General features: G+C 59.4%; 55 protein-coding genes, 1 tRNA gene and 1 pseudogene (2 of these 57 cut by a window edge). 40 read left to right on the top strand and 17 right to left on the bottom strand.

The window, feature by feature from the left end; all coding sequences use genetic code 11:
- Nucleotides 1–445, top strand: the 3' end of a protein-coding gene (locus FYJ24_RS08530; RefSeq protein WP_154545457.1) for a DNA polymerase. 1,523 nt of this gene lie to the left of the window's left edge; 445 of the gene's 1,968 nt are visible here — the last part of the coding sequence; its start codon lies beyond the left edge, outside the window; the stop codon is at nt 443–445.
- Between the two features lie 15 nt (nt 446–460).
- Here the strand turns inward: FYJ24_RS08530 and FYJ24_RS08525 are convergent, their stop codons facing one another.
- The gene (locus FYJ24_RS08525; protein ID WP_025252160.1) at nt 461–1,402 is read right to left on the bottom strand and encodes an Abi family protein; all 942 of its coding nucleotides are present in this window, start codon (nt 1,400–1,402) and stop codon (nt 461–463) included.
- 423 nt (nt 1,403–1,825) lie between these two features.
- Here FYJ24_RS08525 and FYJ24_RS08520 point away from each other — a divergent pair, with 423 nt between their 5' ends.
- The 7 genes from FYJ24_RS08520 to FYJ24_RS08490 all read left to right on the top strand — a co-directional run bounded on the left by FYJ24_RS08520 (nt 1,826) and on the right by FYJ24_RS08490 (nt 8,038).
- A complete protein-coding gene (locus tag FYJ24_RS08520; RefSeq protein WP_154545455.1) occupies nt 1,826–2,590 on the top strand; it encodes a phage antirepressor in 765 nt (254 codons plus the stop codon).
- Entirely contained in the window at nt 2,587–3,030 is a 444-nt protein-coding gene (locus tag FYJ24_RS08515) for a DUF7768 domain-containing protein (protein WP_154545453.1), read from the top strand. The genes FYJ24_RS08520 and FYJ24_RS08515 overlap by 4 nt, the downstream gene beginning before the upstream one ends.
- Complete coding sequence (locus tag FYJ24_RS08510) at nt 3,027–5,285, top strand: phage/plasmid primase, P4 family (RefSeq protein WP_154545451.1); 2,259 nt, start codon at nt 3,027–3,029, stop codon at nt 5,283–5,285. The genes FYJ24_RS08515 and FYJ24_RS08510 overlap by 4 nt, the downstream gene beginning before the upstream one ends.
- Before the next feature lie 133 nt (nt 5,286–5,418).
- Nucleotides 5,419–5,697: a PDDEXK family nuclease gene (locus FYJ24_RS08505; protein WP_025252156.1), complete on the top strand. Its 279-nt coding sequence runs from the start codon at nt 5,419–5,421 to the stop codon at nt 5,695–5,697.
- Nucleotides 5,678–7,054 carry a DEAD/DEAH box helicase gene (locus tag FYJ24_RS08500; protein WP_154545449.1) on the top strand — a complete coding sequence of 459 codons (1,377 nt, stop codon included), beginning with the start codon at nt 5,678–5,680 and terminating at the stop codon, nt 7,052–7,054. Before FYJ24_RS08505 ends, FYJ24_RS08500 begins: the two co-directional genes overlap by 20 nt.
- Nucleotides 7,045–7,506 carry a hypothetical protein gene (locus tag FYJ24_RS08495; RefSeq protein ID WP_154545447.1) on the top strand — a complete coding sequence of 154 codons (462 nt, stop codon included), beginning with the start codon at nt 7,045–7,047 and terminating at the stop codon, nt 7,504–7,506. Before FYJ24_RS08500 ends, FYJ24_RS08495 begins: the two co-directional genes overlap by 10 nt.
- Nucleotides 7,507–7,660: 154 nt before the next feature.
- Nucleotides 7,661–8,038 (top strand): HNH endonuclease, encoded by a 378-nt coding sequence (locus FYJ24_RS08490; protein ID WP_154545445.1) that lies wholly within the window; start codon nt 7,661–7,663, stop codon nt 8,036–8,038.
- 211 nt (nt 8,039–8,249) lie between these two features.
- Here FYJ24_RS08490 and FYJ24_RS08485 read toward each other — a convergent pair whose 3' ends face one another.
- The gene (locus FYJ24_RS08485) at nt 8,250–9,158 is read right to left on the bottom strand and encodes a hypothetical protein (protein ID WP_154545443.1); all 909 of its coding nucleotides are present in this window, start codon (nt 9,156–9,158) and stop codon (nt 8,250–8,252) included.
- A gap of 90 nt (nt 9,159–9,248) precedes the next feature.
- Between FYJ24_RS08485 and FYJ24_RS08480 the strand changes: the two genes are divergently transcribed.
- From FYJ24_RS08480 to FYJ24_RS08445, 8 genes are all read left to right on the top strand, one after another.
- On the top strand, nt 9,249–9,821 hold the full coding sequence (locus tag FYJ24_RS08480) for a P27 family phage terminase small subunit (RefSeq protein WP_025252151.1): 573 nt from the start codon (nt 9,249–9,251) through the stop codon (nt 9,819–9,821).
- 88 nt (nt 9,822–9,909) lie between these two features.
- On the top strand, nt 9,910–11,100 hold the full coding sequence (gene metK, locus FYJ24_RS08475) for a methionine adenosyltransferase (RefSeq protein WP_154545441.1): 1,191 nt from the start codon (nt 9,910–9,912) through the stop codon (nt 11,098–11,100).
- The gene (locus tag FYJ24_RS08470; RefSeq protein WP_154545439.1) at nt 11,072–12,322 is read left to right on the top strand and encodes a site-specific DNA-methyltransferase; all 1,251 of its coding nucleotides are present in this window, start codon (nt 11,072–11,074) and stop codon (nt 12,320–12,322) included. The genes metK and FYJ24_RS08470 overlap by 29 nt, the downstream gene beginning before the upstream one ends.
- A gap of 47 nt (nt 12,323–12,369) precedes the next feature.
- A complete protein-coding gene (locus FYJ24_RS08465) occupies nt 12,370–13,083 on the top strand; it encodes a hypothetical protein (protein WP_404814710.1) in 714 nt (237 codons plus the stop codon).
- On the top strand, nt 13,080–13,316 hold the full coding sequence (locus tag FYJ24_RS08460) for a DUF4314 domain-containing protein (RefSeq protein ID WP_154545437.1): 237 nt from the start codon (nt 13,080–13,082) through the stop codon (nt 13,314–13,316). Before FYJ24_RS08465 ends, FYJ24_RS08460 begins: the two co-directional genes overlap by 4 nt.
- 53 nt (nt 13,317–13,369) lie before the next feature.
- On the top strand, nt 13,370–13,717 hold the full coding sequence (locus tag FYJ24_RS08455) for a DUF7698 family protein (protein WP_154545435.1): 348 nt from the start codon (nt 13,370–13,372) through the stop codon (nt 13,715–13,717).
- Between the two features lie 130 nt (nt 13,718–13,847).
- Nucleotides 13,848–14,171, top strand: coding sequence for an Nmad4 family putative nucleotide modification protein (locus FYJ24_RS08450; protein ID WP_206192596.1), 324 nt, complete (start codon nt 13,848–13,850; stop codon nt 14,169–14,171).
- Nucleotides 14,172–14,204: 33 nt separating this feature from the next.
- The gene (locus FYJ24_RS08445; RefSeq protein WP_154545517.1) at nt 14,205–15,809 is read left to right on the top strand and encodes a terminase large subunit; all 1,605 of its coding nucleotides are present in this window, start codon (nt 14,205–14,207) and stop codon (nt 15,807–15,809) included.
- A 1-nt stretch (nt 15,810) separates the two neighbouring features.
- Here the strand turns inward: FYJ24_RS08445 and FYJ24_RS08440 are convergent, their stop codons facing one another.
- Complete coding sequence (locus FYJ24_RS08440; protein ID WP_154545433.1) at nt 15,811–16,173, bottom strand: hypothetical protein; 363 nt, start codon at nt 16,171–16,173, stop codon at nt 15,811–15,813.
- A gap of 44 nt (nt 16,174–16,217) precedes the next feature.
- Between FYJ24_RS08440 and FYJ24_RS08435 the strand changes: the two genes are divergently transcribed.
- The 9 genes from FYJ24_RS08435 to FYJ24_RS08395 are packed head-to-tail and all read left to right on the top strand — an operon-like array spanning nt 16,218 to nt 22,242.
- Nucleotides 16,218–17,573, top strand: coding sequence for a phage portal protein (locus FYJ24_RS08435; RefSeq protein ID WP_154545431.1), 1,356 nt, complete (start codon nt 16,218–16,220; stop codon nt 17,571–17,573).
- Nucleotides 17,570–18,481, top strand: a complete 912-nt coding sequence (locus tag FYJ24_RS08430; RefSeq protein WP_318656604.1) for a head maturation protease, ClpP-related — start codon at nt 17,570–17,572, stop codon at nt 18,479–18,481. The genes FYJ24_RS08435 and FYJ24_RS08430 overlap by 4 nt, the downstream gene beginning before the upstream one ends.
- 17 nt (nt 18,482–18,498) lie before the next feature.
- A complete protein-coding gene (locus tag FYJ24_RS08425; RefSeq protein WP_154545429.1) occupies nt 18,499–19,728 on the top strand; it encodes a phage major capsid protein in 1,230 nt (409 codons plus the stop codon).
- A gap of 34 nt (nt 19,729–19,762) precedes the next feature.
- Complete coding sequence (locus FYJ24_RS08420; RefSeq protein ID WP_154545427.1) at nt 19,763–20,080, top strand: head-tail connector protein; 318 nt, start codon at nt 19,763–19,765, stop codon at nt 20,078–20,080.
- A 3-nt stretch (nt 20,081–20,083) separates the two neighbouring features.
- On the top strand, nt 20,084–20,413 hold the full coding sequence (locus FYJ24_RS08415; protein ID WP_154545425.1) for a phage head completion protein: 330 nt from the start codon (nt 20,084–20,086) through the stop codon (nt 20,411–20,413).
- A gap of 2 nt (nt 20,414–20,415) precedes the next feature.
- A complete protein-coding gene (locus tag FYJ24_RS08410; RefSeq protein ID WP_025252137.1) occupies nt 20,416–20,853 on the top strand; it encodes an HK97-gp10 family putative phage morphogenesis protein in 438 nt (145 codons plus the stop codon).
- The gene (locus FYJ24_RS08405; protein WP_025252136.1) at nt 20,850–21,194 is read left to right on the top strand and encodes a hypothetical protein; all 345 of its coding nucleotides are present in this window, start codon (nt 20,850–20,852) and stop codon (nt 21,192–21,194) included. Before FYJ24_RS08410 ends, FYJ24_RS08405 begins: the two co-directional genes overlap by 4 nt.
- A 14-nt stretch (nt 21,195–21,208) precedes the next feature.
- Complete coding sequence (locus FYJ24_RS08400; RefSeq protein WP_025252135.1) at nt 21,209–21,808, top strand: major tail protein; 600 nt, start codon at nt 21,209–21,211, stop codon at nt 21,806–21,808.
- Nucleotides 21,809–21,828: 20 nt separating this feature from the next.
- Nucleotides 21,829–22,242 carry a hypothetical protein gene (locus tag FYJ24_RS08395; protein ID WP_025252134.1) on the top strand — a complete coding sequence of 138 codons (414 nt, stop codon included), beginning with the start codon at nt 21,829–21,831 and terminating at the stop codon, nt 22,240–22,242.
- Between the two features lie 162 nt (nt 22,243–22,404).
- Here the strand turns inward: FYJ24_RS08395 and FYJ24_RS08390 are convergent, their stop codons facing one another.
- The gene (locus FYJ24_RS08390; protein ID WP_154545423.1) at nt 22,405–22,848 is read right to left on the bottom strand and encodes a hypothetical protein; all 444 of its coding nucleotides are present in this window, start codon (nt 22,846–22,848) and stop codon (nt 22,405–22,407) included.
- A 29-nt stretch (nt 22,849–22,877) separates the two neighbouring features.
- Between FYJ24_RS08390 and FYJ24_RS08385 the strand changes: the two genes are divergently transcribed.
- The 10 genes from FYJ24_RS08385 (at nt 22,878) to FYJ24_RS08340 (ending at nt 35,210) form a co-directional block, all read left to right on the top strand.
- Nucleotides 22,878–25,556, top strand: coding sequence for a phage tail protein (locus tag FYJ24_RS08385; protein ID WP_154545421.1), 2,679 nt, complete (start codon nt 22,878–22,880; stop codon nt 25,554–25,556).
- The gene (locus tag FYJ24_RS08380; RefSeq protein WP_025252131.1) at nt 25,556–26,248 is read left to right on the top strand and encodes a hypothetical protein; all 693 of its coding nucleotides are present in this window, start codon (nt 25,556–25,558) and stop codon (nt 26,246–26,248) included. Before FYJ24_RS08385 ends, FYJ24_RS08380 begins: the two co-directional genes overlap by 1 nt.
- Nucleotides 26,249–26,319: 71 nt before the next feature.
- On the top strand, nt 26,320–29,151 hold the full coding sequence (locus FYJ24_RS08375; protein WP_154545419.1) for a phage tail spike protein: 2,832 nt from the start codon (nt 26,320–26,322) through the stop codon (nt 29,149–29,151).
- Between the two features lie 11 nt (nt 29,152–29,162).
- Nucleotides 29,163–29,597, top strand: coding sequence for a DUF1617 family protein (locus FYJ24_RS08370; RefSeq protein WP_154545417.1), 435 nt, complete (start codon nt 29,163–29,165; stop codon nt 29,595–29,597).
- Nucleotides 29,594–29,812 carry a hypothetical protein gene (locus FYJ24_RS08365; protein WP_025252128.1) on the top strand — a complete coding sequence of 73 codons (219 nt, stop codon included), beginning with the start codon at nt 29,594–29,596 and terminating at the stop codon, nt 29,810–29,812. The genes FYJ24_RS08370 and FYJ24_RS08365 overlap by 4 nt, the downstream gene beginning before the upstream one ends.
- Before the next feature lie 152 nt (nt 29,813–29,964).
- A complete protein-coding gene (locus FYJ24_RS08360; RefSeq protein WP_025252127.1) occupies nt 29,965–30,432 on the top strand; it encodes a phage holin family protein in 468 nt (155 codons plus the stop codon).
- On the top strand, nt 30,432–31,280 hold the full coding sequence (locus FYJ24_RS08355) for an N-acetylmuramoyl-L-alanine amidase (protein ID WP_154545415.1): 849 nt from the start codon (nt 30,432–30,434) through the stop codon (nt 31,278–31,280). Before FYJ24_RS08360 ends, FYJ24_RS08355 begins: the two co-directional genes overlap by 1 nt.
- A gap of 647 nt (nt 31,281–31,927) precedes the next feature.
- Entirely contained in the window at nt 31,928–32,128 is a 201-nt protein-coding gene (locus tag FYJ24_RS08350; protein WP_154545413.1) for a hypothetical protein, read from the top strand.
- A 47-nt stretch (nt 32,129–32,175) separates the two neighbouring features.
- A complete protein-coding gene (locus FYJ24_RS08345) occupies nt 32,176–33,618 on the top strand; it encodes a recombinase family protein (RefSeq protein WP_206192595.1) in 1,443 nt (480 codons plus the stop codon).
- Nucleotides 33,618–35,210: a recombinase family protein gene (locus FYJ24_RS08340; protein ID WP_154545411.1), complete on the top strand. Its 1,593-nt coding sequence runs from the start codon at nt 33,618–33,620 to the stop codon at nt 35,208–35,210. Before FYJ24_RS08345 ends, FYJ24_RS08340 begins: the two co-directional genes overlap by 1 nt.
- On the opposite strand, the gene FYJ24_RS08335 is transcribed toward FYJ24_RS08340, so the two are convergent.
- The 7 genes and pseudogenes from FYJ24_RS08335 to FYJ24_RS08305 form a co-directional block, all read right to left on the bottom strand.
- A complete protein-coding gene (locus FYJ24_RS08335) occupies nt 35,190–36,395 on the bottom strand; it encodes a hypothetical protein (protein WP_154545409.1) in 1,206 nt (401 codons plus the stop codon). The genes FYJ24_RS08340 and FYJ24_RS08335 overlap by 21 nt on opposite strands.
- Nucleotides 36,396–36,533: 138 nt before the next feature.
- Nucleotides 36,534–37,220 (bottom strand): annotated as a pseudogene (locus FYJ24_RS08330) (type I restriction-modification system subunit M); the annotation flags it as partial.
- A gap of 289 nt (nt 37,221–37,509) precedes the next feature.
- Nucleotides 37,510–37,594 (bottom strand) — tRNA-Leu (locus tag FYJ24_RS08325).
- Nucleotides 37,595–37,604: 10 nt separating this feature from the next.
- A complete protein-coding gene (mnmA, locus tag FYJ24_RS08320; RefSeq protein WP_318656603.1) occupies nt 37,605–38,711 on the bottom strand; it encodes a tRNA 2-thiouridine(34) synthase MnmA in 1,107 nt (368 codons plus the stop codon).
- Entirely contained in the window at nt 38,708–39,844 is a 1,137-nt protein-coding gene (locus tag FYJ24_RS08315; protein ID WP_154545407.1) for a cysteine desulfurase family protein, read from the bottom strand. Before FYJ24_RS08315 ends, mnmA begins: the two co-directional genes overlap by 4 nt.
- A complete protein-coding gene (locus FYJ24_RS08310) occupies nt 39,841–40,845 on the bottom strand; it encodes an electron transfer flavoprotein subunit alpha/FixB family protein (RefSeq protein WP_154545405.1) in 1,005 nt (334 codons plus the stop codon). The genes FYJ24_RS08315 and FYJ24_RS08310 overlap by 4 nt, the downstream gene beginning before the upstream one ends.
- On the bottom strand, nt 40,842–41,636 hold the full coding sequence (locus tag FYJ24_RS08305) for an electron transfer flavoprotein subunit beta/FixA family protein (RefSeq protein WP_154545403.1): 795 nt from the start codon (nt 41,634–41,636) through the stop codon (nt 40,842–40,844). The genes FYJ24_RS08310 and FYJ24_RS08305 overlap by 4 nt, the downstream gene beginning before the upstream one ends.
- 126 nt (nt 41,637–41,762) lie before the next feature.
- Here FYJ24_RS08305 and glgX point away from each other — a divergent pair, with 126 nt between their 5' ends.
- The 3 genes from glgX to FYJ24_RS08290 are packed head-to-tail and all read left to right on the top strand — an operon-like array spanning nt 41,763 to nt 46,342.
- A complete protein-coding gene (glgX, locus tag FYJ24_RS08300; RefSeq protein ID WP_154545401.1) occupies nt 41,763–44,027 on the top strand; it encodes a glycogen debranching protein GlgX in 2,265 nt (754 codons plus the stop codon).
- Nucleotides 44,028–44,075: 48 nt separating this feature from the next.
- Nucleotides 44,076–45,158, top strand: coding sequence for a tryptophan--tRNA ligase (trpS, locus tag FYJ24_RS08295; RefSeq protein WP_318656602.1), 1,083 nt, complete (start codon nt 44,076–44,078; stop codon nt 45,156–45,158).
- Nucleotides 45,155–46,342 carry a trans-sulfuration enzyme family protein gene (locus tag FYJ24_RS08290; protein WP_154545399.1) on the top strand — a complete coding sequence of 396 codons (1,188 nt, stop codon included), beginning with the start codon at nt 45,155–45,157 and terminating at the stop codon, nt 46,340–46,342. The genes trpS and FYJ24_RS08290 overlap by 4 nt, the downstream gene beginning before the upstream one ends.
- A 65-nt stretch (nt 46,343–46,407) precedes the next feature.
- On the opposite strand, the gene FYJ24_RS08285 is transcribed toward FYJ24_RS08290, so the two are convergent.
- From FYJ24_RS08285 to glgP, 3 genes are all read right to left on the bottom strand, one after another.
- Entirely contained in the window at nt 46,408–46,965 is a 558-nt protein-coding gene (locus FYJ24_RS08285) for a GNAT family N-acetyltransferase (protein WP_154545398.1), read from the bottom strand.
- A complete protein-coding gene (locus tag FYJ24_RS08280) occupies nt 46,965–47,690 on the bottom strand; it encodes an SDR family oxidoreductase (protein WP_154545397.1) in 726 nt (241 codons plus the stop codon). The genes FYJ24_RS08285 and FYJ24_RS08280 overlap by 1 nt, the downstream gene beginning before the upstream one ends.
- Nucleotides 47,691–47,752: 62 nt before the next feature.
- Entirely contained in the window at nt 47,753–50,374 is a 2,622-nt protein-coding gene (gene glgP, locus FYJ24_RS08275) for an alpha-glucan family phosphorylase (protein ID WP_318656601.1), read from the bottom strand.
- A 167-nt stretch (nt 50,375–50,541) separates the two neighbouring features.
- On the opposite strand from glgP, the gene FYJ24_RS08270 reads away from it, so the two are divergent.
- Nucleotides 50,542–52,611, top strand: a complete 2,070-nt coding sequence (locus FYJ24_RS08270; protein ID WP_318656600.1) for a maltotransferase domain-containing protein — start codon at nt 50,542–50,544, stop codon at nt 52,609–52,611.
- 65 nt (nt 52,612–52,676) lie between these two features.
- Nucleotides 52,677–54,872: a 1,4-alpha-glucan branching protein GlgB gene (gene glgB, locus FYJ24_RS08265; RefSeq protein WP_404814709.1), complete on the top strand. Its 2,196-nt coding sequence runs from the start codon at nt 52,677–52,679 to the stop codon at nt 54,870–54,872.
- A gap of 132 nt (nt 54,873–55,004) precedes the next feature.
- On the opposite strand, the gene FYJ24_RS08260 is transcribed toward glgB, so the two are convergent.
- The 3 genes in view from FYJ24_RS08260 to FYJ24_RS08250 are tightly spaced (at most 3 nt apart) and all read right to left on the bottom strand, a layout consistent with a single transcriptional unit that may run on beyond the window.
- The gene (locus tag FYJ24_RS08260; RefSeq protein WP_154545396.1) at nt 55,005–55,871 is read right to left on the bottom strand and encodes a tetratricopeptide repeat protein; all 867 of its coding nucleotides are present in this window, start codon (nt 55,869–55,871) and stop codon (nt 55,005–55,007) included.
- A gap of 3 nt (nt 55,872–55,874) precedes the next feature.
- Nucleotides 55,875–56,924: a hypothetical protein gene (locus FYJ24_RS08255; RefSeq protein WP_154545395.1), complete on the bottom strand. Its 1,050-nt coding sequence runs from the start codon at nt 56,922–56,924 to the stop codon at nt 55,875–55,877.
- Nucleotides 56,921–57,671, bottom strand: the 3' portion of a protein-coding gene (locus tag FYJ24_RS08250) for a hypothetical protein (RefSeq protein WP_154545394.1). The gene runs 563 nt beyond the window's last position; only the last 751 of its 1,314 coding nucleotides appear in the window; the start codon falls outside the window, past its right edge; its stop codon occupies nt 56,921–56,923. The genes FYJ24_RS08255 and FYJ24_RS08250 overlap by 4 nt, the downstream gene beginning before the upstream one ends.

Raw genomic sequence — 57,671 nt, 5'->3', positions numbered from 1 at the left:
CACCACCCGCAGTACCGTCCGGCTGCGCAACCTGTGTTTCTCGGTCGAGTCGGGCATCTTGTTCATCACCCTGCCCTCGGGCAGACGGCTGGCGTATGTGCAGCCGTGCCTGGGTGAGAACCGGTGGGGCGGCACCTCCATCACCTACAGCGGTGTCACGACCGGGCGCAAGTGGGGTCGGCTGGAAACCTATGGTGGGAAACTCGTCGAGAACATCGTCCAAGCAGTCGCCCGCGACCTCCTCGTCCACGCCATGGGGCTCGTCGCAGGGGCCGGGCATCGGATCGTCATGCACGTCCACGACGAAATCGTCATCGACGAACCCATGGGCTCCGGGTTCACCGTCGCCGATGCCTGCGCTTTCATGACCACCCCACCCGACTGGACAGATGGACTCCCGCTGGACGCCGACGGATACGAATGCTCGTATTACCGCAAGGACTGACCGGGCGGTGTAGAGCTAGTGGTCGGCGGTGAGCAGCTGCTTCTGCATTTCGCCGTAGCGGGCTGGGGTTGCGATGCCTGCGGCGAGAAGGGCATTCGTGGCAAGGATCGGCTCGACGCGGTTGGCGAGCCAATCCTGCTGGAGACCGGTCTTGGTGGCGACTTGGTCAAGCGCTACGAAGATCTTGTAGATCGAATGATCGCTGAACTGACGGTGGTCTCGTTTGGCTCGTCGGGCGATGTTGGAGAGGAGTCCTGGGCGGTCGAGAACAGCGTGGTTCCATAGCTTCGCACAGTGGGCGTTACGGTTGCGTAGGTAGACGAATGATCGGACTTGGCTTGGCAGTGTAGTTGGAGAAACGTTCATCGACGCTGCCATGTCGTGCAGCACTCCGGACTTGCTTGAAGCCTCAATAAGCCTGGACAGGCTGCCAAACGAGAATGCCTCAACCGCTACCCAGACGGGCATGCGTGCGTAGGCTTCGATGCTGTAAGCGTTGCCCGTCTTGATCTCATCACGGTAGTGAGACACAAAGGTCTCCTTGCTGCGATCCAGATTCGACAGCGCATGTTCTTCGACACGTTCGTCATTAGGATCAGGCGATTGCGTGAACCCGTCACCACGGGCGAACGTTCCGATCGCTCCGACATGCTGTGCGTAGTAGTAGGCGAACCGAGTTCGGAGTAGAACCTCGATCGGGTGGAGAACTTCGTCACAGACTGCAACCAGGTCTTGTTCGGCTTCGTAGAGCCGCTGAATCACTTCAAAGGATGAACCGTCGAGGAAGCGATTGTTGCCCGCCATTGGGTCAACTTGCCAGTAACGGAAATATCCCGAGAGCCGGTAGTAGTTCACGCGAGATAGGAACTCAGCTGCTGATGCGGCGTCAGTGACGGTCAAACCGCGTTCTTGAAGCAGTTTGACTTGTTCGTCGTAACTGAGCCAGCGCTTGACCATGAGCTCCCTAGAAAGTGAAAGGCCCCGGTCATTTGTGCATTGTCCCTTGCGGGACTAGAGGCCTGACCGGGGATCTATCGTCTTCTACGATACGTCAACGTGGACGCCTGGTCAACGTCACGTGCCGAAGTTGGCGTCTCCACACTAGAGATCCAGCCCACTCCCGACAGGGGTCGAGTCGAGCTGAACGGTTACCCACAACCTAGCCGGGTTCATACCGGCACTCCAGCGACGCGGGATGTGTCAAGGCTGCCGCAGCGATTCTCCGGTGACCCGTCCGGATTCGCCGGTCCTCGGGGGCATATGGGCGAGAGCCTTCCTCACGCCGCGTCCGGTTTCGGTACCTGCCGTGCCTGACAGGTGAGAGCCTGGCGCATCCCGCGCCCGCGATTGTCAACCCGGCTCTCAGAAAAGGAGCCGGTCATGGCTACCGCACTACAAGCGTTCACCAACCACGAGTTCGGCACGATCCGAACCATCACCTCCGGCGGGCAGGTGCTGTTCTGCGGCCGGGATGTTGCCACCGCCCTCGGCTACACCAACACGAGCAAGGCACTCCAAGATCATTGCAAGGGGGTTCCGTTTCGTTACCCCCTTGAGACGCCTGGTGGCATCCAGCAGGTCAGGTTCATCAGCGAAGGCGACCTGTACCGGCTGATCATCTCATCCAAGCTGCCCGCCGCCCAGCAGTTCGAGTCCTGGGTGTTCGACGAGGTACTCCCGTCCATCCGCCGCCACGGCCTCTACGCGATCGACGAACTGTTGGCCGACGATGAGTTCTTGGAGCGGGCGATCGCCACTTTGCGTTCTGAGCGTGCCAAGCGCCTCGCCGCCGAGCAAGCACTGCTGGAAGCGGCACCGAAGGTGTCCTACTACGACGTGGTGCTGGCCTCGCCGTCGCTGATCACCACCACCGAGATCGCGAAGGACTACGGCCTGTCGGCGAAGAAGCTCAACCAGATTCTGCGCGAGGAGCAGGTGCAGTTCCACCAGTCCGGCCGCTGGTTCCTCTACGCGAAATTTGCTGAGCAGGGCTACACCCAGTCCAAGACGCACGAGTACGACGAGGGCAAGACCCGAACCCACATGTACTGGACACAGAAAGGACGCCTGTTCATCTACGACCTGTTGAAGAACGAGCGTGGCCTGCTGCCGGTGATCGAGCGTGAAAGCGAGGACGCCCGATGAGCACCACTGCGCTTCTCGACATCGGTATCCCGAGGAAGAACATCGAAGGATACCCCGACCCGACCTGCTACAAGGCGCTGAAAGAGATTCAGCGCGCCGAGTACGGGTACCGGCCGCTGGTCTACATATGCTCCCCGTACTCCGGCGATGTGGAGGCGAACGTGGAACTCGCTCGCCGGTTCTGCAGCTTTGCTGTCGCGGCTCGCCAGATCCCGCTCGCCCCGCATCTGCATTATCCGCAGTTCATGGACGATGCCGACCCGGATGCCCGGGAGCTGGCCATGTTCATGGGCCGCATCCTGTTGTCGAAATGCGAACAGCTATGGGCCTACATCGGCCGGGTCAGTGCGGGGATGCGTGCCGAGATCGACTGGGCCCACCAGATGGACATCCCGATCTGCTTCTTCGACGCCGACTTCCAGGAGGTGCACCCCTCATGACACCGTTCACCTTGTGCGCCGCGACCAGTAGCGGCAACCCGCACAACAACCACTACCCGAACCGCCACCACATCACCGATGCCGCCGCCCTGCAGATGGTGGTGCGGTTGGATCACGTCGCAGCCACCTACACCGGTGATCGGCGCTCGTCGGCGAGTTTTGTCTCCTCAGACTGTGTGGTGATGGACATCGACAACGACCACACCGAAGAGTCATCCGACTGGGTGACACCGGAGAAGCTCGGCGAGTTGATAGCGGGTGTGGTGTTCCTGACCGCCACTTCCCGGAACCACCAGAAGCCGAAGGGAGCCTTATCGGCTAGGCCGCGTTTCCACGTCTACTTCCCGATCACCGAAGTGACGGACGCCGACACCTATGCGGGGTTGAAGCGTCGCCTGGCGGCCAGGTTCGGTTTCTTTGATCAGCAGGCGTTGGATGCCGGACGGTTCATCTACGGCACCCCCAACCCCGAGATCACCGTCCACGACGGCGCGAAGCTGCTGAATACCTGGCTGGACGAGGCCGATGAGATCGACGTGTTCGCGGCGTTCGACGCCTCGACCCAGGTGATCGGGGAAGGCTCCCGCAATGCCACCCTGTCCCGCTTCGCCGGGCGCGTCCTGATCCGCTACGGGCAGACCGCACAGGCCCGTGACCTGTTCGACCGGAAAGCATCCCTGTGTGAACCGCCACTGTCGGATCACGAGTTGGAGTCGATCTGGAACAGCGCGTGCCGGTTCGGCGCCAAGGTTGAGGCGCAGCCTGGTTATCTGTCGCCGGAAGCCTACGCGCAGTTGACGAGCCTGCGGCCGGATGATTTCACCGATGTGGGGCAGGCATCCATGCTGACCGCAGAATACTCCTCGCGTCTGGCGTTCACGGAGGCCACGGACTGGCTCGTCTACGAAGGCGGCGTGTGGTCTGAGTCTGCGCCTGCTGCGCAAGGAATCGCCCAGGAGCTCACCGACCGGCAACTCGCCGAGGCCGGGCATCTGCTGGAGAAAGCCCGCGACGAGCTCGCGGTGACGGGCGCGGACGCGGTGCTTGCAGCCGCATCGTCGAAAGCGAAAGCACTCGCCGGTTTCACTTCACCGCAGCGGGCCGCATACCGGGCATTTGAGGATGCGAAGACCTACGAGGCGTTCGTGTTGAAACGCCGCGAGTCCAGGGCGATCACCTCGTGCCTGCGGGAAGCGCACCCGATGTTGCTGACCACCCCAGACCGGCTGGACGCTGACCCGTATCTCCTCAACACGCCTGGTGGCACGTGGGATCTGCGTGACGGCACCCGACGCGACCACAACCCAACGGATCTGATCACGAAACAAACCGCGCTCGACCCCACCGACACGGGCACAGACATCTGGAACCAGGCGCTCAACGTGTTCTTCCAATCCGACCTGGAGCTGATCGGATATGTGCAGCGGATCGTTGGCCTGGCGGCGATCGGGAAGGTCATGGTCGAAGCCCTCGTGATCGCCTACGGGGATGGCCGCAACGGCAAGTCCACGTTCTGGAACACGATCGCGAGAGTGCTCGGCACGTATGCGGGCAACATGTCCGCCGACGTGCTCACCATTGGCGGGAACCGGAACGTCAAACCTGAACTTGCCGAAGCGAAAGGCAAACGGCTCATCATCGCCGCCGAGTCCGAGGAAGGCGTGCGCCTGTCCACCTCTACGGTCAAGCAGCTCGCCTCCACCGACCAGATCTACGCGGAGAAGAAGTACAAGGCACCGTTCGCGTTCACCCCGTCCCACACGCTCATCCTCTACACGAATCACCTGCCCAGGGTTGGCGCGATGGATGCAGGAATCTGGCGCAGGCTCATCGTGATCCCGTTCAACGCGGTCATCGACGGCAGCTCCGATGTGAAGAACTACGCCGACCACCTCTACGAGACCGCTGGCGGAGCGGTACTGGCATGGATCATGGAAGGCGCGCGCCTCATCCACGCCGAGGACTACCACCTGAAGGCCCCGGCCCGCGTGGTGGAGGCATCAGCGGCATATCGGGAAGAGAACAACTGGTTCGCCCATTTCCTCGACGCCCGCTGCGAGGTGGACCCGTCCCTATCCGAACGTGCCGGTGACCTGTACCAGGAGTATCGGGCGTGGGCGCAATCCACCAGCGGGTGGGCGCGGCCGATGGTCGACTTCAACGCCACTCTCGAACAATCCGGGTTTGAACGACGCAAATCCAAGCACGGCATGTACGTCTACGGACTGGCTCTGACCAGCGAGTTCAACAGCTAAACCCGATGAGGGTGACGACCGGTGACGACCGGTATTGAACTATTACTAAGGCCATAGAAATATCGCCTTTAGAAAAGTTCAGATCCACCTGTCACCAGTCGTCACCCCGTGGGAAACCACTCAAGGAGTGACCATGAATGAACACCACATCGAAGCCCAGCTCAAGAAGGCCATTGAAGCCTCCGGGGGCTTGTGCTGGAAGCTTGTCTGCCCTGGAACCACGGGCGTACCTGACCGACTATGCCTGATGGGAGGCCAGGTCGTCTTCGTCGAAGTCAAAGCCCCGGGCAAGAAGCCTCGGCCGATCCAACGCCGCCGGATGAACCAACTACAGGCGCAGGGCTTCACCGCGCTGGTCGTTGACTCGATCGACGGCATCCAGGAGGTGCTTGATGCGCTACCGGCCGCATAACTACCAGACCCAGGCCACCGGGTTCATCCTCGACCACCACGAGGCGGCCATCCTCCTGGGCATGGGACTCGGCAAGAGTGTCATCACCCTGACGGCGATCTGGGAGCTGCTGCTCGACTACTTCACTGTCTCCCGCGTCTTGATCGTCGCGCCGTTGCGTGTTGCCCGAGACACCTGGCCGACCGAAGCCGCCAAGTGGGATCACCTCGAGGGGCTGTCGGTGGCGGTGGCTGTCGGCACCAAGCAAGACCGGCTCGACGCGCTGGCCAAGTCGGCGATGGTGACCGTCATCAACCGGGAAAACATCCCCTGGCTGGTCAGCTATTACGGCGATAGCTGGCCGTTCGACATGGTCGTCATCGACGAACTGAGCTCGTTTAAGAATCATCGGGCGAAGCGGTTTACGGCGTTGGTGAAGATGCGACCGCACGTGAAGCGCTGGGTCGGCCTGACCGGCACCCCCGCCTCCAACGGTCTGATGGATATCTGGGCGCAGTTCCGGCTCCTCGACGGCGGCGAGCGTCTCGGCAGGTTCATCACCCGCTACCGCGACCGCTGGTTTCTGCCCGATAAGCGCAACGGAATGCAGGTGTTCACCTACAAGCCCCGCGAGGGTGCGGAGGACGTGATCTACGACGCCATCGCCGACATGACGTTGTCGATGCGCACCATCGACCACCTCACGCTGCCTGATCTGACGGTGACGACCACACCGGTGGTGCTCGGAGACAAAGAACGGACCGTGTATGAGCAGCTGAAGGCCGACCTGGTTGTTGATCTGGACGGGCAGGTGGTGGATGCGGCGAACGCTGCCGCGCTGTCGGGCAAGCTGCTGCAGCTCGCCTCCGGTGCGATCTACGACGAGCACGGGAACACGGTCGAGGTGCATGGGGCGAAACTCGATGCCCTCGAAGACATCCTCGAAGCTGCCAACGGCCAAACCGTGCTCGTCGCCTACTGGTTCAAGCACGACCTCGCCAGAATCCACCAGCGTTTCCCGGACGCCCGCGAACTCAAGACGTCGGCGGACATCGAGGCGTGGAACCTGGGCAACATCCCGCTTGGCCTGATCCACCCCGCATCCGCCGGGCACGGCGTGAATCTGCAGGCCGGTGGCCACCTGCTTGTGTGGTTCTCGCTGACCTGGAGCTTGGAGCTGTATCAGCAGACCAACGCCCGGCTGTATCGGCAAGGACAGGCCGAGCCGGTCACCATCACCCACCTCGCCGCTACCGGCACCCTCGACCAGGCCGTCCTCAAGGCGCTGGAGGCGAAGGACATGACTCAGGCCGCGTTGATCGACGCGGTCGCCACCGAACTGTCAACCACCCTCAGGAAGGAGTCGTCATGCATGTGATGACCAAATACCTCGACACCCGCAAAGCCGCCATATCCGCGTTGCAGGACTTCGCCGTGATGGAGCAGATCATCGACACCACCGACGAGCAAATCAAGACCGCCTACGACGACGTCACCACCCCGGCCTCACCGAAACTCGACGGGATGCCACGTCACACGGATCTGCACGCTGGGGAGATGCGTGTGGCGGCCACGTTGGATCGGATCGACATCTACCGTGCCCGCTACACCCAAGCGCGTGAGTACATGGCGTGGTTCCTGCCTGCCTGGCAGCTGCTCACCGACGACGACAGGTTCGTGCTCGAAGCGTTCTTCCTCGGCGACGGTACCCAGGATGATGCGGTGCAGACGGTGTGTGACCACTTCTATGTGGAGCGCACCAGCGCCTACCAGAAGAAGTCACGGGCGCTCGCCCGGCTGGCGTCGGCGCTGTATGGGCAGGCTGCGTGAATCCAGCCGCCAAAAGGTGTCAAGAACAGCGGATGCATTTACCGTTTCCGGCCTGCAATGATGTAGGTGGTTGAAAAGTAGGAAAAGCCCCAGGGCAAGCCCGGTCATCGGCTGGGTGCCTTGGGGTTTTGCCGTGTCCGGGAAGGAGCACGGTATGCCTTCGAAGCCTGCGCGTCCGTGTTCCCAGCCCGGCTGCCCGAACCTCACCCACGACCGCTACTGCCCGGAGCATGCCAAGGCTGAGGACGAGCGGTACCGCAAGTGGCAGCGTGACCCGAAGATCAACCGGCGTTACGGTGCTCGCTGGCGCAAGATCCGTGCCGCCTACATCGCCGCCCACCCGCTGTGCGAGAACTGCCTCGCGACCAGCCGGTACACGCCCGCGCAGGAAGTCCACCACGTCATCCCGCTGGAGCACGGCGGCACCCACGACCCCGGCAACCTCCGGAGCCTGTGTAAGCCGTGCCACTCCCGACAGTCGGCGCTCGACGGCGACCGGTGGAGGCAAGCACCTCGGGTCTACACCTACTGAAATCTTCGCCACGTCGCCCGCTGTCGCGCCGAGACCATGGAACCTCAGATTGCCGACCTCGACGCTGTTCGGCGGACATTGGGCAACGTCGCGGTGCTGGCGAGGGGGTCGGGGCCTCTCGATCTCTACGGACTTCGGACAGGTCAGCGGGCGGGGCCAACCGCGCACAAAGTCCCCGAATCAAACAGGGTATTGACCCGAGGCTGCCGATTCAGACTTGTCGGGGCCCCACGGAGTCAAGGAGAGCGAGGATATGAGAGGGATTTTGGATGAGATCAACCAGCCCGTCGAGGAGATCCGGATTGAGGTGGTCGGTATTGCTTGCGCTAACGGTCCTGAAAGCACCTGCTAAACGGGGCCGTACCCGGTCAGGTACGCTCGCTTCCTTGACCTTCAGCTGAACGTCCTGCCATGTAGCCAGGCGTTGTTTCTTCCTAGCTGGCGTTTTGGTCGCTACGGGTATCTGAATTCCAGATACCGACTCGATCGCGTCTGCGGTAAGTGCCAACGAAATGCTGCCTTCGTCCTCGTGTTCGTTGATGTAGCGGTAGACGGAATGTCCGGGGTTCAGGAACTTCTCTGGTTGTGCATCGCCGACCCAGTTCGTTGGTTCGCGATGAACTCCCGGCTCGATGCCCACAGCGTCGTCGAGCACTACTCGGTACAGGTAGAACGGGGCGTCGCCCTCGGGCTGGTCATCCATTCGCCTGAGCATGTTCTCGATTGCTGCCTCGTAGGTGCCGACGTGAAGGGCTTTGGATTTCTGTTGTTCAGCCCATCGGTCGACAGCGCCTGCACCGCACATCCTCGTCATGCGCTGAACGGTCTCTGGAGTCAGCTTCTCCCGTGGATCGAACTCCTTCTGGGGCCAGTCCGGGATCGTGCTGGTGTGGTACCAGAACATCCGAAGAACCTGATGATCGACTATTGCTGGATCATCAGGGTCGTACGTGGGGCGAGCCCGGTCTTCTTCGGTGCAGTCGATCCCGCATTCGGGGCAGAGCTCGTTGCCCTGCTCCCAGCTTTCCATCCAGTCGTGGCTGACGAGTTCTTCGTGTCCACAACGTCCGCAGCGCATCCGTCGCGGCCGCCCGAAATCGATGTCACGCTCAATACGCATATCCCCATTATCGAACGGTTACGACCGATAGCGGGGTTCCCACTCCTGGCCTCCATACCCGGGCCACTGGCCTAGAGAAGGAGGTAATCCATGGCCAAGGACGGCACCAACCGGGGCGGCCGCCGCGTCAGAGCAGGAGCGAAACCTGATCCGCTGAACGAGAAGCTCGCCGCCGGACGGCCCGCCACCCGCCTGGAGGACCCACTGAACGAACCGTTCGACTTTGAGGGCGGCGACATCGGTGCCGGTGCGGTGCTCGCCGGGGAGACCATGCCCGAACCGTCCGACTACCTATCCGAGGTTCAGCGCGACGGCAAACCGCTGGGCGCTGACATCGTCTACCGGGAAACCTGGCAGTGGCTTGATCAGCGCGGCTGTTCGCAGTTCGTGGCACCAAGGTTGATTGAGTCGTACGCGCAGGCCTTCGCCCGCTATGTGCAGTGCGAGCAGGCGATCTCCAAGTTCGGCCTGCTCGGCAAACACCCCACCACAGGTGCCGCCATCGCGTCCCCGTTCGTCGCCATGTCGCAGTCGTTCGGGAAGCAGGCGAATGTGTATTGGTACGAGATTTACGAGATCGTGCGCGCCACCTGCACGAGCGACTATGCGGGTGCCACGCCCGGTGACGAGGTGATGGAGCAGCTGCTGAAGGCCCGCTCCTAACCAGCCCAGCCCCTGTTCGTTGCGCCTGCCCCCAATTCGGGGTGGGCGCTGTTCTTTCCCCCTGTGTTTCGTGGAAGCGAGTTCACCCATGTCTACTGTCCGTACTGCCGAGTCCGTGTGTGCTGGTCATCCGGACAAGCTGTGCGACCAGATCGCCGACCAGATCCTCGACGACATCCTCTGGGAGGACAAGGCTGCCCGGGTGGCGGTGGAGGTGATGGCCGCAGGCAGGCGGATCATTGTCACCGGCGAGATTACCACCGACCACCGCCCGCGTATTCGGGAGTCGGTGCGCACCGGCCTCGCGAAAGCCGGTTACAGTCCGCTCGGGTTTCTGATCTACGTGTGGACGCGCCGACAATCCGGCGACATCAACGCGGGAGTGTCCACCTCCCTGGAGGCACGCGCAGGCGACAGCTCGGCGTTCGCGCTGCAGGGGGCGGGTGATCAGGGCACCGTCTACGGCTACGCCACTGTCGAGACTCCCGAACGGCTTCCGCTGCCGCTCGTCTTGGCACACCACATCTGCAAGCGTCTCGACACCGCCCGCACCGACGGCACTATCACGGGGATCAAACCGGACGGGAAAGCACAGGTCTCGGTGCGCTACGACGACACCGGCACACCCGTAGCCATCGCCACCGTGATCGTGTCTGTCCAGCACGAGGCGGGCAAGGATCTGGAAGCGCTCACCCGCGAGGTCGAGTCGCTGATTGTGGCTCCGGCCTGCCAGCGCTATCTGCCTGTGGACGGTGACACGGAGGTGTTTGTGAATCCGTCGGGCAGGTTCGTCGAGGGAGGTCCTCGCGCGGACATCGGGTTGACGGGTCGGAAGCTCATGGTCGACACCTACGGCGGGCTTGCCCCGCATGGTGGGGGCGCGTTCTCCGGGAAAGACCCCTCCAAGGTCGACCGGTCTGCGGCCTACATGGCGCGCCTGATCGCTCGCACGATCGTCGACGCCGGGCTGGCTGCTGAATGCCAAGTCGCGATCAGCTATGCGATTGGGAAGGCTGATCCGGTCGCCTTCAGCGTGGACACGCTCGGCACGGGCGAATACGCCGACCACATCTTGACCGCAGCTGCACGCGATGTGTTCCCCCTGCGGCCGGCGGGGATTATCGACGCCCTCGCCCTGTGCACACCCCGCTACCGGGATCTGGCGGTCTACGGGCACATGGGCAGGGACTGGACGCGCTGGGAACAAACCTGGCGCTACGAGCGCGAGCTGGGGAAGGCGGTGGAAACGCATGCGCATCGAACAGCTACCCATCGCTGACCTCACGCCCGCTGTCTACAACCCCCGCAAGGATCTGAAGCCCGGCGACCCCGACTACGAGAAACTCAAGCGGTCGCTGACGGAGTTCGGATACGTCGAACCTGTCATCTGGAACAAGACCACCGGGCATGTCGTCGGCGGCCACCAGCGCCTCAAAATCCTCGAAGACCTCGACCACACCACTGTCGACTGTGTCGTTGTCGAGCTGGACGAGACGCGGGAGAAGGCGCTCAATGTTGCGCTCAACAAGATCAGTGGTGACTGGGACCAGGACAAGCTCGCACTCTTGATTGCTGACCTCGATGCGAGTGATTTCGACGCGGAACTGACGGGTCTCGATGACGATGAGATCGCCCAGCTCATCGGTTCCCTTGACGAGGACGATGTTAAGGATGACGACTTTGATCTGACAGCCGCCCTGGAGGCCGCCGCGTTCGTGCAGCGCGGGGATGTGTGGACAATCGGTCGGCACCGGCTCGTCTGCGGTGACGCCACCAACCCCGACGACATCGCGGTGTTGATGGACGACCAGCGCGCCAACCTGGTGCTCACGGACCCGCCGTACAACGTCGCATTTGAATCGTCTGACGGCTTGTCGATCAAGAACGACAAGATGGGCGCGGACGCGTTCTACGAGTTCCTGCTCGCCGCCTTTACCCAGATGGCGGAAGTGTGTGAGAAGGGCGCGTCAGCGTATGTGTTCCACGCCGACACCGAAGGTCTGAACTTCCGGCGCGCCTTCCAAGACGCAGGCTTCAAGCTCTCGGGCTGTTGTATCTGGGTGAAGGACTCCCTCGTGCTGGGGCGATCCCCGTACCAGTGGCAACACGAGCCGATCCTGTACGGCTGGGTAAAGACGGGTAAGCACAAGTGGTACGCCGACCGGAAACAAACCACCATCTGGCGGTTTGATAAGCCCCGTCGCAACGCTGATCATCCGACCTCAAAGCCGCTGGACTTATTGGCGTATCCGATCGGGAACTCCACCCAATCCAACGCGATCGTGCTCGACACATTCGCCGGCTCCGGCTCCACGCTGATGGCGTGCGAGGCGACCGACCGGATCGCCTACTGCATGGAGCTCGATGAGAAGTACGCCTCCGTGATCTTGCGCCGCTACGTCGAGGCCACCGGGGATGCCGCCGGAATCACCTGCCTACGCGACGGTGAACAGATCGCGTATCTGGATGCGGTGAAGGTCGTAGATCGAGGCAAGAAATAGGTGGCTGTCACGGCTTGCTATTCAGGCGGAATAGAGTGTGTATGTACATGACCAAAAATCACCCCGACCAGGGGAAACAACTAAAGGAGATGGTCATGACAACAATCCAGTTCGCCAAACAGAAGAAAAGCCGCAAACAGCTCGCCGCGCTCATCGCCACTCATCTCGGCGCGCATGCCGAGTACTTGGGTACCCCGTCGTTCGCCTACCAGATGGGCCAGGCCACATTGGATCGTGACTGGCTGCTGCATCTGCCCGGCACCGCCGACAGCGCCGTCCTAGCTGAAGCCGCCGCGCAGGCCGGATTCCCAGCAGACACGCCGGTGGCCCAGGAGTTGGGGTTGACGTTGGTGTTCCCAACCACCGACTGGAACGAGGCAACCGCCGGGAAGGTGGAGGCGACCTTGGCGGCGAAAGGACGGCTCATCGCCACAGCTCTCCAGATCCCAGCGACTCCGATGCACATCGACGCCGACGCGGGGATGGTCGAATTCCCCTGGTTCGACCAGGTGCCCGACCCGCAGGTTGTGGAGGCTGCCACGGTGCTGATCGCCCGGATCTTCGAGCACGCCAAGGTCGCCACGAGAATGTCCGCGAAGCCTGCCGAGACGGGCGGGAACGACAAGTATGCGATGCGCTGCTGGCTGCTGCGCCTCGGCATGATCGGCGACAGCTACAAGAACGTGCGCCGAGTCCTGCTGGCGAATTTGGAAGGTAACGCGGCATGGAAAACGCTGCTCGCAACGGAGGCTGTGCGATGAATGCGAATGTGGAAGGGCGGCGAATCCGGCTGGTGGCAACCACCGACCCATACACGCGCCTGGCTCCCGGCGATGAGGGAACCATCATGTTCGTCGATGACGCTGGCACGGTGCACGTGGACTGGGACTGCGGCTCCACCCTCGGCCTCATCCCCGGCGAAGACGCGTGGGAAACCCTCCCGAAACAGGCAATTGATTCTCCGTTCGAGAATCAGCGAAGAACGACTGGATAAGCACCCGCCCCTATGGCTGTATATGTCACACGCCAACCAGATAGGAGCCAGGGATGAACACAATTGACGACCTCGACCAGCAGATCGCGACCCGCACCCAAACCTCGTCCACGAGCCTGCTCACCGCCCACATGAACACCCAGCGGGCGGGCAACGAGCTGCTCGACTTCGCCGAAGGCCTCTACGACTCCGATGTGTCCGGCATCCTCGACGAACTGCGCCAGCACGGCATCGGCGAGTTCACGATCAGCGCGAACCAGACCGGCCTGACTGAGATCATCTGGCAGCTCACCCACGCGGGATCCACCTTGACGGGCATGACCGAAGTCAACGACCGCTTCGCCGACCCGGTGACCGGCGAGCGCCGACTCATCCCTGCCTGGCACCTGACCATCAACTGAGCCGGAAACCAGCGTGGGAGCCGCCCTCTTCGGGCGGTTTCCGTGCTCCTAGGGCGGCGTCGAAAACTCTTGAAAATAGTGGGCTGATGAGGGCTTTTACGACTGGATAAGTCCGCACACCTATGGCTGTATGTACATGACCGAACAAGAGGACAAGGAGAAGGTCATGAACAACGAAAAGACCACGATGGAGCAGCTGCAGATGGCGACCGACAGCTACGGCACGGTGATCGCCTACGGAGATTTCGTCCTCGCTTCGGCATACCGGCACCTGGGCAAAGGCCGGATCGGAAACGACGCCCGCGTCTACAAGCTCGCCCAGCAGCCCATCCCCGGGTGGGGGCCAGACGCCCGAGGCGTCATTGAATGCGAACTCGCCCTGGTCGCCGAGGCTGACGAACTGTTCGCCGACGCCGGCCACGCCATCGCCTGGGCCTTCGCCCACACCAACTAACCACCCAGCATTGAAAGGAGCCTGATGGGCGTGATGCGCACTCTCGACACCTACACGCCGACCAGGTTCATGGCCGCAGGCTCCACCTATGACAAGCGGAAGGCCGACTTCGCGGTCGCGTTCATCCAAGCCTTGAAGCACACCAAGGGTCGCTGGTCCGGGAAGCCCTTCCAGCTCATTGACTGGCAGGAACGGATCATCCGGGACTTGTTCGGCACCGTGAAAGAAGACGGCTACCGACAGTTCACCACCGCCTACGTCGAGATACCCAAGAAGCAGGGCAAATCAGAACTGGCCGCCGCCGTCGCGCTGCTGTTGACGTGCGGCGATGGTGAGGAGCGCGCTGAAGTCTACGGCTGCGCTGCTGACCGTCAGCAAGCGTCGATCGTGTTCGAGGTCGCGGCCGACATGGTGCGCATGAGTCCGGCCTTGTCCAAGCGGGTGAAGATCCTCGCCAGCCAGAAGCGGATCATCTACAAGCCCACCAACTCCTTCTACCAAGTCCTCTCAGCTGAGGCGTATTCGAAGCACGGGTTCAACATTTCCGGGGTCGTGTTCGACGAGCTCCACACCCAGCCGAACCGGGCCCTGTTCGACGTGATGACGAAAGGCTCCGGGGATGCGCGTACCCAGCCGTTGTATTTCCTGATCACGACCGCCGGCACCGATACTCACAGCATTTGTTACGAGCAGCATGGGAAGGCCGAGGACATCCTCGCGGGTAAGAAGCACGACCCGACGTTCTACCCGGTGATTTACGGGGCGGACCGTGAGGATGACTGGACCGACGAGAAGGTGTGGGCGAAAGCCAACCCATCCCTGGGGATCACGGTGCCGATCGAGAAGGTGCGCGTCGCGTGCAACTCGGCCAGGCAGAATCCGGCTGAGGAGAACACGTTCCGGCAGCTGCGTTTGAACCAGTGGGTGAAGCAGTCGGTGCGGTGGATGCCCATGCACGTGTGGAACAACAACTCGGCTCCCGTAGACCTGTCCGATCTGGAAGGCCGGGTTTGCTACGGCGGCCTCGATCTCGCCAGCACGACGGACATCACTGCGTTCGTCCTCGTATTCCCACCTCAGACCAGTGACGAGCCGTATGTGATCGCTCCGTGGTTCTGGATTCCCGAAGACAACCTCAAACTAAGGGTGGCTCGTGACCACGTGCCCTACGACCTCTGGCACCAACAGGGCTTCCTGCAGACGACCGAAGGGAACGTTGTGCATTACGGGGCGATCGAAGCATTCATCGAAGAACTCGGCACCCGGTTCGATATTCGGGAGATCGCGTTCGACCGGTGGGGTGCCGTCCAAATGAGCCAGAACCTTGAGGACGCCGGATTCACCGTCGTCCCCTTCGGGCAGGGCTTCAAAGACATGTCCCCACCATCCAAGGAGTTGATGAAGCTGGCGCTCGAAGGCAAGCTCGCCCACGGCGGCCACCCTGTTCTGTCATGGATGGTTGACAACATTCACGTTCGTACCGACCCGGCCGGGAACATCAAACCCGACAAGCAGAAATCCACGGAGAAGATCGACGGCGTGGTCGCCACGATCATGGCTCTCGACCGCGCCATCCGACGCGCAGGCGACCACCACGCCGGCTCCGTCTACGACCAGCGCGGACTACTCGTGCTGTGACTCAAGCCTGGTACGGGTCGCCCTCGGCGGGCACCGCCCAAGTCTCCAGTTTGAGGATCGCCCGCAATTCTGGCGTCACGCGTTCGACTTTGTCCAGAATCGACTCGGGTACCACGATCGCGTAGCGGGTATTGCCGCTGAGGTCACTCATCCGGTTCAGGATCTGGCCGTACAAGGTGTTCACATCCAGGCCGGGTGCTGCGGTGTGACCTTTGACCTCTGCGACAAGACGAGGCTCGCCCAGCTTAGTGGCGATGACATCAGCGAAATCAGGATTGTTGGTCGTCACCGTCCACCCGTCAGCCTCAAGCATGGCGACGAAGCGCTGTTCAGCTTCGGCCTCGCTCATCTTCTCGCGAGTCATAGGCACCTCCATTCTGTGCCATTTTCCCACGAAGGAGCACACTCATGGGTTTTCGTAACTGGCTGCGCGGCGAATCGAAACGTCCTGCAGAAGATCACGCGCTGTCTGGTGGCGGCTACAGCTTCTTCTTTGGCGGCACCACCAGCGGTCGTCCGGTGACGGAGCGCAGCGCGATGCAGATGACTGCCGTCTACTCGTGCGTGCGCATCCTCGCTGAGGCGATCGCCGGTCTGCCGTTGCATGTCTACCGGCAGGGCGCGGACGGGTCGAAGGTGAAGGCGCTCCACCATCCGCTCTACCGGCTGCTGCATGACGAGCCGAACCCGGAGATGACCAGCTTCGTGTTCCGTGAAACCCTCATGACGCACCTGCTGCTGTGGGGTAACGCCTTCGCGCAAGTCCTGCGCAACGGGCTGGATGAAGTGGTTGGCCTGTATCCGTTGATGCCGAACCGGATGACCGTCGGACGCGACGAACAGGGCCGCCTCTATTACGAGTATCAGCGCACCTGGGATGAACCGGCAGGCCGCTTCGAAACCGTCCGGCTGAGTCCGCACGAGGTGTTGCACATTCCCGGCCTGGGCTTCGACGGCTTGGTCGGCTACAGCCCGATCGCGATGGCAAAGAACGCCATCGGACTCGCGCAGGCCACCGAGGACTACGGCGCGAGCTTTTTCGCCAACGGTGCGGCACCGGGCGGTGTGTTGGAGCATCCGGGCACGATCAAAGACCCCGCCCGAGTGCGTGAATCCTGGCAGGCCACCTTCGGTGGGGCGAGGAACGGCAACAAGATCGCGGTGCTAGAGGAGGGCATGAAGTACACGCCGATCTCCGTCTCCCCGGAGCAGGCGCAGTTCTTGGAAACCCGCAAGTTTCAGATCAACGAGATCGCCCGCATCTTTCGCATCCCGCCCCACATGATCGGTGATCTGGAGAAGTCCTCGTTCTCGAACATTGAGCAGCAGTCGTTGGAGTTCGTGAAGTACACGCTCGACCCGTGGGTGATCCGCTTCGAACAAGCCATCACCAAAACCCTGCTCAGCCCCCGCGAGAAGCCGTCCTTGTTCGTGAAGTTCAACGTCGAAGGGCTGCTGCGCGGCGACTACGTCTCCCGCATGAACGGGTATGCGGTGGCCAGGCAGAACGGGTGGATGTCCGCCAATGACATCCGCGAACTGGAAAACCTCGACCGCATCGACCCCGAGGCCGGCGGCGACCTCTACCTAATCAACGGCAACATGCTCCCGCTCGGGTTGGCTGGTGCCTACGCCGCCGCCCAAACCACCAACGACGAGCCCGACCCGACTGAACCTGACGAGGCCGAATTTGACGGGCAGCCGTCCGGCGAACCATCTGTACCTGCGTCTGATGAGCGATTTTTGAGGAGGACACGATTGTGAGACGTTTCTGGAATTGGCTCGACCCCGAGCCGGACACAAGTGACCCGGATGCTGATGGCGTCCGGGTTTTGCGTATCAATGGGCAGATTGCCAACGAATCCTGGTTCGACGACGACATCACCCCCGCCATCTTCGCCAGCGAACTCAACGCCGGCACCGGCCCGGTGACGATCTGGCTCAATTCGCCTGGCGGGGACGTGGTGGCGGCTGCCCAGATCTACAACATGCTGCTCGACTATCCCTGCCAGGTCACCGTCAACATCGACGGCATCGCCGCCTCCGCTGCGAGCGTGATTGCGATGGCAGCCAGCACGGTGGCGATGACCCCGGTGAGCATGTTGATGATCCACAACCCCGCCACCCTGGCCGTGGGCGACAAAGACGAGCTCGCGAAAGCCATGTCGATGTTGGAGTCGGTCAAGGACGCGATCCTCAACGCCTACCAACTCAAAACCGGCCTGTCGCGGGCGAAGCTGTCGAAGTTGATGGATGCCGAAACGTGGATGGACGCCCGTGCTGCGATCGACCTTGGCTTTGCCGACGAGCTGCTCACCGGCAGCCGCGACCCGATCTTCGATGCGGAGCCGGACAAGAAGAAGCCTGACGAGGACGAGCCCGAGTCTGATGGGCCAGACGAGGACGGCACCGAGCCTGAGCCTGACGAGCCGGATGAGGACGACGACGGCAAGCCGTCCAAGAAGGGGTCGCCGTACCCGCCCAAGAAGAACCACGAGGACGGCGTGGTGTTTGCCCGGCGCACCTGGGAGCAGCAGCTCGTCGCCGCCTGCACCCACCACCAGCTGGACGTCCCGCACGGTGCGCCAGTTCCTGTTTCTGTTCAGCCCGCTGGCTCTCGTGGTCGGCGGGTTGTTGATTTGTACGCCCAACTGACCAACCGAGCCCACTAAATGAAGGAGAACTTCTCATGTCCACGATGACCATTTCCGACCTGCGCACCAAGCGCGCCCACATTTGGGACCAGGCCAAGGCATTCCTTGACGAACGCCGCGACACCGCCACTGGCTGCCTGTCCGTTGAGGATGACGAGGCATACGCCCGCATGGAGGCCGATATCGACAAGCTGACCGCCGAGATCGCCCGTAGTGAGCGTGCCCAGCGCCGTGACTCCGACCTCGCCAAGGCCACGAATATGCCGCTGACTTCGATGCCCGGCATCACCATCGACAACGACGACGCTAACCCCAAGGTTTCGCCGCGTGCAACTGCCTCGTATCAGCGGGCGTTCTGGGACGCGATGCGCCTCAACAGCTCGCCGCTGGAGGTGCGCAACGCCCTGAGTGAGGGTGTGGATACCGAGGGCGGCTATCTGGTGCCCGACGAATTCGAGCACACCCTCGTCCAGGAACTGGCCGATCAGAACGTGATGCGCACCCTGGCGAAGGTCCTCCAGACCACCAGCGGTGACCGCAAGATTCCGGTCGTCTCCACACATGGGGCGGCGGGCTGGCTCGATGAGGGCAAGCCCTACACCGAGTCGGATGAAACCTTCACCCAGGTCACTCTCTCGGCGTTCAAGCTTGGCACATTCCTCAAAATCAGCGAGGAGCTGCTCAACGATGCTGCGTTTGATATCGAGCAGTACTTGGCAGCCGAGTTCGCTCGCCGGATTGGTGCCGCCGAAGAAGAAGCCTTCCTCGTCGGTGACGGTGCGGGCAAGCCCACCGGCATCTTCGCTGCGACCGGGGGCGGGGAGAATGCCGTCACCACCGCGAAGGCCACTGACATCAGCGCGGATGAGCTGATCGACCTGCACTACAGTCTGCGTGCCCCGTACCGGAAGAACGCGGTGTGGCTGATGAACGACGCCACCGTCAAAACCGTGCGCAAGCTCAAGGACGGCAACGGCCAGTACCTGTGGCAGCCAGCCCTCACCGCCGGCACACCCGACATGGTGCTGGGCCGGCCCGTGTACACGTCGGCGTTCGTGCCCGAAATCAAGGCAGGCGCATCCACGGTGGCGTTCGGGGATCTGGCCTACTACTGGATCGCCGACCGGCAGGGACGTTCCTTCAAACGGCTCAATGAGCTGTTTGCCACCAGCGGGCAGGTCGGGTTCCTCGCCTCCCAACGCCTCGACGGGAAGCTCATCCTGCCCGAAGCCGTCAAACTGCTCACCCAGAAGTCCAGCGCCTAACCCCGGCCTTGCTCACGGAGAGGAGGTGGCCACCATGAACACATCCGAACTGGTCGAGCAGGTCAAGCAGAATCTGCTCATCACGTTTGATGACGACGACACGCTGATTACCGCGCTGGTCAATGCGGCCACCTCCTACGCGTGCAGCTTCCAACACCTCGAAGAAGGCCACTACGAGCAGACGGCAATGTCGGGGGCGACCCGGCAAGGCGTCGTCATGCTCGCGAGTCATTTCTACGAATCCCGCGACGGTGCCACGGCAGGGTTTTGGGCGGACAAACCCGAAGCCGCCAAGGCCGTATGGGCTGCGGTGAACAACCTGCTGCGCCTCGACCGCGACTGGAAGGTGTAGATCATGGCTTCGCTTGGGAGCATGCGCACCACTGTTGATCTCATCCAACCCGTGGTCGAGCGGGATGCAGCTGGGTTCACGTCGACCCGTGACGAGATACGAGCGACCGTGCGGGCGTATGTGGAGACCCGGCATGCCTCGGCGGCGTGGGTGAACCGTGCCGCCTACACGAAAGCCGACCGGCTGTTCCGTATCCGCACCATCCCCGGACTAGCAGTCACCACTGACATGGAGATCACCGGCCCAGACAGCCGCTACCGCATCGACAGCGCCGAACAGATCGGCCGCTATGTGGAGATCCTCGCCCACACCATCACGCCTGAAGGGAGCTAGTCATGGCGCGTGTGCAAATCAGGCTCCCCAACGCCTTCATCGACTCCCTCAACGCCGCATCCAACGTGCTGGAAGCCTCCGCCGATGAGGTGCTCGGTGCCGGGGCCGCCGTGGTCGAGCCACGGATGCGTTCCAACCTTGCCGCAGCCATCGGTGCTGGCACTAAGGAGCCGTCGCGGTCGACCGGCCAGCTGCTCGGCGCGCTCGGCACCACGAGCGTGAAGGTGAACTCCCGTGGAGATCACAACGTCAAGGTCGGGTTTGCCGAAAACCGGCGTGACGGGCGCTCGAGCGCGCTCATCGCCAACGTCCTCGAACACGGCAGAAGTAGTCAGCCCGCCCGGCCGTTCCTGGCACCCACCAGGAACCAGACCAGGAGTGGCGCGGTCGAAGCCATGAAACAGGCGTTGGCAGCCAAGTTCGGGCAGGTGAAACCATGACCGCCCCGCTCTTGGAACAACTAACGGCGATCGCCGATCAGGAGGGTCTGCCGATCGCCGTCGGCCTGTTCACCGACAGTCCTGCACCGGCCACCTACCTCGTCGCCACGCCATTGAGCGACGTGTTCGACGTGTTCGCCGACAACCGGCCTGGCGTCGAGATCGAGGAAGTCCGGCTCGCGGTGTTCACCACCGGCAACTACCTCACCACTCGTGACCGGCTCACTAGGGGGCTCCTTGACGCCGACCTGACCGTCACCGCCCGCCGCTACGTCGGGTTTGAGGCTGACACCGGCTACCACCACTACGCGATCGATGTCGCATCCCACCACCAGTACTAGAAAGGAACACACTCATGGCCACGATTGGTTTGGACAAGCTCTACTACGCCACGATCATCGAAGACCCGGACACGGGTGAGGAAACCTATGCCGCCCCGAAGCCGCTCGCGAAAGCCATCTCCGCCGAACTGTCGGTCGAGGTAGCTGAGGCCATCTTGTATGCCGATGACGGCGCATCGGAGATCGTGAAGGAATTCAAGTCCGGCACGCTCACGCTTGGCGTCGACGACCTCGGCGGTGAGGCGGCAGCGGCGCTGACGGGGGCGACCCTGGATGCCAACGGGGTGCTTATCTCCACCTCGGAGGATGGCGGCACGCCGGTGGCAATCGGCTTCCGCGCCGCACGCTCCAACGGCAAATACCAGTACTTCTGGCTCTACCGGGTGAAGTTCGCCCTGCCGACCACGACGCTCGCCACCAAAGCCGACTCCATCACGTTCTCCACCCCGTCGATTGAGGGCACGATCCTGCGGCGCAACAAGCCCGACAGCAAGGGACGGCATCCGTGGAAGGCCGAAGTCACCGAAGGCGGCCCCGGGGTCAAGCCCGAGACAATCACCGGCTGGTACGCGGCAGTGTACGAGCCCGCAACCGACGCAGTAGCCGCAGGCTAAAGGGAAGGGAGCAGCCAACAATGTCGAAGACCACGATTCCGGCGACTGACCCCGCCCGGTCAGCGACGGTGGTGATTGGTGGGGAGGAGTTCGAGCTGGTGCTCACCACCCGCGCCACCCGCGTGATCGCGGAGCGCTACGGCGGCCTGGAACACCTCGGCGAAGCATTGGAGTCCTCGAGTGATCTGGGTGCGACGTTGGGTGAGGTGATCTGGCTGATCACCCTGCTCGCGAACCAGTCCGTCGCCATCCACAATCTGCGCCACCCCGACAACCTGCGCCCGGAACTCACCGAAGAAGCGGTGGAGCTGCTGACCGTGCCCGCTGATCTGTCCGACTATCGGGGTGCGATCGCCGAAGCCCTGCAGCGCGGCACCCGCCGAGTCATCGCCACCGAGCCAGACCCAAAAGCCACCAAGGCCAAGGCCGAATAGTCGACAGCCCGGAGGCGATCTTCACCCGGCTCACCTACATCGGCATCGCCCACCTTCACCTGAGCCGGGTGGAGGTGGGCCTGATGGTGTTCGGGGAACTCCTCGACCTCATCGACTGCTGGCGACTCGAAACCGGCCGGGCCAAGCCACTGCGTCAGTGGTTCATCGACGACGTGATTCCATCTCGGATTTAGCAAGGCCAGCGATCATGTCCCAGGGCAAGTGCTGGCGAACGAATTTGCTGCGACTGCGGCGATTGATGGCAAGGGCATCGTTGGCGACCTGTTGTACGAGTTGTGTGTCCACCCCCAGCGCTTCGGCAATCCACACGAGGCCCTCCGGGTGTTGAAGCATGTTGTACGTGGTGCGGGCAGACATGTTGGGCTTTTGTCTTGTGAACGAGCCACTCCCAGTGGTTGCTTGCGAGTCGAACCAGCTACTCATGTGCTCGCGTTGTGAGGACCACCAACGGCCTTTCTTTTGAGGATCGGCCTGTTCCATCGCATCGGAGATGGGTAGATGGGCAGGCAACGTCGACAGCAGCCGCGCGAACTCGCGAACATCGAAATCGATACCGCTCAACTCCAGCCCCCCTTTCCTTGTCATCCACATCTTCCCATAGGAGCTGAATCCCCATGGCTGACTCATCGTTTGGTTTGAAGATTGGTTTGGAGGGTGAGCGGGAGTTCAAGCGGGCGATCACGGATATCAACCGTGAGATGCGGGTGCTCGGCAGCGAGATGAAGCTGGTCGCCTCCCAGTTCGACAAGAACGACCAGTCCGCCGAAGCGTTGACGGCCCGAAACCAGGTGTTGGGTAAGGAGATCGAGGCGCAGAAAGCCAAGATCGAAACCCTCCGAGCCGCGTTGCAGAACAGTGCCACGTCGTTTGGTGAGAACGATTCGCGGACGAAGAACTGGCAGATCCAGCTCAACAATGCCGGAGCTGAACTGAACAAGCTCGAATCCGAGCTGAAGTCGAATAACGACGCGCTCACCGAGTTCGGTGACGAGGCCGATGGTGCCGGTGACGATGCCAAAGACGCCGCGAAGGACGCGGGCAAGCTCGAAGTTGCTGTGGATGATCTCGGTGACGAGATGGACTCCACCGGGGGTAAGACCCGCATCTTCGGCGACGTGCTGAAAGCCAACCTGGCATCCGAAGCCATCGTCGCAGGGGTCAAGGGCATCGGCCACGCCATCGCCAGTATCGGACGCGGCATGGCCGGGGCACTCAAGGAGGGTGTTGAGTACAACGCCCGCATGGAGCAATACACCACCAGCTTCACCACCATGCTCGGCGACCAAGCCAAAGCCCAGCAGCTGGTCAACGACTTGAAGGTGGAGGCCGCCAAGACCCCGTTCGGCATGGAAGATTTGGCCTCCAACATGCAGACCCTCCTCAGCTTCGGCATGTCGTTGGAGGACGCACAGAAGCACCTGCACGAGATCGGCGACATCTCTCAAGGTGACGCCGTCAAAATGGAGTCCCTTACCCTCGCGTTCGCGCAAATGAGCAGCACCGGCAAGTTGACTGGCCAGGATTTGCTGCAGATGATCAACGCCGGCTTCAACCCGCTCGAAGAGATCAGCCGCAAGACCGGCAAGAGCATTGGTGAGTTGAAGGAGGAAATGGCCCAGGGAGCTATCTCTGCGGACATGGTTGCGGACGCGTTTGCTTCTGCCACGGCCGAGGGTGGCCGGTTCTATGGGGCGATGGACGCCCAATCCCAAACCTTTAGCGGCCAGTTGGCGACCATGCAGGACGGGATCGCGAACCTGAAAGGCCTGCTTGCCACTGGTGTTACCGATGCCTTGGCGGGGACGGTCATGCCGATGGCCAACGGCTGGATCGACGAGCTGACTGCCGCGATTGAAGAAGGCGGTGTCCCGGCGTTCATCGACACTCTCGGCACCGTCTTGCAGGAAGCGTTGGCGTTTATCGCCGAACAGTTGCCCGCCGTGGTTGAGGCTGGCATGACGATCCTCACCTCGTTGTTGGAGGGGATCATTGAGGTGCTGCCACAGCTCGCGGAAACTGCCGTCACCCTGGTGGTGGCGCTGGTCGAGGCGATCATCGAAGCCCTCCCGGCTCTGTTGGAGGCGGCGATTCAGATTATTGCCACCCTCGTCACTGGCATCGCCGAAGCGCTGCCGGAGCTGATTCCGGCCGCAGTGGAGATGCTGATGGCGCTGGTGCAGGAACTGGTGGACAACCTGCCGCTCCTGCTGGACGCTGCACTCCAGTTGATTCTCGGCCTAGCTGAGGGACTGCTCGCGGCGATCCCAGTGCTCATCGAAGCCCTCCCGGCGATCATCGAGGGCATCATCAGCTTCCTGGTCGGCGCGATCCCACAAATCATCCAAGCAGGCATCCAGCTCTTGACCGCCCTAATTGGTGCGCTCCCGCAGATCATCACCTCGATCGTGGAAGCACTCCCGCAGATCATCACCGCCATCATCGGCGGCATCGTGTCAGCAGTTCCGCAGTTGATCAACGCCGGTATTCAACTGTTGACCGCGTTGATTGGTGCTCTGCCGCAGATCATTACGACAATTGTGGCGGCGTTGCCGCAGATCATTTCGGCGCTCATCAACGGGATTGCAGGAGCCATCCCGCAACTCGTCCAAGCCGGTATCCAGCTGCTCACGGCATTGGTGGGCAACATGCCGCAGATTGTCTCCACGATTGTCGCGGCGATCCCGCAGATCATCACGGGCATCGTGTCAGCGGTCGGTCAGGGTGTGGGGCAGATGGCGGAGGCCGGTTCGAACCTCGTGCGCGGCCTGTGGAACGGTATCCAGTCGTTGGCGGGCTGGTTGTGGGATCAGGTCTCCGGCTGGATCAGCAGCATTTGGGACGGCATTACCGACTTCTTCGGCATTCACTCGCCCTCCACGGAAATGGCGTGGGTCGGCTCGATGCTCGTCGAAGGCCTCGCCGACTCCATCCGCACCGATGGGCGCAAAGCCACAGACGCCGCCACCACGCTGGCCGCCGACACGTTGGACGCGTTCAGCGAGCTGGCTGACGGGGTGGACGTGCCCATCGACGCCACCGCCAACCTCACCATGCCCACGGTTGACCTCACCCCGGCCGCAGCCGTCAGCGCCGCGATGTCCGCACAAGCGGCTCGTGACCAGACGGTGGATGTGGAGGGGATCGTCGATACGACCGCGCGCAGGTTGCTCAGCTCGCTGGATATTCAGGTGGTGCTCAACGACGGCACGCTGGTCGGCAAACTCGCCCCGGCCATGAATACCCGGCTCGCCAAGCTGTCGCGCCGTGACCTCGCCCTGACAGGAGGAACCTAATGTTCGCCTTCACCCTCAACCACACCATCTCCTCCCGCACGTTGGGGTTGCGGCTGACTGCCCCGGTGGAGATACCAGTGGCGTCGCGTGTGGTCGACGATATTGATGTCGCTGGCCGGGCTGGCACCTTGACCCGGCTGGGTGGCTGGGACGACACGATCCTCACCCTCCAACTCGCTATCCCCACCGGCGACGGCATGGCAGGCTACCGGCACGCAGCACAGGCACTGATGGACGCGACGACAATCAGCCTGTCCGGCGAGCCCGGCCTGTTCCGACGGGTGAAGCACGCCGCCGTCGGTCCGCTCAGCCGTGAGTTGGCGTCGCTGGGTGTGTTCGAGGCTGAACTGATCTGCCAACCCTTCACCTACCTCACCGAAGGACTCACCCCAGTCACGCTGACGAGTTCAGGGACGCTGACGAATCCGGGTCTCCTGGAGACCGCTCCTGTCATCACCGTCTATGGCACCGGCCAACTCACGCTCAGCATCAACGGCCGGCAGTGTCGAGTCAACAGCCCGGCCGGGCAGGTGACCCTCGATGCGGATCGGCTCGTCGCCCACGTCGCAGGAAACGTCCAAACCGACGCACTCACCGGGAGCTTCCCGACACTGACACCGGGAGCCAACCGGATCACTCTCGGCACCGGCATCAGCAAGGTCGTCGTCGTGCCGAATTGGCGCAACCTCTAACCACCCCGTTCGCTCAATTGTTCCTGGCCGTCCTGTGGTGGGCGGCCTTTGTGCTGTTTGGAGGCATTTTGATGATCACGGTTCACGACCGCATCGCCACCGACTTCACCACCACCGGGCTGGCCGTTTTGGATCGGGAGGTGATCGACCCGGTGGTCACCGAAGAACTCTGCGGCGAATACTGTCTGACTTTCTCGTATCCGGCTGACGCGCCCGCCGCTTTACTGCTCACCCTGGAGGCGATCATCGCGTGCCCGGTGCCGGGGATGAGCCTGCGTCAAGGGTTCCGTATCCACGAGGTCACCACCACCCTCGACGGCCTGCTCGAAGTCACCGCGTTCCACCTGTTCTACGATCTGGCAGCGAATCTGATCGCCGACACGTTCGTGGTGAACAAAACCGCCAAGCCCGCACTCGACCAGCTCCTCGCAGCCGCCAACACGCCGCACAGGTTCACCGCCACCAGCTCCGACACCACGACTCGGGCGAGTGCTCGGGTGGTGCGGATGCCCCTCGCTCAAGCTGTCATGGACACCGGGGAGGACAATACGTTCGCCTCCCGCTGGGGTGGTGAGATAACCCGGGACAACTGGCACATCCACCACGCCACACAGCGTGGCCAGGATCGGGGTGTGGTGATCCGGGATCGGAAAAACCTCACCGGCTACCAAGCCTCCATCGACTTCTCCACGGTCGTCACGAGGATTCTGCCGGTCGGCTACGACGGCCTCCTCCTGCCCGAACTCTACGTCGACTCCCCAAAGCTCGGTGCGTATGCGACTCCGCGTATCCGCGTGATGCGCTACGGCGACGTGAAGGAAATCAAAGACCCCGAGCAGCCCCGCGAGGACGAACTCCCACTCGATCAGGCGTATACGGAGCTGCGCCGCCTCGCCGCCCTCGAATACTCCGCCCGGCATGTGGATGAGCCATCCGCCTCGTACAAGGTGTCGTTCGTCGACCTGGCTACCACCGTCGAGTACGCGGATTTGGCCGAGTTAGAGACAGTGCTGCTCGGAGACACAGTCACCGTCCGCCACACCGACCTCGGCGTGGCGCTGTCAGCGCGGGTGGTGGGCTACGACTACGACCCCCTCCGCCAGGCATACCTGTCCGTAGAGCTTGGCAGTGTTGCTGGGAAGTTCACCACCGTCACCCGCCAAGTCAAAACCGCCGTCAACACGGCTCGGCAGGCAGAAGATGTGGCGGGGTTTGCCCTCGCGTCGGCGGATGGGAAGAACACCAACCACTACGGCACCACCCAGCCCGCCAACGCCAGGCTGGGTGACACGTGGTTCCGGCAAAACGGGGAACAGGTTGAGATCTGGATCTACCAGCTCACCGACACCGGCACCCCCGGCTGGATAGCACTCGCCACCGATCTGAATCATGCCCAGGTCCAGGCCGAACTCGACGCCGCCCGCACGCAAGTCGACCACGCCCTCGCCGCTGCCCACGACGCGCAGACCGCCGCCGACCAGGTGCATGAACGTCTCGCCACCGCGCAGGTCGAGATTGACCAGGCCAAGGCTGCTGCCGCAAGCGCGACGGAGCTGGCGCAAGACGCCCATGACATCGCGGTGACTTCGGATGGACAGCTCACGGTTGCTCTTGTCGATCCGACTGCGGCGGACGCCGCCGACCGGCCAGAGGGTGCGCTGTGGCAAGTGCGCGCCGATGGCGTGATCGCCCGCCAATATATCCTCACCAACAACCAATGGGAACAAACACCGGTCGGTGCCGCGATGATCGGGCCGAAAGCGATCAGCCAAGCACACATCGGAGACACTGCCATCGGCACCGCACACATCGCAGACGCCGCCATCACCGACGCGAAAATCAGTTCACTGTCGGCAGCCAAGATCTCCAGCGGCTATCTCGCTGCTGGACGGATTGCTGCCGGCTCGATCACCTCCGACAAGCTGACCATCGCGAGTGGGTTCATCACCACCGCAATGATTGCCAACGCCGCGATCACTGATGCGAAAATCGGGTCGCTGTCTGCAGCGAAGATCACCTCGGGCTATTTGGCTGCTGGGCGGATTGCAGCGGGATCGATCACGAGCGACAAGTTGACGATCGCCAACGGGTTCATCACGACTGCGATGATCAAGGACGCGGCGATCACCAGCGCGAAGATCGCTGCGCTGGATGCGGGCAAGATCACCACCGGCTATCTCTCGGCGAATCGGATTGCGGCGAAGTCGATCACGGCCGACAAGCTCGCAGCCAACGCGATCCAAGTGGGCTTGGCCGGATGGAACCAGTCGATCCGTATTTCGCCGACGCAGATCGCCTGGTACAACGGCTCCACCTTGGAAGGGACAATCTCCAGTTCCGGGATGAAATTCTGGTACGGCACCCGCTACATCGGGGAGATGGCACGCCGTGCCCACAAGGACAAGCCCGACGTGCAGGGCATCGTCAACCAGGTCTCCTATCAAGGCGACTATGTGGCCTGGACATACCAGACGGCATCGGGCGGTGACTACTTCACCTGCCTCACCCTGGATCCGAAGGGACGCTTCTACGGCAAGGCCGGCATTCATCTCGGTGCTGACTTGCGCACCAACGGCTACAAGTTCTACACCACCGGCTCGCGCTACGTGACCTTGCAGGATGCGACGCTCACCGGGAAAGGCACCTACGCCGGGTGGGCGTCGAGCAATGGGCTGGCGAAGGTCGTGTTTCACACCTATGACCTGATGGTCGTCACCAATGGGTCGTATTACAACATGACCCGCCTGTTCGACCGTGTCGGGGACTTGATGAGTCGGATGAACTCGCTCATCGGGCTGTTCAACCGTGGCTGGATCACCTCGATCTCCGGATCAGGGTCGAACATCACCTGGCAGTACTACTCGAACACCGGACTGTCCACCATGCCCACCACCCTCAGCTAAGGAGAACACCTATGCGCATCATGCTCGCCAACCAGTATCTGCAGCCGGTCGCCGAGCTGCTCACCGAAATGCCTCTGAAAGCCTCGCAGTCCAGGGCGCGGTCGAAACTGCTCACCCTCGTCACACAAGCCCTCGCCAGGTTCGGGGAAGACGAATACGAGCTGGTGGCTGAATACGCCGCCCGCGATGACAACGGTGCGCCGCTGCTGGACTCTGATGGGACGTTCCGGCTCGCCAACCCAGACCAAGCAGCAGAGTTCATGACCGCCCGCACCCGGCTCCTCGAATCCCTCGCCGAGGTATCCGGGCCGACCTACGACACCCACCTGACCGACTTCAAGACTCTCTTGGACAGCTACGACGGTGAACTCTCCGGCCAGACGGCGGAGGCGTATGACGTGCTCTACGACGCCATCGAAGCCGCCAGCGGGAAGGAACACCAATGACCACCCGCGAGACTGACATCGCCGTCGAGCCAGTCGGGACGGTGGAGCCGGTGGGGACGGTGGTGGAACATCCGATCACCCCGATCGTCTCCGACACCACACCAACACCCGCCGCAGCCGTGCTGCCTGAGAAGCCGGTGCTGATGGCCCCGGTCGTGGAAAGCCTGGATTTGACGATGCCGATCCTGGAAGTCCTGACCAGCCCCAACATCTAACCCGCGCCGCTCGTCGCATCCACGTCTGCCTTCACCCGTGTCGGGTGGGGTGAGTTGCACTAAATACCCAAGAGTGGGTATTACGTCTGCCTTCACCCGTGTCGGGTGGGGGCGTTTTTTATGCCCACCCACCCCTCGGAAGGAAACACTCCATGTCTTTGAACGCTCTCTGGCACACCATCCAAGCCGGCATCGCCAGCCTCGGCGCGTGGCTCTCCGCCTACCTCGGCGGACTCGACGGCCTGATCTACGCCCTGGTCATCTTCGTTGCCGCCGACTACATCACCGGAGTCCTCGCGGCCATCAACGAACGCCGCGTCAGCTCAGCAGTCGGGTTTCGGGGCATCTCCCGCAAGATTCTCATCTTCACCCTGGTTGGTCTCGCGCACCTGATCGACACCCAAGTCATCGGCACACCCGGCGTGCTACGGGCAGCGGTCATCTTCTTCTACCTGTCCAACGAAGGCATCTCCCTGATCGAAAACGCCACCCGCCTCGGCCTGCCCATCCCCGCACAGATGCGTGAGGCCCTCGACCTGATCGCCAACCGCGCCGACAAACGACCACCCCTCACCAACACCGACCCAACTGAAACCCATACCGATAAGGAGCAGCGCTGATGAAGAACTGGAACACCCTCGAGGCCGATGTCGACCTCATCATGAACAAGCACTACACCGCCGGACGAGGCGGTCGGCGTATCGACAAGGTCATCATCCACCACAACGCCGGAAACCTCACGATCCGAGGCTGCTACGACGTGTGGCAAAACCGCCAGGCCTCTGCCCACTACCAGGTGCAGTCCGACGGGAAGATCGGCCAGCTCGTGTGGGACCGCGACACCGCCTGGCACGCCGGGAACTGGAACGCCAACACCACCAGCATCGGTATCGAACACGCCGACATCTCCTCGAAGCCGTGGCGGGTGTCCGACGCTTGCCTCGACAACGGTGCCCACCTCGTCGCCGCGATCTGCCGATACTACAAGCTCGGCCGCCCGGCCTGGGGTAAGAACGTGTTCGGCCACAAGAACTTCTCCTCGACCGAATGCCCCGCGTCGCTGGCAGGCTCCCAGCACGCCGCGTATATGGCTCGTGCCCAGTACTGGTACGACCACATGACCGGCACCAACCCCGCCAAGCCCGCGCCTGCGAAGCCCGCACCGTCCACGCCACAGAACATCGACGCGCTCGCCGACGCCGTGATCCGTGGCGACTACGGCAACGGTGAGGAACGCAAGCGCCGCCTCGGATCGAACTATGCGGCTGTGCAGAAGCGGGTGAACGAGAAACTCGCAGGCTCTGCCCCCAAGCCGTCCGCACCCAAGCCCGCGCCGTCGGTCAACATTGACGCGCTGGCCGACGCGGTGATCCGTGGGGACTACGGCAATGGCGACGAGCGCAAGCGCCGACTCGGCTCCAACTACGCGGCTGTTCAAAAGCGGGTGAATCAAAAGCTCGGCTACTAGCCCCGCGCCGCCTGTCGGCACGACATCAGCCCCGTCACTGCCCGTCATGGGTGGTGGCGGGGCTTTTCGTCGTTTCCAAGGGCAGTTGCTGTCGCCCGTCCGGATTCGGTGGGTGTCGGGGGCGTATGGGTGAGCAGGTGTTCGCGGCCCGTCCGGTTTCACGGCCGCTGGTGCCTGACAGATGAAACCACCTATCTGTCCCGGGGTGGTTCGGATGGAAGGGAGCTGCCCGTGACGGTAGTGACATCAGCCCAGCAGGAACGGATCACGGTGATGCGTCGAGCCGGGGTCACGTATGCGAACATCGCCACTCACATCGGTATCAACCTGAACACGGTCAAGACGTGGTGTCGCCGCGCCGGAGTCACCCCAGACACGTCTGTTCCGCAGGTCGCTGATCCGGTCGGGGTGTGGTGCCTGTCGTGCGGGGCACCGATTGCGTCTGCCCGTCCGGCAAAGTTCTGCTGCGAGGCGTGTCGGCGCTCGTGGTGGCACGCCCACCCCGAAGCAGGGCAACGGCGGGCGTTCTATGAGTTCACCTGCCCCGAGTGCGGGCAGGGATTCGCCGCCTACGGCAACAAGACACGCGTGTACTGCTCTCACGCCTGCTACATCCGCCACCGGTTCGGCACCCGAGGTGGCCGCCGATGACACCTACCCAACTTCGTGCCGAAACGACAACGGCACTCGCGCTCGCCCGACTCGACCACCTCACACGATCCGGTGTCCTCACGCCAGCGCAGGCGGCCAGTGTCGCGGCCAGGATCGCTGCTGATGCGGGTGCGGACATCGGGGTGTTGAAAGCACAAACCTTGGTTGACTTCACGGCCGATCAGAGTGATGTATAGACGCGCAAAGGATACAAAAACCCTAGTCAGATAAGGAAAAGCAGCCGATGGTGATGATGGAGCGGGTGACCCCGCCACCCCAGAGAGCCCGGGTACGAAAGGTCGCGGCGTATGCCCGGATTTCGATGGAAACCGAACGCTCCCCGAAATCACTGTCGGCACAGATCTCCCATTACTCCGAACTGATCCAATCGACCCCCGGCTGGGAGTATGCAGGCGTGTTCGCCGACTCGGGTATCTCGGGCACCACCACCAACCGTCCCCAGTTCCGGGCCATGCTCGACCGTGCCCGCGCCGGTGGCATCGACCTGATCTTGACCAAGTCGATCTCTCGGTTCGCCCGCAACACCGTCGACCTGCTGGAAACCATCCGCGAATTGAAAACCCTCGGCGTGGAAGTTCGCTTCGAAAAGGAGAACATCTCCACGTTCTCCGCTGACGGGGAACTCGTGCTCACCCTGCTCGCGTCCTTCGCGCAGGCCGAGTCGGAGCAGATCAGCCAGAACGTGAGATGGCGGGTACGTAAGGGCTTCGAGCAGGGCAAGGCCAACGGCTTCCACCTCTACGGCTACACAGATTCCGCCGATGCGACCGACGTCGAGATCATTGAAGCCGAGGCCGAGGTGGTGCGGTGGATTTTCGCCCAGTACATGGCGCCGACCTCGTGTGAGGCGATGGCCGCCCAGCTCATCGCCGACGGACGCGCCCCACAGCAATTGGCAAGCAACAAGATGCCCGGCGAGTGGGTGCGTCACATCCTGAAAAACCCCTCCTACACCGGTGACCTACTGCTCGGCCAGTGGGCGACCCCGGACGGCAAACCCGGCCGGGCGGTGCGCAACACCGGCGAGCACCCCATGTATCTGGTAGAAAACGCCATTCCCACCATCATTGACCGCGACACCTTCACCGCCGTGCAGGCCGAGATCGCCCGCCGCCGCGACCTGGGGGCACGAGCCAACTGGGCCATCGAGACCGTGGCGATGACCTCGAAAATCAAGTGCGCCACCTGCGGCTGCTCCTTCGTCCGTAATCGTCGCAACCCCAAGACCCAAAACCAGATCACCACCGAACACTGGATCTGCACCGAACGCAAGAAGGGCCGCACCACCAGTTGCGGTACCAGCGAAATCTCCGACACCGCCCTCAAGACCTTAATCGCCAACATCCTCGGTATCGACGAGTTCGACGACGACGTGTTCACTGCTCGCATCGACCACATCGACGTGACCGGGAAAGACCACTACACGTTCCACTACACCGATGGCACCATCAGCGCCCACACGTGGCGGCCAAACCTGAAGCGATCCTCCTGGACCCCAGCGAAACGCGCCGCCTGGGCAGAACTCGTCAAAGCCCGCTGGGAGTACGCCCGCAAACTCGGCATCGACGGGCGCAGCGCACCCACCCCGCCCGAAGCGCTCGCCAAGTACAGGGCGGTGGCGAAAGCCGAAGCCGAGAGGCTGCGCGCGGAGCGGGGTGAACGCTAATGGCTCGTACCGTCACCGCGATCCCGGCCACTCGCCGCCTGCACACCGGCACCCCGCTGGGGCAGACCACGATCCGTAAAGTCGCAGGCTACGCCCGTGTCTCCACCGACCATGACGACCAGGTGACCTCCTATGAGGCGCAGGTCGACTACTACACCCGCTACATCACCGACCACGCCGGGTGGCAGCTCGCAGGCATCTACACCGACGAAGGCATCACCGGAACCTCCACCAAACATCGCACCGGCTTCCAGTCCATGGTCGCTGACGCATTGGCCGGGAAGATCGACCTGATCATCACCAAGTCCGTGTCCCGGTTCGCCCGCAACACCGTCGACTCGCTCACCACCGTGCGCCAGTTGAAGGATGCCGGGGTGGAGGTGTACTTCGAAAAGGAGAACATCTGGACATTCGACGCCAAAGGCGAACTGCTGATCACCATCATGTCCAGCCTCGCGCAGGAGGAAGCCAGGTCGATCTCCGAGAACGTCACCTGGGGACACCGGAAGCGGTTCGCGGACGGGAAAGTGACCGTCCCGTTCAGCCGGTTCCTCGGTTACGACCGAGGCGAGGACGGCAACCTCGTCATCAACGAGCCGCAAGCCAAGCTCGTGCGGCACATCTACGCCCTCTACCTTGACGGCGGCTCCCTGACCGGCATCGCCCGCAGGCTCCAAACCGAAGGACACAAGACCGCATCCGGGAACCCGAACTGGTCAGCCGGTCAGGTGCGCAGCATCTTGACGAACGAGAAATACAAGGGTGATGCGCTACTCCAGAAGAGCTACACCGCAGACTTCCTCACCAAACGCCAAATCGCGAACCAGGGCGAAGTGCCCCAGTACTACGTCACCGGCAACCATGAGGCAATCATCAACCCTGCCGTGTGGGACTTCGTGCAGGCCGAACTCGCGGCCATCAAGAAAGGACGCCGCTCAGCGTCACGACAACGCACCTTCTCAGGGAAGATTCGCTGCGGCGAGTGTGGCTCCTGGTACGGGTCGAAAACCTGGCACGCCGGGTCGAAGTACGAAAAGCGAGTATGGCGCTGCAACCACAAGTACGACGGCGGATCGATCTGCACCACCCCTCACCTGAGCGACCAGCAGATTCAAGAAGCGTTCATCGAGGCCGTGCGGCAACTGCTCGCAGAACGCGGCGCGGCTGATGATCTGCTCGAGGATGCACTGCTCTCCGAACTCAACACCACCGACCTACGCCTACAGGCCGACAGGATCAGCGCGCAAGCGGCAACCGTTGGTGAGGCGATTGAGAAACTGATCGCCACCAACGCACGGGTCGCCCAGAACCAGACCGAGTACCAGCAGCGCTTCGATAATCTCTCCGCCGAGCACGCCCAGTTGCTGCAACAGCACGGCACCATCCTGGACGAGATCACCGACCTGCAAAACAGACTCAGCGCCTACGAGCACTACAAGCTCAACCTCGCCGAGCTACACGTCGCCGAGATCGAGTTCACGCCCTACCTCTGGCACACCCTCACCGACCACGCAGAAGTCACCGCCGACGGAGCGATCACCTTCGTGTTCAGGGACGGGTCTCAGGTGGTCTCATTTCTTTGGGTTGCGTAGCTTAACAATGATGGTGCCTGCACCAACAGCTGCGGTTCCAAGTCCCACTAGAGCCTTTTGCCCTGCTTCTTTCCCAGCAGTCTTCCGCTGCTCTGGATCTTTCCATGCTTCCCGCCAAGGGAGCGCACTGATCTCTTCCCTGGCAATGGACACCCCGAGCGTTTGGTGAAAGTCCTCAATGCTCTCTGCAGTGGCGTTCAACGATTTCACTATGACTCGTGCCGCTCTGGAGTGAAGAAGAATGTTCTCGTTCGCAACGGCTCCAGAGCGATCCAACTGCTGCATCAGCGACTGAGTTTTCCCGAGAACAGCGCCACGTCGCTTCTCTCGGTGCTCCGCCACACCTTGCCGGTGACCTTCTAAGTAGTCGGGGGCAGTCGCCATGACATGATCCAGTTCGATGATTCGAAACTGATCCTCAAGCTCGAAGCACCGTGCAAGGACAGCCAGGTGCAGGGCAACTTCTTGCTCGATCTCGCTAGTCGCTTTCTTGATCGCGCCTGGCTTATCCTCTGCCTGAGCTTTCTCGGCGAGTGATCCCAAAGCGAGCAACGTTTCTTCCTGCACATTGATGATGGCCGAATGCGCCCCTTGAACTTTGTCCCACAGCGTCCTGGGATCTCCGCCGTTCTCACGAAGAGTCTGCGCGTCTTCGATTTGACCAGCTGCCGTTTGCATCCGAGCTATGACGGCGTTTCGTTGGCTGCGGCGAACATCATCGAGTTTCCCCTCGATCCTGACGAGGAACTCGCGAAGTTCCTGAGCTTCTGCCTGCTGAGCAGCCTGACTCATGAGGCCACCAACTCCTGCGAGAACTGCGGGGTTGGAGACCAGCGAAGACGCCTTGGTATCGACCTGGAGCCACTTCATCGAGCTGTCGCCGGTCTTACCAAGCATCGCGTGACTGATGCCCTTGGTCTTCGTTGACATCAGACCGCCCGCGTCTTTCAGACGTTGTGCCGACTCAGGCGTGAGTCTCAGGTACATGGCGGATTGCTCAGCAATAGTTGAAACGCTTTCGAGCAAATCTGAACCGACACCAAGAGTTTTGCGTAGCCGCTCAAGATCGATGCTGTCGGCGACCTTCGCAAGACCATTCTGCTTCAGGAACCGTCGCACGGCTTTGTTGGAGCCGACCACGAGCGCTCCTTCGCCATCGCTGACGACCTCAACTTCATCACTCACTGTGAGTCCTCCTTCCTGAACGTCTTGCTACCTTTCTCAAGGTACCCGAGAGCCCTTGCACCAGTCACCACTCGTTTGCACCACTCAAGCCGCGAGCGCATAGCCGCCGCTAATTTGTATCCATTCCGCTCGGGAAGTTTCATAAACTTTATTGACCTTCGTCTTTCCAACAACAGTGATGCGAGCAAGAAGCTCAGAGACCTCTTGAGGCGTGTAGTACTCCCCGCCCGACTTACCCGCACTGGAGGCGTACATCTGCATAAGATACTCGTACGCATCTCCGAATGTATCGATGGTGTTATCGGAGAAGGTACCAAGTTTCAGATCCCCGATCGCGTCAAGGAGCTTCACTAGCTTCTCATTGCGCTTCGCAACCGTTGGGCCGAGTTTGGAAGAATTCACATCCAAATCGTCAAAGAGCCCCTTGAGGTCATCCTCAGAATCTGTGCCCTTCGCGGATGCTTCAATGTTCGTGAAAACCCGCTCCAGTGTCTCGTTGAGGTTTTCATCCTCCGCAGCCTGCCGACGAACATTCTCAAACAACTCTGAAGGCAGTATGTAGAACCCCTTCTCCAACACTGTCTCCGCCCGACCAAACTCAGCATCCGCGTCAGGTAGCCTCGTGTAATCGAAATCTGGGTTGCCCGCGGCACGCTCAAGCTCATTCAGATACGAAGTGAGATTCTCAGAAATGAACCGATAGAACAGCATGCCGAGCACGTAAGACTTGAAGTCCCACCCATCCACGCTGCCACGTAGGTCGTTTGCGATCCGCCAGATCGTCTTATGGAGCTCTGCCCTCTGTGTTTCTTTAGTGACACTCATAAACAGACCTCACTTGAGCATACGAATGATTGAACGCACGACTGTGACATAGGGAAGTTGTCTCCTTTGTACCACTTACTGAACCAAGTACTCTTTGACCGTCTCTAAATAAAGGTACCGCAACGCTACGACAAGTATGCACACCACGTACGGGGTCATAAAACCGTACACCGGACTGCATACAGCCCAGGCATCTACCATATGGCCCAGGCCGCGGAACAGCCGAAGGCGCAAGCAACGAAAAAAGAAATGCAGGCCAGAAGGAACACCCTCTGACCTGCATTATCACTGGTGCGCGAGGGGGGACTTGAACCCCCACGCCCGAAGGCACTGGAACCTAAATCCAGCGCGTCTGCCAATTCCGCCACTCGCGCGCAACCTCAGCTAGTTTACACGCTCCGCGGCCCGTGTCTTACCAGTTGAGCAAATAGTGGCCTGTGCCACGACCTGGGTTCCCCGGTAGAGGACCAAAGATTGCCCGGCCGCAATCCCGCGGGCCGCCTCGTCCAAATGAACGCGCAGCCCTTGAGCGGTCACTTCCCACGACGCAACGGGTGATGTTGCCCCGTGGGCGCGCATTTGCACGCCAAGGTTTTCTTCGCCAATATCGCGGGGATCAACCAGCCACACCACATCTGAACCATCGATAATGTCCACGCTGAGCAGTGAGGCCGCACCGACCACAACCTGGTTGGTATCAGGCTTGGTTTCCACCACGTAGCGCGGCTGCCCATCGGGGGCTGGCCGTCCCAGGTTGAGGCCTTTGCGTTGCCCAATGGTGAACTGGTAGTAGCCGCTGTGCTCCCCCACCACATTGCCTTCAACGTCGACAATTTCACCGGGTTTTTCGCCGAGGCGAGACCGCAAGAACCCCTGGGTGTCACCGTCAGGGATGAAGCAAATGTCGTATGAATCTGGCTTGTTGGACACACCTAGTCCGCGCTCTTCGGCTTGCTGGCGCACCCAGTCTTTCGTGGGGGCGTCGCCCAAGGGCAGCAAAACGCGGGAGAGTTCTTCGTTTCCCATGACTGCCAGGACGTAGGACTGGTCTTTCTCGAAATGCTCGGCCCGGTGTAGCTCGGGACCGCCCGCACCATCGATGCGCTTAGCATAGTGGCCTGTGCAGACTGCGTCGAAACCCAAGGCGCGAGCCCGGTCGGCCAATTCGCGAAACTTAACGAACTCATTGCAACGCACACAGGGGTTGGGGGTGTGACCAACCGAGTATTCGGAGAGGAAATCGTCGATAACGGTCTCCTCGAATTCTTCGGCGAGGTCCCACACGTAGAAGGGAATGCCCATGATTTCAGCGGCCCTGGCCGCGTCCACCGCGTCTTCAGCTGAGCAGCAGCCTCTATTGCCAATCCTGCAGGATGCTGGGTTAGCTGAGAGCGCCATATGGACGGCCGTAACATCGTGACCTGCTTCTTGCGCTAACGCAGCAGCTACGGCGGAGTCGACTCCTCCAGATAAAGCCGCTAGGACTTTCACGCGCGCTCCTTAAAGTGTTTATCCATTCGCTGGGCCGCCGCAAGCGCCCCCGGCAATGCTTCTAAGAATGCGTCAATGTCGGACGCATCAGTGTCGGCCCCAAAGGATACTCGTAAAACTCCCAGGGCTCCAGCGGTGTCACGCCCCATGTTGAGAAGGATCTCGCTGGGACGAGTCACCCCCGCATGGCAGGCTGAGCCTGCAGAAACCATCACTCCAGCCTGGTCAAAGGCCATGAGGAGGACTTCTGGACTGGATGTGGGAAGGGAAAGGTGGACCATTCCCGGCGACGAGGGTGCCTGAGATGTCACATGTACTTCGGGAGGCAGTCCCGCAACAAGGCGATCTTTGAGAGCCTGATGACGCTCAATGACCACATCCAGTTCCCTGACTGTGGCGGTCAAAGCGGCTGCCAGTGCTACGGCGCCAGCCGCATCAACGGTCCCTGAGCGCCTTTTCCGCTCTTGGCCTCCCCCGGGGCGGTCGCTGTCTATTTCCACACCGCGACGTACGATCAACGCTCCGGTGCCAACTGGTGCGCCGATCTTGTGTCCGCCAAGAGTGAGAAGGTCAACGCCTAGAGCTGAGAAGCTCACGGGAAGGTGACCGATGGCTTGCGCTGCATCCGTGTGAACAAGGGTGTCTCCGGAGGCTGCGACGAGGCGCTCTACTGGTTGGATGACTCCTGTTTCGGCGCACACTAGTGACATGGAGGCCAAAGCGACGTCGTCTCCCAGGGAAGACGGGACGATACTGACTCCTTCTGAGTCAACTGGAATGTGACGCCATTGCAGGTCGGGAGCAGCGTCTGCCAGTTTTGCCACGGAGTCATGTTCTACTTGGGAAATCAGCACTGCGGGGCGCCCTGTGTGCCGGGCCGCTCCGATTACCCCCAACGCATTTGCTTCTGTGGCTCCCGAGGTGAACACTACTTCAGCTCGCTCCGCGCCAATGGCGTCGGCAATCTCTTCTCTAGCGTCTTCAACCATGCGCGAGGCGGCTCTTCCCCCCGCGTGGAGGGCACTGGGGTTTCCGGGCATACTTTGAAGCTGTCGCACGGCCTTGAGCCATGCTTCTTCTGCGACTGGGCTCAGCGCTGTCGTCGCGGCATGATCAAGATAGGTGCGTTTCAGCGTTCTGACTTCAACTCCTCAAGACGCTTGATTGCTTGCGGCACCACCTCGGCAACATCACCGACCACTCCGAAGTCAGCCATCTCAAAAATTGGGGCATCTGGGTCGTCACAGACAGCTACTATCACATCTGAGCCTTGAATTCCGCAGGTGTGGTGCACTGCTCCTGATACGCCCAAACCAACGTAGATTTTTGGTGAAATGGAGACACCTGTTTGTCCTATTTGCATTGAGCGGGGTGCCCACCCCTCGTCACATGCAACGCGGGTAGCCCCCACGGCCCCAGAGAGCACATCCGCCAACCAGTGGACCGTATCAAAGTCTCCGTCAACGCCGCGGCCACCCACGACAACCACATCAGAGTCGCGTAGGTCACCGTTGGCTCCCCCAGGCTGCTGGCGAGCTCGCACCATGCGTAGCCGCGAGGAGACAAGACCGTCAATTGCAACTCGCACGATATCAGGTGTGCGCGTAAATGTCGCTGGTGTTTCCGGCTCAGACCCTAGCGACAGTGTAAAAATTGGGATGCCATCTTGCAGGGACGTTTTCGTTTCCCATTCCCCACCAAGAACTCTCTTGGTTGCTTCGAGTTTCCCGTCAACAACCTGGATGTCAGAGACATCCGTGGTGACACCGCCACCCATTCGCACTGCTAGGCGCCCGGCAGTTTCCCGACCACGCTTCGTATTAGGAAGGAACACCGCGGCGATGTCCTGCGTATCTTGTATTTCTTTGATTGCCTGACCGGCCACTATCGCAGCATTGTCAGAGAGTCGAAGGCAAGCCCCCACTTCCATCGGGGCATACACAGTCCCGATGCCGCATGCACGAATCGCCTCAAGGTCACATTCTGGGACGATGCTTACTGCAATGACCGGTCCGTCAGTCAGCATTTTTGCATACGCCAAGGTGCTAGCACTATCCCCACTCAGGGTCCAGCGTTCGCCGTCTTTCACATGGCTAACACCGACGACAATAGCGTTTTTCAGTTTTTCCATCATCCCTCCGAGCCAGCGCTTTTGTAGAGATACTCTGCAAGCTCTATGCCAGCATTGCCCGTGTCTTCAATGACGATTCGTTCGGTACCACGTTCATATGGTTTGGCTGAAATAACTGAAGTACGGTGCAACTCTCGCACAATTCCTTCAGGCACATACTGTTCTAGTTCTGCCCATGTCACTGTATCAATGGGTTTATTGCGCGCGGCTTTAAGGTCTTTAAATGAGGGGAAGCGCGGTTCGTTAACTTGATCGGTCACCGAGATAACAGCTGGAAGTTCGATGTCAATAACCTCATGCCATCCGTTGCTTTCGCGCTCTACCTGCATATGCTGCACATCTGTAAGTTCAATGCTATCGACGGCGCCAACAAAGGGCTCGCCTAACACCTCGGCGAGGGCAGGAGGCACCATGGATGTCATACCATCTAAGCTCGCCATCCCTGTGAGAACTAAGTCGAGAGGTTCAGTGCTGTTCTCTTTGAGAATCGCAGCAGCCAACACTATTGCGGTTCCAGGAGCATCCGTCCCTTCAAGGTCGGGATCACATATGTGAATAGCCCTGTCAGCTCCCATTTGCAGTGCTCGAAGAAGCGAATCCTCTGCACCTTCAGGTCCCATAGTCACAGCGATTACTTCGCCGCCCACATTTTCAACTAGTTGTACTGCAGCCTCAACTGCGTACTCATCGAGATCATTGAGGATGTCATCGTCGCCTCTAACCAGTCGCCCGTCCTCAATGCGCCGCTCCGCCTGCCCGTCAGGAACATTCTTGACGCACACGAAAATTCTCATGCGTCTAAGCATGCCATCTCAGCGAAAAGCTGTCTGTGCCAGATCGCACCAATCAATAGTGATACTGACCACCTTGTAATCTCCCCCATTTGACAGTGGTGAAGAATCCCGGTGCAATTCATTTCAATGAAAACACCTCTTGGAACACACTCCCCAACCGAGCCGGTTCTGCAATCAGCGACCGCCACGGTCCCCCTCCCGAACCCGAATTTCCGTCATCTCGGAGTTTTCGCTGTTTCCGATGGGTTGGAAATCGCGGTGGCAGCTCCCCATGCCTCGGCCATAGATTTTTGTGTTTTTGACGGCGACGGGCGCGAAGTGTGGGAGCGACGCTTTGCACTTATGGGACCAACAGAGGGCATCTGGCACGGTAAACTTCCGGGCTTTCACTCTGGCACCACCTACGGTTTCCGCGCCCACGGCAAGTGGGACCCTGACGAGGGGCTTTACTACAACCCCAACAAACTACTCCTGGATCCATACGCGAGAGGGATATCTGGCGCCCCTGTATTAGGGGCATCACTCCATGCTCATCAGGTGGATAAAGATCTCTATCCAACCACCTACCCCATGGCACCGTCCTCTCTCAATTCTGCACTCCAGAGCCCCAAATCTGTCGTCGTTCATAATGGCTTCGATATCGTCCCTGGCCCGCGCACATCGTGGGAGAAAACCTCTATCTATGAGTTACACGTCAAAGGGTTCACCAAGAATATGCCGGGCGTTCCACCAGAGTTACAGGGAACATATGCGGGGCTCGCGCACCCCTCAAGCATTACTCACCTGAAGTCACTGGGCGTAACCGCCATCGAATTACTGCCGGTCATGGCAAAAATGGATGAGCCTTTCCTCACCGAGCGTGGCCTCACTAACTATTGGGGTTATTCAACGTTAGGGTTTTTCGCTCCCGAACCAAGCTATGCGACCCGCGCAGCCCAACAGGCAGGTCCGCAAGCGGTAGTTGACGAATTCCGAGGGATGGTATCGCTTCTTCATGAGGCTGGCCTCGAAGTCATCTTGGACGTGGTGTATAACCACACATGCGAGGGTGGGGACACCGGCCCCACGGTGAGTTGGCGGGGTTTGGACTCACTGATGTACTACCGGTACACCGAGGGGCGTCCGCGTCGCAGTATCGATGACACGGGGTGTGGCAACACCATGAACTTCTCTGAAGAAAAAGTGGTGCAGATGACCTTGGATTCGCTGCGGTATTGGAGTGAATCAATGGGTATTGACGGTTTCCGTTTTGACCTTGCTGTCACCTTGGGACGTCTTACGGATGGGTACACCTCATTCCACCCATTCCTGGTCGGATTGGCGACCGATCCGGTACTTCGCGACGTCAAGCTCATTGCGGAGCCGTGGGATATTGGCCCCGGCGGATGGCAGACCGGCAATTTCCCCATTCCTTTTTCCGAGTGGAATGACCGCTATCGCGATGCAATCCGCGACTTTTGGTTAGCGGATTTCAATAATTATCTAGCTGGCCGAGGCATGGGCAATGCCGCAAATTTGGCAACGCGGCTTTCTGGTTCTTCAGACCTGTTTTCACAAGAACGCGGGCCCCGGGCATCTATCAACTTTGTCACTGCCCATGATGGTTTCACCCTGGCAGATTTAACTAGCTATAACCATAAACACAATATGGCAAACCTCGAGAACAACCAGGATGGCAGCGAAAACAACCGTTCGTGGAATCACGGTGTTGAAGGCGATGGCCGGGAAGATGATATGGCCGACCCGACAGGCCTCGTCGAAGAAATCCTCTACGCTCGTGAGAGGTCTCGGAGAAATCTGTTGGCGACGCTGTTAGTTTCTGCGGGGACCCCCATGATCGTGGCTGGTGACGAATTTGCCCGCTCGCAGGGAGGAAACAACAACGCTTACTGTCAGGATTCTCCGATCTCATGGATTGATTGGAATCTGGAAAAGCACCAGGAACGGCAGCTGAAAAGCACGCAGTATTTACTGAAATTGCGCTCACTTCACCCGGTTATGCGACCCACGAATTTCGCTCACGGGATCCCTATCGATGGCGATATTCTTCCCGACGTCGCGTGGTTCGATCGTTCCTCTCACACCATTGAAGGCGATGCTTGGAGGACTGCGGGGAACCGCGTCTTCCAAATGCGCAGGTCTGGTCTACCGGTTGATGACGCGGATCTTTTGGTGGTATTCAATGGAGAGCTGGATGTGGCAGAGGTGGTCCTGCCTGACTCTCATGGTCCTCAGTGGGTGCAGGTCTATGACACCTCGTGGATGCGTCCCAAAACCGGAAGGATCAACGATGCGGACACGGCCTTGGATGAGGGACACAAAGTAAGTCCTGGAAAAGCTGTCCAGTTAGAACCCCAGTCTTTACATATCTATATGGCACCCGTGAGCTGATATCGGACGTCGTCTTCGGGGAATCGTAACCCGCGCTAGAATCGCCTTGTGACTGACAATTCAAATCAAGCAACATTGGCTCGCGCTAAGGAACGTTCTGCCGAGATACAAGCCCACATCGATAAAGATCCTTCTGTTTTCCGGATTCTTACCGGGGATCGTCCCACGGGGAGACTCCATTTGGGTCACTATTTTGGGACGCTCAAAGGGCGCGTGGAACTGCAAAACCGCGGCGTTGAAACGTGGATTGTCATTGCCGATTATCAGGTCATTACTGACCGGGATGGCGTTGGGCCCTTACAGGAAAGAGTGCTCGGCCTTCTCGCTGACTATTTAGCCGCTGGCTTGGATCCTGAGCAGACAACTATCTTCACGCACTCGGCCATTCCTGCACTCAACCAGCTGATGCTTCCGTTCCTGTCTTTGGTCACGGAGGCAGAACTTCACCGTAACCCCACTGTCAAGGCTGAACTTGATGCTACCGATGGCAGGGCCATGTCAGGATTGCTGCTCACCTACCCTGTTCACCAAGCAGCTGACATCCTTTTCTGCAAAGCAAATCTGGTGCCTGTGGGACAAGATCAGCTACCTCACTTAGAGCAGACCAGGGTCGTCGCCAACCGTTTTGACAAACGGTATGGTCGCAGTGGCGATAAGCCCGTGTTCCCTCGCCCAGATGCCCTGCTCTCAGCTGCCCCCAGTATTTTGGGCACCGATGGGCAAAAGATGTCAAAGTCTCGGGGAAATACGGTCGAACTCGCAATGACCGCTGACGAGACAGCCAAGATGTTCAAAAAGGCTAAAACCGATGCGGACCGTGTCATTACCTATGACCCGGATAACCGCCCGGAGGTCTCAAATCTGCTGCTTCTAGCCTCTATGAGTACTGGCGAGGCACCGGAAATGCTGGCTGAGCGTATTGGTGACGGTGGCGGCGGAGCTCTCAAGGCCCTGGTCACCGAATCTGTCAATGATCTTCTGGCCCCTATCCGTCAGCGGCGCGCCGAGCTAATCCAAGACCCCGGATATTTGTGGAATGTGCTGGCTCGCGGAAACGAGATCGCGAATGAACGCGCCAACCTCACTTTGACCGAAGTTCGCCAAGCAATGAATATGGATTACCCCGCATGACAGCACCTGATAAGCACGATCCACACACCCTGAATTTTTCTTCCGCAGCAGTCCATGCGGGTAATCGCGGTGAAGAAAGTACAGGCGGGGTACTTACTCCTTTAGTGCTGGCAAATTCCTACAATCTTCCCCCTGACCCCACAGAAGTAGATTGGTCTGACTGGCGCGTCCCTCTCTACACGCGCAACTCAGGATTCAATCAACTCTCATTGCAGGAAAAATTAGCTGCACTGGAAGGCGCTGAGGATTGCGTCGTATTTGCCTCTGGGGTGGGCGCACTCTATTCGGTGTTCTTTTCATTCTTAAACTCTGGCGACCATGTCATCGTCTCCGACAACACCTACGAAGCTACCTGGCGACTTTTTGCTGAACTTCTGCCTCAGAAGTACAACATCGAAGCGTCTTTTGTCGACACTTCCAATCTGGACGAGGTGAAAACAGCACTTCGGCCCAATACTCGCCTGATCGTCACAGAGACCATTGCCAATCCGACAACGAGAGTCTCTGATGTGGCAGCTCTTGCTGCTATTGCCCATGATGCAGATGCTCTCTTCGCTGTCGATTCTACGTTTACGCCACCCCCCACGTATCGGCCGCTCCGTGATGGGGCTGACCTCGTGATCCATTCACTCACCAAGTACATTAATGGTCACGGTGATGCAATGGGAGGGGCAGTTTTGGGGAGCGCCGACCTTATTGCTGAGCTTAAGTCGGACCCAATGGTGGACCTCGGAGCCACCATTTCACCATTCAATGCTTGGCTGATTTCCCGTGGCCTCGTCACATTGCCGCTACGCATGAAACAACACCAGGACTCGGCATTACAGGTGGCGCAGTTCCTCTCTGCACATCCTTCTGTCGCATACGTGGACTATCCGGGACTGCCAGACCATCCGGGCCACAAGGTGGCTTCACGTCAGTTTGATGGTTTCGGCGGTCTCATGGCTTTTGGGCTCAAGGGTGGTCACAGCGCACACAATGAGTTTGTGTCTCGTTTGCGTCTCATTACTTCGGCAGTATCACTGGGACATCCAGAAACACTGATCGTTCATGTCGGCACCGATGGTCCGCGAGTAACCTACTACCCTGAGCGGTACAAGGAACTGGGGCACCTGCGCCTTGCCGTAGGTCTCGAAGACCCCGCCGACCTCATTGCTGACATTGCTCAGGCACTCGCTAAGTAGAGACTCCCTATCCCCCCAAGTAAAACAGTGTCCCGGCGACAAATAACAAACTGCCACGGGAATTATCACACTGTGATGCGATCGGAGGTGAGGAGCGACCACACTTCAGCGTCCTCAAGGCCTTGGTTAGTACGGATGCCTTGACGTAAGCACCCCTCATGTCTCATCCCTAGTTTTCTGGCTACCGCGCCCGAGGCAGGATTGTCACTGGCGTGTTTAATCACTAGTCGCTTGATCTCCACCTGAGAGAACAGGAAATCTGCAACTGCACTAGCGGCCTCAGTCATTAGTCCCTGTGCCCACCATGGACGCCCAATGCAATAGCCGATTTCCGCCTCGCCGATAGTCTCATCCATTCCCACCACGCCGACTGTGCCAATGGGTTCACCCGGAATTTTCAGCTCGATTGCCCACAGGTAACAGTCGTTCGCCGCATACCCGGGGATAACTGTCGAAAGATACTCAGCGGTGGCCTGAGCACTTACATGCGCAGGCCACGACAAATGCTCAGTCACAGCTGGATCTCCAGCCCAGTTGGTGTACATCAGCTCAGCATCAGATAACGCCAATCTTCTCAAGACAAGCCGGGGGGTGCGAAGAATGACGGTCCCCTGATGTTTCATTAATTCTCCCGATATAAGACCGTATTTGTGGCCTGGGCTCTGGGACGAATGATCATGGAATCAATGTTCATGTGACGGGGCCTCTCCAGAGCCCACACAATAGCCTCGGCGATATCGTCTGCGACCAGTGGTTCTTTCACCCCCTCATAGACGGCTGCAGCGGCATGCGCATCGCCCAGACGATTGAGTGAAAACTCTGGTGTCTTGACCAATCCTGGAGCAATCTCAATGATGCGAACCGGCTCGCCCACAAGTTCTTGACGTAAAGTATTGGCAATAATGCGTTCACCATGTTTGGCTGCAACATACCCTCCCCCGCCAGGATAGGTGTCGTGAGCGGCCGTGGAAGTAAGGAACACCAGGTCACCACCACGCTTTTGAAGGCCCGGTAGGAATGCGTCAGTTACCTGCAAGGCGGTCATCACATTCATCTCATACATCCGCCGCCAACGCTCCGGCTTGGCATCGGCCACCGAATCGGTACCCAACGCTCCCCCCGCGTTGTTGACTACAGCGTCGACAACGCCCGCGTGCTTTTCCAGTGCGGACACTTGTTCTTCATCCGTCAAGTCAGCCACGAAATAGTCGCACCCGGTCTGTTCCGCAAGTGCTTGAAGCCGTTCTTCACGACGGGCTACCGCAACAACGTCCCAACCGTGAGAGCGCAGAAGGCGAACAGTCGCCTCACCAATTCCTGTTGAAGCCCCCGTAACAACAGCTTTCATTTTTCCTCCTTTTACTACAAAGGGCCCCCAACGGTGAGGCTGGGGGCCCTTAGCTAGAGTTTTTAGTCCCCGAAACTGGTATGCGTATGTGCTGTCACCGCAGAAGGTTCAGCATTAGCTGCCAATCCTAGTTCGGTATCCCCTGCCATGAGCGGATTAAAGGGTACTACGCGCACCGCGTAGCCCACTGATCCCGAAGCGGAAAGCTTCTCAGTTCCAGTGAAAACCTGGTGACCATGTTTTTCTCCGGCTGGATTCAGGTTAGAGATATCAAAGTCTTCCAGGCGGTCATCAGCTCCAACGCGTCCGGACACCAGTTGAACGTGCACGTCAGTCGGTTCCAATCCCGCCAAGCTCACACCTGCTGAGATTGATACCTCGTCGCCCAGCTCAGCCACGTCAGGGACTTCTGCCTCGACGAAGTCGACACGCACCCCAGGCCATGCTGAACGAACCTTGTGCTTCCACGCAGCCAATTCTTTAGCTTTCTCATATGGCGCCGCGTCGATAACGCGTGAAGCAGCGGCAATAGGTGTGTAGAGACGCTCCACATAGTCACGCACCATGCGAGTTGCCTGGACTTTGGGTCCAAGTGTGGCTAGCGTGTGGCGCATCATTTCCATCCATCGCCGCGGAACGCCTCGTTCATCGCGATCGTAGAAGCGCGGTGCCACAGTGTTTTCAATGAGGTCGTACAGCGCTGCGGCCTCAATGTGGTCGCGGCGACCCGGGTCCTCAACTCCGTCAGCGGTGGGGATCGCCCAACCGTTGTTGCCGTCATACATTTCGTCCCACCATCCATCAAGGATGGATAGATTAAGTGCACCGTTGAGAGCGCATTTCATCCCGGAAGTACCTGATGCTTCCAGCGGACGCAACGGGTTATTCAGCCACACATCGCATCCTGGCATTAAGACTTCAGCCAGTGCCATGTCGTAGTTCGGCAGGAAGATAATGCGATCACGTACCTCCGCATTGTCAGCGAACTGAACCAGTTTTTGGATGAGCCCCACGCCCTGCTCGTCGTCTGGGTGAGACTTTCCTGCAATCACCAACTGTATGGGACGCTCAGGATCGGTGAGAAGACGGGTGAGACGTTCTGGATCTGAAAGCATCAGTGTCAAGCGTTTGTATGTGGGAACGCGCCGCGCAAAACCAATAGTCAAAACATCGGGGTCAAGGATGGACTCTGTCCACCCAAGTTCTGCTGGGGATGCTCCACGTTCAAGCCATGAGGCACGTGTGCGAGCCCGCGCCACCTCAACAAGAGCAGCTCGCAAACTGCGGCGCTTTTCCCACAGGACGACGTCGGGAACGCCCCCCTCTTCTTCTGACTTCAACCAGCCCGTTCCGTCGGCGTCATCGGTTTCTGCCATGTATTCCAAGGCCATCGACTGGAAACCAGGATTGCGCCACGTGGGCCCATGTACACCATTGGTGATGGAGGTGATAGGTACTTCGGGAACGTCAAATCCTGGCCACAGCGCAGCAAACATACCTCGGGACACTTTGCCATGGAGCTGAGCCACGCCATTTGCCATGCGGGCCATGCGCAGTCCCAGAACCGCCATGTTGAAAACATGAGGGTTGCCACCTTGGTAGGACTCGTTGCCTAGTGACAGTACTTCATCAACGTTGACTCCTGGCAAGGGCATTGCCGACAGGTAATGACGCACTATCGACTTATCGAATCGATCTATACCAGCAGGAACCGGTGTATGCGTGGTGAAGAGTGTGCCGGAGCGGACGGCTTCGATTGCTGCGCCAAAGTCGACGGATGAGTCGGATTCCATCAACTCGCGAATACGTTCCACTGCTAGGAAGCCTGCGTGGCCCTCATTGCAGTGGAACACTTCGGGCGCTGGCGTCCCCATCAATCGGGAATACACGCGAAGCGCCTTCACGCCTCCCACTCCCAGAAGTAACTCTTGTTCCAAGCGGTGCTCAGCAGAGCCTCCGTAGAGTCGATCGGTCACCGATCGGGAAATGTCGTCATTGTCGGGAATGTCCGAATCCATGAGTAGCAGAGGTACTCGGCCAACCTGCGCCACCCAGATCTGGGCAGCCAGGGTGCGTCCATCTGGGAGTGGTAGAGAAATACGAGCTGGCATGCCATCTTGTTCACGCAGGAGTGTCAGTGGCATATTGTTGGGATCAATCAGCGGATAGGTTTCACGCTGCCACCCATCACGAGAAAGTGATTGGCGGAAGTATCCGGCCCCATAGAGAAGCCCCACCCCTGTGATGGGTACTCCAAGGTCGGATGCGGACTTGAGATGGTCGCCCGCAAGAATGCCCAGCCCACCCGAATACTGTGGCATGACTGCAGTAATGCCGAACTCAGCAGAGAAATAGGCAATTGACGCAGGTTTGTCCGTATTAGAGAAAATCGACTGGAACCACTTGGGTTCAGTCATATATTGGTTTAGTTCCTCAACCAAACGCGCTGCTTCCAACACAACGGTTGCATCTGCCGCCAACTGCTCAAAACGAGCTGGCGTAATTTCCCCCAAAACGGCCACTGGATCACCCCCAGATCGCTCCCACGCCTGTGGGTCCAGTGACTCGAAGAATTTTCGAGTTGGCTCATGCCAACACCAGCGCAGGTTCCGGGCCAGAGTATCGAGGCCAGCGAGCTGCGGAGGAAGAACGGTTCGCACAGTAAATCTACGTATAGCTTTCACATTCCAACCATACGCTACAGCTCCGCATCACCGCCTAATTCCACCACGAAATTCGATGTAAATTACAGATGAATTTCAGGAATTACAGTATGCGCCGAATGCGTCAAGGTAAAACACTTAGACCAGAGTGGTTCCAAGTAAGCATCACTTCTCGATAAGATGGTGATGTGACTAACATCCTGCCGCGCATACCTGCCATTGAAGTCTTCCCCGTACTCGAAAATGCCACGCTGCCTGCAAAGGCCACCGAAGGCGAGCCTTTCCCTGTACGTGCCACGGTATTCCGGGAAGGACACGATGCCTTCGCCGCTGAAGCTGTGCTGATCACACCTCAAGGAAAAGAGCATTCGCGGGCACGTATGTATGACATCGCGCCTGGTCTCGACCGCTTTGAAGCCTGGCTGATGCCGGATACACCTGGGGACTGGAGTTTCCGCATTGAGACTTGGTCGGACCCGTGGAGTACGTGGCAGCGGGATGCGCGCCTAAAGATCTCTGCAAATGTTGACGCTGAACTCATGTGTCAGGAAGGTGCCGTTCTATTCGAGCGTGCAGCTATTGGGATGGTCCTCCCTGGAAAAAGACCGCCTCGAAAACCCGCACGTACCCGGACGAAACCGTCGGGTACAACAGCACAGGTGTTGAAAGAAACAGCCCGAATACTTGCCGACACCACCGTGAGTCCAGCTTCTCGGTACTCTCTGGCCACAACGCCGGAAGTAAAAGCTGCGATGGCCGCTTGTCCACTGCGTGACTTCCTTGAGACAACTGAGCGTTACCCTCTGCAGGTTGACCGGAAAGCCGCTCTCTACGGCTCATGGTATGAGGTTTTCCCTCGTTCTATGGGCGCTCACATTGGACCTGATGGCCGGTGGGTTTCTGGCACGCTGCGTTCGGCTGTATCTGAGTTAGAACGCATCGCAGACATGGGCTTCACAGTTCTCTACCTCACTCCGGTCCATCCAATCGGCACTACCTTCAGAAAAGGCAAGAATAATTCGTTAGAAGCCACGGCAGACGATCCTGGCAGTCCATACGGTATTGGATCGCCCGAAGGTGGACACGATGCTATACACCCCGATTTGGGCAGTTTTGCTGATTTCGATGCTCTCGTTGCCGCATCGCGCGATCTAGGGATGGAAGTGGCGCTCGATCTAGCCTTGCAATGTTCCCCAGACCACCCCTGGGTCAAAAAACATCCCGAGTGGTTTACCACCCGGGTAGATGGTTCTATCGCCTATGCGGAAAATCCTCCTAAGAAGTACCAAGATATTTATCCCCTCAACTTCGACAATGATCCTGACGGCATATACCACGCGATTGTTGACGTGGTCGAGGTGTGGATCCAGCACGGCGTGACAATCTTCCGCGTCGATAATCCGCACACGAAGCCGATGCCTTTCTGGCAGAAATTCCTTGACCAGATGCACCGAGACCACCCGGAAGTACTCTTCTTGGCTGAGGCTTTCACTCGTCCCGCAATGATGAGGACCCTAGGAATGGTGGGGTTCCAGCAGTCATACACCTACTTCGCCTGGCGAACAGCCAAAAAGGAAATCGAAGATTATCTGGTCGAAGTGGCTGAGGAGACCTCCCATATGATGCGCCCCGCATTTTGGCCGACAACTCACGACATTCTTACCCCGCAAATGACAGACGGCGGCGAAGCAATGTTTGCGATTCGCGCGATGCTCGCAGCAACCGGGTCACCAACGTGGGGAATCTACTCAGGATACGAGCTGGTAGAAAAAGATCCTCGACCAGGATTTGAAGAGCACAATAATAATGAAAAATATGAGTATCGGCCACGCGATTGGGACAAAGCCCAAGATCACGGTATTGCGCTACTACTAGAGCTACTCAATCGCAGCCGCGCGATGCATCCCGCATTGCAACAGCTGCACCAGATTTCAATACATCCCACGTCTTCTGACGACATTGTGTGCTTCTCGAAGCACACACCAGCACGGTTCTCCCCCACTGGTCAAGACGACACTGTCGTCGTGGTTATCAGTTTGAACCCCCACGCTGAAGTGGAAGGCACCGTCTACATCAATCGAGACCTCTTATTTCCCACTCTTAGCGCAGAGTCACGCAGCCCCGAAACCAATGACACATTAGTGCTTACCGATGAGCTCGACGGTACTCAATACCTGTGGGGAGACACTAATTATGTGAAGTTTTCACCATGGGAACGCCTGGGTCACGTCTTTTCCGTTCAGGTAGGTCTGAGCTAAATGCGTCCTAATAGCAACACACGAAACCGCGACTGTCACCACATGAACATGAGAGAATCAGGTGTATGAGTATGAGTGCAATCCCAGTAGAAGACAGTATTCTCTTTCTCGTTGGAGCAGGTGAATATCACTCCCCCCATTCGGTTCTGGGCGCGCACCTTGGTGATGGAAGCGTCACTATCCGCACTGTTCGCCATCTCGCGGACGAAGTGACGGTTATTACACCCGAAGGCGAATTTCCCGCCCACCATGAGTCCTCGGGAATATGGGTTGCTGTAGTTCCTGGTGAGGAAATCCCCGATTACCGTCTCAAAGTGCGCTACGGGGACTCTGAAGCCACCACTGATGATCCCTATCGTTTCCTTCCAACTGTGGGCGAACTCGACACATATCTCATTGGTGAGGGACGTCATGAAGAGCTCTGGCGCGTGTTGGGAGCACACCGCAAAGAATACTCAGGCCCACTTGGAGATGTTGAGGGAGTCGCCTTCGCAGTATGGGCGCCCAATGCCAAAGCCGTGAGAGTGGTCGGAAACTTCAACTTTTGGGACGGAACCGGCTCAGCAATGCGGTCTTTGGGGTCATCGGGAATCTGGGAGCTATTCATTCCTGATGTTCCCATTGGTGCCCTCTACAAATTTGAGATTTGCGGCCCTGATGGAAACTGGTTCCAAAAAGCCGATCCTATGGCAAGGCACACTGAAGTTCCTCCAGCAACAGCTTCGGTTGTAACTGAGACGGAGTATGTGTGGAAAGACCGCCAATGGATGACCGATCGGGCTTCGCGCAATCCTCACCAGGGCCCCATGTCGATCTACGAATGCCATATTGGCTCGTGGAAGCAAGGGCTCACCTACCGCAGTTTTGCAGACCAACTGGTACCCTACTTGATCGATATGGGCTATACCCACGTAGAGTTTATGCCCGTTGCTGAGCACCCATTCGGCGGGTCATGGGGATACCAAGTCACGTCCTACTACGCACCTACCGCCCGTTACGGTTCCCCCGATGACTTCAGATACTTGGTTGACACTCTCCATCAAGCAGGCATTGGTGTCCTTGTCGACTGGGTGCCTGCCCATTTCCCGAAAGACTCGTGGGCCCTTGCCCGCTTCGACGGCACACCATTGTATGAAGACCCCGATCCTCTCCGGGGTGAGCATCCTGACTGGGGCACGCTCGTGTTTAACTTTGGTCGTTCCGAAGTCCGCAACTTCCTTGTTGCCAACGCTCTCTACTGGCTAGAAGAGTTTCACGTGGACGGACTGCGCGTTGACGCAGTGGCATCCATGCTTTACCTTGATTACTCTCGCCAAGAAGGCCAATGGCGTCCCAACCAGTATGGCGGCCGGGAAAACCTCGAAGCCATCCAGTTCTTGCAGGAAGCCAATGCTACCGCCTATCGGCGCAATCCGGGTATCGTCATGATTGCCGAGGAGTCAACAGCGTGGCCCGGCGTTACCGCTCCCACAACTGGTGGAGGTCTCGGATTCGGATTCAAATGGAATATGGGGTGGATGAATGACACCCTGAGATACCTGAGTGAGGATCCAGTCAACAGGCGATGGCACCACGGAGAGCTGACATTCTCTCTCGTCTACGCATTTTCTGAAAACTTTGTTTTGCCACTCTCCCATGACGAGGTAGTCCACGGTAAGGGCTCATTGGTGGCTAAAATGCCTGGTGATAAGTGGCAAAAATTAGCTAACCTTCGCGCTCTTTATGCTTATCAATGGTCTCATCCAGGCAAACAACTACTGTTTATGGGCCAAGAGTTCGCTCAAGAAGGAGAATGGTCCGAATCCTATTCCCTTGACTGGTGGCTACTTGACCAACCGGCGCACCGCGGAATTGCCGACTTGGTGCGGGACCTCAATACGCTGTATCAGACTAGTCCAGCACTGTGGGATGACGACTATACGGGATTTGAGTGGATCGATGCCGGTGACGCAGACCGTAACCTCATCTCATATATTCGTCAGGGTGACAATGCTAAGGGCGAGACTGAACAGATTGTCTGTGTCCTCAATTTCGCCGGAACACCCCATGAAGATTTCCGGGTCGGTTTGCCAGATGGCGGCGCCTGGGAGGAAATCCTCAACACGGATGATCTTCGCTATGGTGGCTCGGGAGTAACCAATCCTCTCCCCCTCAAAGCCGAGGAAAAGCCGTGGAATGGACGGGACTACTCGGTTGCACTGCGCGTGCCTCCCCTAGGAGCGACGTGGCTGCGCCCTGTACGCGCTTTAGAACGCCCGTAGTTGACGAGGCGCTCTCCGTGCACACCGACGCACTGCCCGTGCAGCTGCCTGGGCGATGTGGTAGCTGTCGGGGCCGCGTGCGGCCCCGTTTACGGATTTATGACCCCGTACGTGGGGACTATAAGGCAGCTACTAAAAGAGCAACGCCGTGAGGCGCGAACGCGCCCGTTTGACCGCGTCTTTATCGACTGCCAGTCCAAGCAACTGGACTAGGCGTTCGCGGGCCTTTTCTTTATCAGCTTCATCCTCTGCATCTGCAATCTCACCTAAAAGAAGGTCAAAAGCCTGTTCTTCTGCCCCGGAGGCAAAGAGTGAATCCGCGCGAGACAGCACAGACTCTGACTGTCCTTCGGCCTGCTGCCTAGCTTCGAACTCAGCTCGCGACAGAGCAACCTTTGCTTCCTTATCGCCGGGGTCATTCGCCAATACTTTTTTCCACAGCTGAACGGCTTCTTCCCAGTTGTCGGCATCTTCTGCTGCGCGCGGAGCCAAATGAGTGTCAGGAACCGGTTTTTCCAGTTGTTCTTCGCTCACGGCCACGCGTCCAGTCACACCAAGTTGGGGAGCCGCCTGGAGAAGCTGGTCGATAAGTGACACTAGCTGTTCCTTTGTGGGGGCGCCTTCAAAAAGAGGGACTGGGCGGCGCGCTACCAGGGCCATTGCCGATGGGACATTCTGAATCTGCAATGCTTGAGCAATGCCCGGCTCTTGCGACACATCAATTGTTCGCAAAGCAACCGCACCAGCTTGTGAACGAACGACGTTCTCGACTTCACGCGTTGCTTGAGTGGAGGCAAGGGACGCAGAAGAAATGAAAAGCAAAATGACTGGCACAGTCTGTGACAATCCCATTTGCTCTTCAAAATTAGCCTCATTGACGGTGGCAATCAGAGGAACATTGATTCCTCCGCCGCTTGGTTCTGACGCCTGTGCCGCAGATGAAAGGTCCACTGCGCCAAACTGGGATGGTCCACCAGAAGCTACATTCTCTTCAACCATGAATTATTCTTCTCCTTCGGGCTTTGCAGCGTCATCTCGGCTGACGCTCTCGATTGCTCGTTCTACACCAACGATGCGAATAGATTCTTGTGAGTCTTGAGGCGGCAAAAGGAAAAAGAAGTTGACAAGGTAGTTGACAGTGACAGTGCCAATAACATCAGCGTTGTCGAGGTACGATGCCGCAGTACCACCGACCGCCATTTTTGAATCTGCCACTGTGCGTTGATACGTAGTACTGGTTTTGAGTGAGGCCGCAAAGAGGCCTTCCCCAGAGGCCAACGTGACTCCGGTGACGGGATAGTCGGAAGGCCACGCATCAAAACCTATGGTGCCAACTTGTTCCACTGCAGTGCGCAGCTGAGTGATTTCTTCACGTTGCTTCGGAGAGAAAGTGTCATCGACAAATACCTGAAAGTCTGCGTTATCAGGGTCTTTCAAAAAAGACGCATACATCTGTACCACCTCGTCGGGAGACATAATTCCCCCCTCATCATCGGCAGTCAGAGTCTGAGATCCCTCGTCAATAGCCACCCCGTGGATCGAGTTACCTCCCACGACACGTACCCAGTTCTCTAGCATGTAGTCTGACTTGGCATCGGCTTGAGTAAACAAAAACACTTCAGCGGGATCGTCAGCTGATGCGGAAGAACCCACAAGAAGCGTTCGAGGGAAAGACTGCGCAACTGTCGCAGAAGCCACGTTGATCTCTATTTCTAGAGGAGCCAGTTCTTTGCCGGTTTTTTGCGCACGAACCATCTCAGCAGTGCGCATTGCCAAAGCGGATCCCGTGAGTCTTTCACTGAGGACCGCAGGATCACCACTCTCTTGGGCACTATCTAGTACGTCTTGCACTCCGGCAACAATCTTGCGGATTTGCGCTTCATCCAATACGGGAGCTGCGGCGATCTCTCCTGACATCGCGTTTGACTGACCATCTGTAGCAAGAACTTCATACGATTGCGCCGTCACCTCGCGCGAATCTGGGGCACATCCTGAGAGAGATAGTGCAGCCACACCCACAATCAGCGCTGTCCAGTTTGCTTTCGTTTTCACTTCTGGTCCTTCGGTTTTCCAGAGCCGAACTTCGCAGCCCCTTTCTTTGAGCGCCATTTGATAGAGGTGGGGGGAATCGTGGTTTCAGATAATGAAGTCTCTGACTTAGGGGACGGAGGGATCGACGTCGTAGAGTAGTCCACACCTTCAACGACCAGTTTTTCAATGCCTCGTGCTCTCGCATCACGTAAAGCCCGCCGGGTCGGGAAGCGTCCACCACCCTGTAGGGCCGCCAAGTTCATCATTCCCGATTCGGTAGTGACAAGCTCCGTGCGTTCATCAACCGCCTCGGTTCTTTCATGGTGCTGAGGTGCTTCCTCTTCTGTCCGAGGTGGTTCCGCATCACCAGTGACCACAGCAGGCTCATTCTCAGCGGGCGGCGCGAATGTCTGCAGTTCTTCGGACTGCTCCACAGGAGACTCTTCGCTTTCAGGTACCTCAGCTTCAGACGGTTCTTCGGGGGTGGGCTTAAGCTTGCTCTTCACCTCTTCAATCGGAACGGCGCCGGTAGCCATTTCATCTGCTGCTGCACGATCACTAAGAGTCTTCTTAGCTTTATTGAGGCGACGTGTTCGCGCACTCACAGCTATAGCTACCGCAATAGATAGAAGAATAAATACGCATGCAACTGGGAAAAGGATCCATGCTGCAACATTGGGGCGTGGATATTCCCAAGTAAGTGTAACTTTAGGGGCCGGGTCAGTACCGTTACCACTGATGAGGAGAACACTAGAAAGGCCCTCACCG

The organism is Scrofimicrobium canadense, assembly GCF_009696615.1.
GTDB lineage: Bacteria > Actinomycetota > Actinomycetes > Actinomycetales > Actinomycetaceae > Scrofimicrobium > Scrofimicrobium canadense.
The sequence above is the reverse complement of the archived record's forward strand: the minus strand, read 5'-3'. Positions and strand labels throughout refer to the sequence as shown.

Bases quoted from the DNA above. Each gene is read 5' to 3' on its own strand.
- FYJ24_RS08385 (WP_154545421.1), top strand. From the start codon at position 22,878: ATGGCTGACTCATCGTTTGGTTTGAAGATTGGTTTGGAGGGTGAGCGG.
- FYJ24_RS08450 (WP_206192596.1), top strand. From the start codon at position 13,848: ATGTACATGACCGAACAAGAGGACAAGGAGAAGGTCATGAACAACGAA.
- FYJ24_RS08360 (WP_025252127.1), top strand. From the start codon at position 29,965: ATGTCTTTGAACGCTCTCTGGCACACCATCCAAGCCGGCATCGCCAGC.
- FYJ24_RS08415 (WP_154545425.1), top strand. From the start codon at position 20,084: ATGGCTTCGCTTGGGAGCATGCGCACCACTGTTGATCTCATCCAACCC.
- FYJ24_RS08375 (WP_154545419.1), top strand. From the start codon at position 26,320: ATGATCACGGTTCACGACCGCATCGCCACCGACTTCACCACCACCGGG.
- FYJ24_RS08505 (WP_025252156.1), top strand. From the start codon at position 5,419: ATGAATGAACACCACATCGAAGCCCAGCTCAAGAAGGCCATTGAAGCC.
- FYJ24_RS08380 (WP_025252131.1), top strand. From the start codon at position 25,556: ATGTTCGCCTTCACCCTCAACCACACCATCTCCTCCCGCACGTTGGGG.
- FYJ24_RS08340 (WP_154545411.1), top strand. From the start codon at position 33,618: ATGGCTCGTACCGTCACCGCGATCCCGGCCACTCGCCGCCTGCACACC.
- FYJ24_RS08520 (WP_154545455.1), top strand. From the start codon at position 1,826: ATGGCTACCGCACTACAAGCGTTCACCAACCACGAGTTCGGCACGATC.
- FYJ24_RS08480 (WP_025252151.1), top strand. From the start codon at position 9,249: ATGGCCAAGGACGGCACCAACCGGGGCGGCCGCCGCGTCAGAGCAGGA.
- FYJ24_RS08510 (WP_154545451.1), top strand. From the start codon at position 3,027: ATGACACCGTTCACCTTGTGCGCCGCGACCAGTAGCGGCAACCCGCAC.
- FYJ24_RS08455 (WP_154545435.1), top strand. From the start codon at position 13,370: ATGAACACAATTGACGACCTCGACCAGCAGATCGCGACCCGCACCCAA.
- FYJ24_RS08345 (WP_206192595.1), top strand. From the start codon at position 32,176: ATGGTGATGATGGAGCGGGTGACCCCGCCACCCCAGAGAGCCCGGGTA.
- FYJ24_RS08350 (WP_154545413.1), top strand. From the start codon at position 31,928: ATGACACCTACCCAACTTCGTGCCGAAACGACAACGGCACTCGCGCTC.
- FYJ24_RS08280 (WP_154545397.1), bottom strand. From the start codon at position 47,690: ATGAAAGCTGTTGTTACGGGGGCTTCAACAGGAATTGGTGAGGCGACT.
- FYJ24_RS08445 (WP_154545517.1), top strand. From the start codon at position 14,205: ATGCGCACTCTCGACACCTACACGCCGACCAGGTTCATGGCCGCAGGC.
- glgX (WP_154545401.1), top strand. From the start codon at position 41,763: ATGAAAACACCTCTTGGAACACACTCCCCAACCGAGCCGGTTCTGCAA.
- FYJ24_RS08390 (WP_154545423.1), bottom strand. From the start codon at position 22,848: ATGACAAGGAAAGGGGGGCTGGAGTTGAGCGGTATCGATTTCGATGTT.
- FYJ24_RS08405 (WP_025252136.1), top strand. From the start codon at position 20,850: ATGACCGCCCCGCTCTTGGAACAACTAACGGCGATCGCCGATCAGGAG.
- FYJ24_RS08285 (WP_154545398.1), bottom strand. From the start codon at position 46,965: ATGAAACATCAGGGGACCGTCATTCTTCGCACCCCCCGGCTTGTCTTG.
- FYJ24_RS08485 (WP_154545443.1), bottom strand. From the start codon at position 9,158: ATGCGTATTGAGCGTGACATCGATTTCGGGCGGCCGCGACGGATGCGC.
- FYJ24_RS08495 (WP_154545447.1), top strand. From the start codon at position 7,045: ATGCATGTGATGACCAAATACCTCGACACCCGCAAAGCCGCCATATCC.
- FYJ24_RS08465 (WP_404814710.1), top strand. From the start codon at position 12,370: ATGACCAAAAATCACCCCGACCAGGGGAAACAACTAAAGGAGATGGTC.
- glgB (WP_404814709.1), top strand. From the start codon at position 52,677: ATGAGTATGAGTGCAATCCCAGTAGAAGACAGTATTCTCTTTCTCGTT.
- FYJ24_RS08435 (WP_154545431.1), top strand. From the start codon at position 16,218: ATGGGTTTTCGTAACTGGCTGCGCGGCGAATCGAAACGTCCTGCAGAA.
- FYJ24_RS08515 (WP_154545453.1), top strand. From the start codon at position 2,587: ATGAGCACCACTGCGCTTCTCGACATCGGTATCCCGAGGAAGAACATC.
- FYJ24_RS08440 (WP_154545433.1), bottom strand. From the start codon at position 16,173: ATGACTCGCGAGAAGATGAGCGAGGCCGAAGCTGAACAGCGCTTCGTC.
- FYJ24_RS08410 (WP_025252137.1), top strand. From the start codon at position 20,416: ATGGCGCGTGTGCAAATCAGGCTCCCCAACGCCTTCATCGACTCCCTC.
- FYJ24_RS08460 (WP_154545437.1), top strand. From the start codon at position 13,080: ATGAATGCGAATGTGGAAGGGCGGCGAATCCGGCTGGTGGCAACCACC.
- FYJ24_RS08290 (WP_154545399.1), top strand. From the start codon at position 45,155: ATGACAGCACCTGATAAGCACGATCCACACACCCTGAATTTTTCTTCC.
- FYJ24_RS08365 (WP_025252128.1), top strand. From the start codon at position 29,594: ATGACCACCCGCGAGACTGACATCGCCGTCGAGCCAGTCGGGACGGTG.
- FYJ24_RS08370 (WP_154545417.1), top strand. From the start codon at position 29,163: ATGCGCATCATGCTCGCCAACCAGTATCTGCAGCCGGTCGCCGAGCTG.
- FYJ24_RS08305 (WP_154545403.1), bottom strand. From the start codon at position 41,636: ATGAGAATTTTCGTGTGCGTCAAGAATGTTCCTGACGGGCAGGCGGAG.
- FYJ24_RS08420 (WP_154545427.1), top strand. From the start codon at position 19,763: ATGAACACATCCGAACTGGTCGAGCAGGTCAAGCAGAATCTGCTCATC.
- FYJ24_RS08310 (WP_154545405.1), bottom strand. From the start codon at position 40,845: ATGATGGAAAAACTGAAAAACGCTATTGTCGTCGGTGTTAGCCATGTG.
- FYJ24_RS08490 (WP_154545445.1), top strand. From the start codon at position 7,661: ATGCCTTCGAAGCCTGCGCGTCCGTGTTCCCAGCCCGGCTGCCCGAAC.
- FYJ24_RS08470 (WP_154545439.1), top strand. From the start codon at position 11,072: ATGCGCATCGAACAGCTACCCATCGCTGACCTCACGCCCGCTGTCTAC.
- FYJ24_RS08260 (WP_154545396.1), bottom strand. From the start codon at position 55,871: ATGGTTGAAGAGAATGTAGCTTCTGGTGGACCATCCCAGTTTGGCGCA.
- metK (WP_154545441.1), top strand. From the start codon at position 9,910: ATGTCTACTGTCCGTACTGCCGAGTCCGTGTGTGCTGGTCATCCGGAC.
- FYJ24_RS08425 (WP_154545429.1), top strand. From the start codon at position 18,499: ATGTCCACGATGACCATTTCCGACCTGCGCACCAAGCGCGCCCACATT.
- FYJ24_RS08525 (WP_025252160.1), bottom strand. From the start codon at position 1,402: ATGGTCAAGCGCTGGCTCAGTTACGACGAACAAGTCAAACTGCTTCAA.
- FYJ24_RS08400 (WP_025252135.1), top strand. From the start codon at position 21,209: ATGGCCACGATTGGTTTGGACAAGCTCTACTACGCCACGATCATCGAA.
- FYJ24_RS08355 (WP_154545415.1), top strand. From the start codon at position 30,432: ATGAAGAACTGGAACACCCTCGAGGCCGATGTCGACCTCATCATGAAC.
- FYJ24_RS08500 (WP_154545449.1), top strand. From the start codon at position 5,678: ATGCGCTACCGGCCGCATAACTACCAGACCCAGGCCACCGGGTTCATC.
- FYJ24_RS08395 (WP_025252134.1), top strand. From the start codon at position 21,829: ATGTCGAAGACCACGATTCCGGCGACTGACCCCGCCCGGTCAGCGACG.